This is a genomic window from Streptococcus parauberis NCFD 2020, assembly GCF_000187935.1.
Taxonomy (GTDB): Bacteria; Bacillota; Bacilli; order Lactobacillales; family Streptococcaceae; genus Streptococcus; species Streptococcus parauberis.
Genome location: NZ_AEUT02000001.1, coordinates 1,037,108 through 1,094,778, shown reverse-complemented (window position 1 = coordinate 1,094,778; position 57,671 = coordinate 1,037,108). Strand labels below are relative to the sequence as shown.

General features: G+C 35.4%; 48 protein-coding genes, 8 tRNA genes, 3 rRNA genes and 4 pseudogenes (2 of these 63 running past the window's edge). 53 read left to right on the top strand and 10 right to left on the bottom strand.

Features of this window, described 5'->3' with window-relative positions:
- From pknB to SPB_RS05470, 6 genes are all read left to right on the top strand, one after another.
- Positions 1–319 carry the end of a Stk1 family PASTA domain-containing Ser/Thr kinase gene (pknB, locus tag SPB_RS05495; protein WP_003103640.1) on the top strand. Its footprint begins 1,415 nt before the window's first position, so 319 of the gene's 1,734 nt are visible here — the last part of the coding sequence; its start codon lies beyond the left edge, outside the window; the stop codon is at positions 317–319.
- 150 nt (positions 320–469) lie between these two features.
- Positions 470–1,165: a cell wall-active antibiotics response protein LiaF gene (gene liaF / locus SPB_RS05490; protein ID WP_037620823.1), complete on the top strand. Its 696-nt coding sequence runs from the start codon at positions 470–472 to the stop codon at positions 1,163–1,165.
- Positions 1,162–2,166: an envelope stress sensor histidine kinase LiaS gene (locus tag SPB_RS05485; RefSeq protein ID WP_003104853.1), complete on the top strand. Its 1,005-nt coding sequence runs from the start codon at positions 1,162–1,164 to the stop codon at positions 2,164–2,166. Before liaF ends, SPB_RS05485 begins: the two co-directional genes overlap by 4 nt.
- Positions 2,159–2,800 carry a response regulator transcription factor gene (locus SPB_RS05480; protein WP_003105505.1) on the top strand — a complete coding sequence of 214 codons (642 nt, stop codon included), beginning with the start codon at positions 2,159–2,161 and terminating at the stop codon, positions 2,798–2,800. Before SPB_RS05485 ends, SPB_RS05480 begins: the two co-directional genes overlap by 8 nt.
- Before the next feature lie 32 nt (positions 2,801–2,832).
- Positions 2,833–4,233 carry a bifunctional Cof-type HAD-IIB family hydrolase/peptidylprolyl isomerase gene (locus SPB_RS05475; RefSeq protein ID WP_003104279.1) on the top strand — a complete coding sequence of 467 codons (1,401 nt, stop codon included), beginning with the start codon at positions 2,833–2,835 and terminating at the stop codon, positions 4,231–4,233.
- Positions 4,233–4,586 (top strand): S1 RNA-binding domain-containing protein, encoded by a 354-nt coding sequence (locus SPB_RS05470; protein WP_003103672.1) that lies wholly within the window; start codon positions 4,233–4,235, stop codon positions 4,584–4,586. The genes SPB_RS05475 and SPB_RS05470 overlap by 1 nt, the downstream gene beginning before the upstream one ends.
- Before the next feature lie 75 nt (positions 4,587–4,661).
- On the opposite strand, the gene cysK is transcribed toward SPB_RS05470, so the two are convergent.
- Positions 4,662–5,591: a cysteine synthase A gene (cysK, locus tag SPB_RS05465; RefSeq protein ID WP_003103108.1), complete on the bottom strand. Its 930-nt coding sequence runs from the start codon at positions 5,589–5,591 to the stop codon at positions 4,662–4,664.
- A gap of 122 nt (positions 5,592–5,713) precedes the next feature.
- Positions 5,714–6,346, bottom strand: coding sequence for a YigZ family protein (locus SPB_RS05460; protein WP_003105463.1), 633 nt, complete (start codon positions 6,344–6,346; stop codon positions 5,714–5,716).
- Between the two features lie 56 nt (positions 6,347–6,402).
- Here SPB_RS05460 and SPB_RS05455 point away from each other — a divergent pair, with 56 nt between their 5' ends.
- From SPB_RS05455 to SPB_RS05390, 14 genes are all read left to right on the top strand, one after another.
- Complete coding sequence (locus tag SPB_RS05455; RefSeq protein WP_003104831.1) at positions 6,403–7,707, top strand: ATP-dependent helicase ComFA; 1,305 nt, start codon at positions 6,403–6,405, stop codon at positions 7,705–7,707.
- A complete protein-coding gene (locus SPB_RS05450; protein WP_254655069.1) occupies positions 7,697–8,368 on the top strand; it encodes a ComF family protein in 672 nt (223 codons plus the stop codon). Before SPB_RS05455 ends, SPB_RS05450 begins: the two co-directional genes overlap by 11 nt.
- A 74-nt stretch (positions 8,369–8,442) precedes the next feature.
- Positions 8,443–8,991 (top strand): ribosome hibernation-promoting factor, HPF/YfiA family, encoded by a 549-nt coding sequence (gene hpf, locus SPB_RS05445; RefSeq protein ID WP_003105371.1) that lies wholly within the window; start codon positions 8,443–8,445, stop codon positions 8,989–8,991.
- Positions 8,992–9,377: 386 nt separating this feature from the next.
- A 16S ribosomal RNA gene (locus tag SPB_RS05440) occupies positions 9,378–10,926 on the top strand.
- A 108-nt stretch (positions 10,927–11,034) separates the two neighbouring features.
- A tRNA-Ala gene (locus tag SPB_RS05435) sits at positions 11,035–11,107 on the top strand.
- Positions 11,108–11,343: 236 nt separating this feature from the next.
- A 23S ribosomal RNA gene (locus SPB_RS05430) occupies positions 11,344–14,248 on the top strand.
- Positions 14,249–14,331: 83 nt separating this feature from the next.
- A 5S ribosomal RNA gene (gene rrf / locus SPB_RS05425) occupies positions 14,332–14,447 on the top strand.
- Together the 16S, 23S and 5S rRNA genes with 8 tRNA genes alongside form the textbook arrangement of a ribosomal RNA operon.
- A 16-nt stretch (positions 14,448–14,463) precedes the next feature.
- Positions 14,464–14,536 (top strand) — tRNA-Val (locus SPB_RS05420).
- 4 nt (positions 14,537–14,540) lie between these two features.
- Positions 14,541–14,613 (top strand) — tRNA-Asp (locus SPB_RS05415).
- 53 nt (positions 14,614–14,666) lie between these two features.
- A tRNA-Lys gene (locus tag SPB_RS05410) sits at positions 14,667–14,739 on the top strand.
- Positions 14,740–14,745: 6 nt separating this feature from the next.
- Positions 14,746–14,827, top strand: a tRNA-Leu gene (locus SPB_RS05405).
- 12 nt (positions 14,828–14,839) lie between these two features.
- Positions 14,840–14,912, top strand: a tRNA-Thr gene (locus SPB_RS05400).
- Positions 14,913–14,949: 37 nt separating this feature from the next.
- Positions 14,950–15,023, top strand: a tRNA-Ile gene (locus SPB_RS05395).
- Between the two features lie 13 nt (positions 15,024–15,036).
- Positions 15,037–15,108: transfer RNA gene (locus SPB_RS05390), tRNA-Glu, on the top strand.
- A gap of 96 nt (positions 15,109–15,204) precedes the next feature.
- On the opposite strand, the gene SPB_RS05385 is transcribed toward SPB_RS05390, so the two are convergent.
- The 3 genes from SPB_RS05385 to recX form a co-directional block, all read right to left on the bottom strand.
- Entirely contained in the window at positions 15,205–15,516 is a 312-nt protein-coding gene (locus tag SPB_RS05385; RefSeq protein ID WP_003104189.1) for a DUF960 domain-containing protein, read from the bottom strand.
- Positions 15,517–15,566: 50 nt separating this feature from the next.
- The gene (ntdP, locus tag SPB_RS05380) at positions 15,567–16,100 is read right to left on the bottom strand and encodes a nucleoside tri-diphosphate phosphatase (RefSeq protein WP_003103799.1); all 534 of its coding nucleotides are present in this window, start codon (positions 16,098–16,100) and stop codon (positions 15,567–15,569) included.
- An 80-nt stretch (positions 16,101–16,180) separates the two neighbouring features.
- Positions 16,181–16,957 carry a recombination regulator RecX gene (gene recX, locus SPB_RS05375; RefSeq protein WP_003104695.1) on the bottom strand — a complete coding sequence of 259 codons (777 nt, stop codon included), beginning with the start codon at positions 16,955–16,957 and terminating at the stop codon, positions 16,181–16,183.
- A 115-nt stretch (positions 16,958–17,072) separates the two neighbouring features.
- Between recX and rlmD the strand changes: the two genes are divergently transcribed.
- The 5 genes from rlmD (at position 17,073) to SPB_RS05350 (ending at position 21,675) form a co-directional block, all read left to right on the top strand.
- Entirely contained in the window at positions 17,073–18,428 is a 1,356-nt protein-coding gene (rlmD, locus tag SPB_RS05370) for a 23S rRNA (uracil(1939)-C(5))-methyltransferase RlmD (RefSeq protein WP_003104978.1), read from the top strand.
- A gap of 307 nt (positions 18,429–18,735) precedes the next feature.
- The gene (locus tag SPB_RS05365; protein WP_003105791.1) at positions 18,736–19,653 is read left to right on the top strand and encodes an amidohydrolase family protein; all 918 of its coding nucleotides are present in this window, start codon (positions 18,736–18,738) and stop codon (positions 19,651–19,653) included.
- The gene (locus SPB_RS05360; RefSeq protein ID WP_003104186.1) at positions 19,653–20,327 is read left to right on the top strand and encodes a putative quinol monooxygenase; all 675 of its coding nucleotides are present in this window, start codon (positions 19,653–19,655) and stop codon (positions 20,325–20,327) included. Before SPB_RS05365 ends, SPB_RS05360 begins: the two co-directional genes overlap by 1 nt.
- A 115-nt stretch (positions 20,328–20,442) precedes the next feature.
- Positions 20,443–21,063, top strand: coding sequence for a GNAT family N-acetyltransferase (locus SPB_RS05355; RefSeq protein ID WP_003103302.1), 621 nt, complete (start codon positions 20,443–20,445; stop codon positions 21,061–21,063).
- A 30-nt stretch (positions 21,064–21,093) separates the two neighbouring features.
- Positions 21,094–21,675 carry a GDSL-type esterase/lipase family protein gene (locus tag SPB_RS05350; protein ID WP_003104832.1) on the top strand — a complete coding sequence of 194 codons (582 nt, stop codon included), beginning with the start codon at positions 21,094–21,096 and terminating at the stop codon, positions 21,673–21,675.
- Positions 21,676–21,719: 44 nt separating this feature from the next.
- On the opposite strand, the pseudogene SPB_RS11235 reads toward SPB_RS05350, so the two are convergent.
- Positions 21,720–23,006 (bottom strand): annotated as a pseudogene (locus tag SPB_RS11235) (IS3 family transposase).
- Between the two features lie 65 nt (positions 23,007–23,071).
- The gene (locus SPB_RS05335) at positions 23,072–23,974 is read right to left on the bottom strand and encodes a LysR family transcriptional regulator (protein ID WP_003105683.1); all 903 of its coding nucleotides are present in this window, start codon (positions 23,972–23,974) and stop codon (positions 23,072–23,074) included.
- Between the two features lie 161 nt (positions 23,975–24,135).
- Between SPB_RS05335 and SPB_RS05330 the strand changes: the two genes are divergently transcribed.
- The 11 genes from SPB_RS05330 to SPB_RS05280 all read left to right on the top strand — a co-directional run bounded on the left by SPB_RS05330 (position 24,136) and on the right by SPB_RS05280 (position 37,438).
- The gene (locus SPB_RS05330; protein ID WP_003104556.1) at positions 24,136–24,972 is read left to right on the top strand and encodes a sugar phosphate isomerase/epimerase family protein; all 837 of its coding nucleotides are present in this window, start codon (positions 24,136–24,138) and stop codon (positions 24,970–24,972) included.
- A gap of 37 nt (positions 24,973–25,009) precedes the next feature.
- A complete protein-coding gene (locus tag SPB_RS05325) occupies positions 25,010–25,867 on the top strand; it encodes an SDR family NAD(P)-dependent oxidoreductase (protein WP_003105209.1) in 858 nt (285 codons plus the stop codon).
- Positions 25,868–25,908: 41 nt separating this feature from the next.
- Positions 25,909–27,186, top strand: a complete 1,278-nt coding sequence (locus tag SPB_RS05320) for an MFS transporter (protein WP_003104018.1) — start codon at positions 25,909–25,911, stop codon at positions 27,184–27,186.
- Between the two features lie 74 nt (positions 27,187–27,260).
- Positions 27,261–28,487 (top strand): MFS transporter, encoded by a 1,227-nt coding sequence (locus SPB_RS05315; protein WP_003105797.1) that lies wholly within the window; start codon positions 27,261–27,263, stop codon positions 28,485–28,487.
- Positions 28,488–28,503: 16 nt separating this feature from the next.
- Positions 28,504–29,388 (top strand): shikimate dehydrogenase, encoded by an 885-nt coding sequence (locus tag SPB_RS05310; RefSeq protein ID WP_003104997.1) that lies wholly within the window; start codon positions 28,504–28,506, stop codon positions 29,386–29,388.
- 174 nt (positions 29,389–29,562) lie between these two features.
- A complete protein-coding gene (locus SPB_RS05305; RefSeq protein ID WP_307877779.1) occupies positions 29,563–30,537 on the top strand; it encodes an alpha/beta hydrolase in 975 nt (324 codons plus the stop codon).
- Between the two features lie 12 nt (positions 30,538–30,549).
- Complete coding sequence (locus SPB_RS05300; RefSeq protein ID WP_003102778.1) at positions 30,550–31,872, top strand: SLC13 family permease; 1,323 nt, start codon at positions 30,550–30,552, stop codon at positions 31,870–31,872.
- A gap of 176 nt (positions 31,873–32,048) precedes the next feature.
- Positions 32,049–32,804 (top strand): type I 3-dehydroquinate dehydratase, encoded by a 756-nt coding sequence (gene aroD, locus SPB_RS05295; RefSeq protein ID WP_003104738.1) that lies wholly within the window; start codon positions 32,049–32,051, stop codon positions 32,802–32,804.
- A 13-nt stretch (positions 32,805–32,817) separates the two neighbouring features.
- Entirely contained in the window at positions 32,818–35,724 is a 2,907-nt protein-coding gene (locus tag SPB_RS05290; protein WP_003103439.1) for an NADH-dependent flavin oxidoreductase, read from the top strand.
- Between the two features lie 83 nt (positions 35,725–35,807).
- Positions 35,808–36,716, top strand: a complete 909-nt coding sequence (locus tag SPB_RS05285; RefSeq protein ID WP_003102486.1) for an AEC family transporter — start codon at positions 35,808–35,810, stop codon at positions 36,714–36,716.
- A 113-nt stretch (positions 36,717–36,829) separates the two neighbouring features.
- Positions 36,830–37,438 (top strand): VTT domain-containing protein, encoded by a 609-nt coding sequence (locus tag SPB_RS05280; protein WP_003105544.1) that lies wholly within the window; start codon positions 36,830–36,832, stop codon positions 37,436–37,438.
- A gap of 24 nt (positions 37,439–37,462) precedes the next feature.
- On the opposite strand, the gene SPB_RS05275 is transcribed toward SPB_RS05280, so the two are convergent.
- A complete protein-coding gene (locus tag SPB_RS05275) occupies positions 37,463–38,680 on the bottom strand; it encodes an ABC transporter permease (RefSeq protein WP_003103077.1) in 1,218 nt (405 codons plus the stop codon).
- Complete coding sequence (locus SPB_RS05270; RefSeq protein ID WP_003103981.1) at positions 38,677–39,570, bottom strand: ABC transporter ATP-binding protein; 894 nt, start codon at positions 39,568–39,570, stop codon at positions 38,677–38,679. Before SPB_RS05270 ends, SPB_RS05275 begins: the two co-directional genes overlap by 4 nt.
- A 190-nt stretch (positions 39,571–39,760) precedes the next feature.
- Here SPB_RS05270 and SPB_RS05265 point away from each other — a divergent pair, with 190 nt between their 5' ends.
- The 13 genes and pseudogenes from SPB_RS05265 to SPB_RS05195 all read left to right on the top strand — a co-directional run bounded on the left by SPB_RS05265 (position 39,761) and on the right by SPB_RS05195 (position 54,385).
- A complete protein-coding gene (locus SPB_RS05265; RefSeq protein ID WP_003104800.1) occupies positions 39,761–40,222 on the top strand; it encodes a YbaK/EbsC family protein in 462 nt (153 codons plus the stop codon).
- A gap of 466 nt (positions 40,223–40,688) precedes the next feature.
- Positions 40,689–41,648 (top strand): glutathione S-transferase family protein, encoded by a 960-nt coding sequence (locus SPB_RS05260; protein WP_003105816.1) that lies wholly within the window; start codon positions 40,689–40,691, stop codon positions 41,646–41,648.
- A 31-nt stretch (positions 41,649–41,679) separates the two neighbouring features.
- A complete protein-coding gene (locus tag SPB_RS05255) occupies positions 41,680–44,274 on the top strand; it encodes an ABC transporter ATP-binding protein/permease (RefSeq protein ID WP_003105489.1) in 2,595 nt (864 codons plus the stop codon).
- 435 nt (positions 44,275–44,709) lie between these two features.
- Positions 44,710–46,193 (top strand): annotated as a pseudogene (locus tag SPB_RS05250) (Nramp family divalent metal transporter).
- Positions 46,194–46,550: 357 nt separating this feature from the next.
- Positions 46,551–47,338, top strand: a pseudogene (locus SPB_RS11650) (PhzF family phenazine biosynthesis protein).
- A 1,103-nt stretch (positions 47,339–48,441) separates the two neighbouring features.
- Positions 48,442–48,873 carry a MepB family protein gene (locus SPB_RS05235; protein WP_003105263.1) on the top strand — a complete coding sequence of 144 codons (432 nt, stop codon included), beginning with the start codon at positions 48,442–48,444 and terminating at the stop codon, positions 48,871–48,873.
- Between the two features lie 32 nt (positions 48,874–48,905).
- Positions 48,906–49,121: pseudogene (locus SPB_RS05230) on the top strand (GrpB family protein); the annotation flags it as partial.
- Between the two features lie 325 nt (positions 49,122–49,446).
- Positions 49,447–49,776 (top strand): DUF1648 domain-containing protein, encoded by a 330-nt coding sequence (locus tag SPB_RS05225; RefSeq protein ID WP_037621172.1) that lies wholly within the window; start codon positions 49,447–49,449, stop codon positions 49,774–49,776.
- A 589-nt stretch (positions 49,777–50,365) separates the two neighbouring features.
- Entirely contained in the window at positions 50,366–51,007 is a 642-nt protein-coding gene (locus SPB_RS11040) for a DUF2785 domain-containing protein (RefSeq protein WP_080558371.1), read from the top strand.
- A 128-nt stretch (positions 51,008–51,135) separates the two neighbouring features.
- Positions 51,136–51,618, top strand: a complete 483-nt coding sequence (locus SPB_RS05215; protein WP_003104272.1) for an NUDIX domain-containing protein — start codon at positions 51,136–51,138, stop codon at positions 51,616–51,618.
- A 31-nt stretch (positions 51,619–51,649) separates the two neighbouring features.
- Positions 51,650–52,117 (top strand): GNAT family N-acetyltransferase, encoded by a 468-nt coding sequence (locus SPB_RS11035; protein ID WP_003103135.1) that lies wholly within the window; start codon positions 51,650–51,652, stop codon positions 52,115–52,117.
- 765 nt (positions 52,118–52,882) lie between these two features.
- Positions 52,883–53,617 (top strand): SGNH/GDSL hydrolase family protein, encoded by a 735-nt coding sequence (locus SPB_RS05200; RefSeq protein WP_003104348.1) that lies wholly within the window; start codon positions 52,883–52,885, stop codon positions 53,615–53,617.
- 210 nt (positions 53,618–53,827) lie between these two features.
- Positions 53,828–54,385, top strand: a complete 558-nt coding sequence (locus tag SPB_RS05195) for a histidine phosphatase family protein (protein ID WP_003104641.1) — start codon at positions 53,828–53,830, stop codon at positions 54,383–54,385.
- Positions 54,386–54,429: 44 nt separating this feature from the next.
- Here SPB_RS05195 and SPB_RS05190 read toward each other — a convergent pair whose 3' ends face one another.
- Entirely contained in the window at positions 54,430–55,026 is a 597-nt protein-coding gene (locus SPB_RS05190) for a uridine kinase family protein (protein ID WP_003103807.1), read from the bottom strand.
- A gap of 435 nt (positions 55,027–55,461) precedes the next feature.
- On the opposite strand from SPB_RS05190, the gene SPB_RS05185 reads away from it, so the two are divergent.
- The 4 genes in view from SPB_RS05185 to SPB_RS05170 are tightly spaced (at most 1 nt apart) and all read left to right on the top strand, a layout consistent with a single transcriptional unit that may run on beyond the window.
- Positions 55,462–56,160: a lantibiotic protection ABC transporter ATP-binding protein gene (locus tag SPB_RS05185; protein ID WP_003102711.1), complete on the top strand. Its 699-nt coding sequence runs from the start codon at positions 55,462–55,464 to the stop codon at positions 56,158–56,160.
- A gap of 1 nt (position 56,161) precedes the next feature.
- The gene (locus SPB_RS05180) at positions 56,162–56,917 is read left to right on the top strand and encodes a lantibiotic immunity ABC transporter MutE/EpiE family permease subunit (protein WP_003105488.1); all 756 of its coding nucleotides are present in this window, start codon (positions 56,162–56,164) and stop codon (positions 56,915–56,917) included.
- Positions 56,910–57,644 (top strand): ABC-2 family transporter permease, encoded by a 735-nt coding sequence (locus SPB_RS05175; protein ID WP_003104295.1) that lies wholly within the window; start codon positions 56,910–56,912, stop codon positions 57,642–57,644. Before SPB_RS05180 ends, SPB_RS05175 begins: the two co-directional genes overlap by 8 nt.
- Before the next feature lies 1 nt (position 57,645).
- Positions 57,646–57,671, top strand: the 5' portion of a protein-coding gene (locus tag SPB_RS05170; protein WP_003103157.1) for a response regulator transcription factor. It continues 643 nt past the right edge of the window; the window shows 26 of its 669 coding nt (coding positions 1–26); it begins with the start codon at positions 57,646–57,648; its stop codon lies off the right edge, out of view.

The window sequence follows — 57,671 nt, the reverse complement described above, 5'->3', positions numbered from 1 at the left end:
TTATCAAGATGCTCCGAATCCAGAAAATTATTCCAAGGTAAGCTCACCAAAAGATTCACAACTTGTTATGGGACAATATCCAATAGTTGGTACTTATTACATTATTTCAGATAAGGAAGATATTGAACTTTATCTAAGTCCAGATTCTGGAGATAATACAACTGTATTCTCATCAACATCGACATCAAGTTCAAGTGAAGAGGAAACAAGTACAAGCACAGAAACTTCTACAAGCTCTGAATCAACAACAAGTTCAAGTAGTAGTGATGCAACAACTACTGATTCAACGACTTCGGATACAAGTACTACTACACCTTAATATAAACAGCATTTCAACTGTATCAACTGGTTTGACAACTGTCAAAAGCCAAGTTACCAGTTGAGATGTTGTTTTCTTTTTATTCGGTGAAACTTTAAGGTGAATTTTTATGTGAATTTTGATAAAATGACAAAGTATGGAAGGAGCCAAATGAAAAAATTTCAATTTTTTTTATTAGTTGAATGTATCCTATTAGCCATGGGAATCATGACTATATTAGAAAATGATGTGAGTAGTTTTATCTTTATTTTAGTCATCATTTTACTAGCACTAAGATTTTATAATCAAGATAATCGGAATAATTTTTTATTAACAGTTGGTTTATTACTTTTATTTCTGATTTTTATGTTAAATCCCTATATCATTCTTGCTATTTTGATTGCCATCATCTATGTCGTCATTAACCACTTTTCACAGGTTAAAAAGAAAAATAGATTTGCATTGATTCGTTTTGGTCAAGAAGATATTAACTTTCGCAAAACGAGACATCAATGGATAGGTGCAGCGACATACGATAGTGATTATTATGCCTTTGATGATATCAATATTATTCGAATCAGTGGCAGTGACACGATTGATTTAACAAATGTTATTGTGCAAGGGGAAGATAATGTCATTATTATCCGTAAAATCTACGGACCGACCAAGATATTAGTTCCTATTGATATTGCTGTGACAATTGATGTAAGTTCAATATATGGTAGTATCAAATTTTTCAGTTGCCAGGAATATGATTTACGTAATGAATCCATTAAACTTGGATACGATAGTGCTAGCGACAGTTTGAAAAAAGTAAAAATCGTAATTAACACCTTAGCAGGAGCTGTGGAGGTGCGGAGACGATGAAAAAACGTTATTACTTTTTAGTATGGCTCTATTCAAGTGTCACTGTTCTTACGATTGTTGTTGTAGTCATGAATAACCTTGGTTTAACAATCAATGATTTGAAAGTTGACCTCTGGAAAACAGAACGACTCTTATTTTCAATAACTCTTTTGATTGTGTCAGTAACCCTGCTCTTATTGCTTTTGTGGATTATCCTTGACGATAATAGTCGTCGTGGAACTAATCAAAACCTAAGACGGATTTTAAATAACCAACCAATTTCTCTGGAAGAAAATTCTGAAATCAATATCAATCTCATTCGTTTGTCGAAAAAGATGGCTCACATGACAGCTAGTTTACAGAAAAAAGAAAGTGCCTACATTTTAGATAACCAGAAAATAGTGCAACGGGAACGCAAACGAATTGCTCGGGATTTACATGATACGGTTAGTCAAGAATTATTTGCATCCTCGATGATTCTATCAGGCGTCTCCATGAGTATCGAAGATTTGGAAAAAGATGAATTGCAAAGCCAGATTTTAACTGTTGAATCCATGTTGCAAAATGCTCAGAAGGATTTACGTATCCTGCTATTGCATTTGCGGCCGACAGAATTAGCCAATCGTACCTTAACAGAAGGCTTTCATATGATTTTTAAAGAATTAACGGATAAGAGTGATATTGAAGTTGTTTATCGAGAAAATATTTCTAAAATTCCAAAATCAATGGAAGATAATCTCTTTCGAATTGCCCAAGAGTTTATTAGTAATACTCTCAAACATGCCAAGGCAAGTCGTCTAGAAGTTTATCTCAATCAATCATCTAATGAAGTTCAACTAAAAATGGTCGATGATGGTGTCGGTTTTGATATGGATGACGTTAGAGAATTAAGTTATGGATTGAAAAATATTGAGGACCGTGTTGATGACCTAGCGGGATCAGTAAATTTATTAAGTCAAAAAGGTAAAGGTGTATCAATGGATATTCGTTTGCCAGTCGTTTTGGAGGAAGAAAATGGATAAAATACGTGTCATATTAGTTGATGACCATGAGATGGTGCGTTTAGGCTTAAAAAGCTTCTTAAATATGCAAAAAGACATTGAAGTTATTGGTGAAGCATCTAATGGTCGCCAAGGCATTGATTTAGCTTTAGAACTACGTCCAGATGTTTTAGTCATGGATTTAGTGATGCCTGAAATGGGTGGAGTTGAAGCGACATTAGATATTCTTTCAAAATGGACGGAAGCTAAAGTTTTAGTACTGACTTCCTATCTTGATAATGAGAAAATCTATCCAGTTATTGATGCCGGAGCCAAAGGTTATATGTTAAAGACTTCAAGTGCTGCAGAAATCTTAAATGCAATTAAAAAAGTAGCAAAAGGCCAACTAGCTATTGAGACAGAAGTTGACAAAAAAATTAAAGAGCATGATAAAAATCCAGAATTGCATGAGGAGTTAACAGCTCGGGAATTTGATATTTTATATCTGTTAGCCAAAGGATATGATAATCAAACGATTGCTGATGAGTTATTTATTTCATTAAAAACTGTAAAAACACATGTTTCAAATATTCTTTCTAAATTGGATGTCGACGATCGAACACAAGCTGTAGTCTACGCATTCCAACACCATATAGTGCCACAAGATGACAATTAATGATATAATAGTATCACTGTATGGAGGAAAAAATGGACGCAAAATTAAAATATAAAGCAAAGAAAATAAAAATGGTTTTCTTTGACATTGATGATACATTACGAGTAAAAGATACTGGTTACATGCCTGCATCAATTGAAAAAATTTTTAAAGAACTAAAAGCTAATGGTATTTTAACTGGGATTGCTTCAGGTAGAGCGCGTTATGGTGTACCCGAAGAAGTACAAAACTTGAATGCTGATTATTGTGTCAAGTTGAATGGTGCCTATGCAAAAGATAATAAGAAAAATATTATTTTCCAAGCACCAATCCCTGATGAAGTTGTCGTTCGCTATAAAGAATGGGCTAATGCTTCAGGGATTCACTATGGAATGGCTGGACGTCATGAAGCCGTACTTTCTGACCGTAATGATTTAATTAATAATGCTATTGACAATGTCTATGCTAATTTAGAAGTCGTACCAGACTATAATGAAAAACATGATGTTTATCAAATGTGGACATTTGAAGATAAAGGTGATGCTCTACAATTGCCAGAAGATTTAGCAGAACATTTACGTTTAGTAAGATGGCATGATAATTCATCGGACGTCGTTTTGAAAAATACATCTAAGGCTTTAGGTGTTTCAAAAGTCGTTGAACATTTAGGGTTAAAACCTGAAAATATCTTAGTCTTTGGAGATGAGTTAAATGACTTAGAACTATTTGACTATGCTGGAATCAGTGTGGCAATGGGTGTCTCACATCCACTTGTTCAAGAGAAAGCTGATTTTATTACAAAAAAAGTAGAAGAAAACGGCATTCAATATGCCCTTGAGGAGTTAGGTTTGATTGAAAAAGAATTACAATTTCCACAGTTAGAACTTGAAGGACATCAAGGTCCAAAAGCGACTATTAAGACAAATCATGGTGATATGACACTTGCTTTGTTCCCCAACCAAGCACCAAAAACAGTAGCTAATTTTATTGGTCTTGCTAAGGAAGGCTATTATGATGGAATTGTTTTCCACCGTATTATTCCTGAATTCATGATTCAAGGTGGCGATCCAACTGGAACAGGTATGGGTGGACAATCTATCTATGGTGACAGTTTCGAGGATGAATTCTCTGATGAATTATATAACCTTCGTGGAGCCCTTTCGATGGCAAACGCTGGACCAGATACTAACGGTAGCCAATTCTTTATCGTCCAAAACGATAAAATTCCTTATGCTCAGAAAGAACTCGAACGTGGTGGATGGCCAAAAGATATTGCGGCTGCTTATACTAGAAATGGTGGAACACCACACTTAGACCGTCGTCATACTGTATTTGGTCAACTGATGAACGCTGAGTCTTTTGCGGTGCTTGATAAAATTGCATCAGTTGAAACTGGAGCACAGGATAAACCAAAAGAAGATGTCATCATCGAAACAATTGAGGTTGTAGACTAATGAAAATTGGCGACAAATTGCATGGTAAAATTACTGGTATAAAACCTTATGGTGCCTTTGTTGCCCTAGAAGATGGGACAACAGGTCTCGTTCATATTTCAGAAATAAAAAGTGGCTATATTGACAATATTAATGATATATTATGCAAGGGACAAGAAGTCCTTGTTCAAGTTGTTGACGTAGATGAGTTTACAAACAAAGCTAGTCTTTCTCTAAGAACACTGGAAGAAGAAAAACATACAATTACTCATCGTCACCGATTTACAAATAGTCGCTTGTCAATTGGTTTTAAGCCTTTGGCTAAGGAATTACCTCAGTGGATTAATGAAGGTCTTGAAAACTTTAAAAAGTAGCAATAAAAAAGCATCACTAGACTAGCTAGTGATGCTTTTTACTTTATTGTGAAAACTTTGATTTGCTTGATTTTCTTATTTATCAAACTGGTATAACTCAGTTGATAGGTAACGCTCGCCATTATCTGGAAGAAGGGTAAGTACTTTTTTGCCTTTGCCAAGTTTCTTAGCGACTTCGATTGCAGCGTAAATTGCTGCACCTGAAGAAATACCAGCAAGGAACCCTTCTTTAATACCAGTTGTACGTCCTGTTAGTAATGCATTTTCTGACGTTACGCGAATGATGTCATCGTAAGATTTTGTATCAAGGGTTTCAGGGATAAAACCTGCTGAAATTCCTTGGATTTTGTGTGGGCCAGGTTTGCTACCTGATAAAACAGCAGATTCATCTGATTCCACAGCGTAAACTTTTAAATCTGGTAATTTAGCTTTTAAGGCATGGGAAACACCAGAGACAGTACCGCCTGTACCTACGCCAGCTACAAATGCATCGAGACCAATTTCTTGGAAAGCATTGAGAATCTCTTGTCCAGTAGCATCTTCGTGAATTTTTGGATTGGCTGGGTTATCAAATTGTAAGGGAACCCAACCATTAATATCTTCTGCTAATTCCTTAGCCTTGGCAATTGCACCGTTCATTCCTTGGTCACCTGGTGTTAGAACTAATTGTGCCCCATAGGCTTGAATGATTTGACGGCGTTCAACACTCATTGTTTCGGGCATGACAATGACGACTTTGTAACCTTTTGCAGCACCTACCCATGCTAAACCAATACCAGTGTTACCACTAGTTGGTTCAATGATTGTGTCACCTGGTTTGATTGTGCCATCTTTCTCAGCAGCCTCAATCATTGCTAGTGCAATACGGTCTTTAACTGATGAACCTGGGTTGAAAGATTCTAATTTAACATAAACGTCAGCGGCGTCTTCAGGAACCATTTGATTTAACTTAATAATTGGTGTTTGGCCAATTAATTCAGTGATATTATTATATATTTTTGACATGAGCAAATCTCCTTTTAAAATTCTTAAAATGCTTATATAAATTAAGTATAATCACTTTTAAACTAAAAGTAAAATATCCAATCCTAATCGTACTGATAGTAGAAAACTATCAGCACAAACGATTATGTTAGTCTAACTTCAATAATTTGTGAATCGACTTTTTGATAATTGGCTTTGCCAGAATAGAAACCTTGTAAATTCTGACAGATCTCGTCTTCTTTCTCTGGGTCAAAATATATGGTTACAAAGACTTGGTCTAAGAAATTAGTTTCCGCTTCGCGCAGCTGATTATCCTCTAAAAAGAGCGAGAGGGTTTGGTACTGCGGATATGTTAGTGTTAACTTGAGGCCGCTTTGCTCCTTAACTTCTACCATGATTACATTCTGAAGAGCTTGCGCTGTTGCTGATGAATAGGCACGGATTAATCCGCCTGTTCCTAATTTTATGCCTCCAAAATAACGAGTCACCACTGCTAGAACGTTTGTTAGGTTTTGCTTTTCTAATACTGATAGAATTGGGATTCCAGCTGTTCCTGAAGGTTCGCCGTCGTCGCTTGATCGTTTTAGGTCACTATTTTCACCAATAATCATGGCGTGGCAGGAATGATTAGCCTTGTAATGTTCTTTTTTGATTTGGGCTAAATAGTCTTTGCCTTCTTCCTCTGAAGATATTCGAAATAGATGACAAATAAAGCGTGATTTTTTGATGATTTGCTCAGATTGACTATCATTTTCAATTGTTTTATAACTTTCCATATCAAAATTTTACAGTAATTCCCCTCTTTTAGCAAAGTTTTTTCGAATATCTAAGTATGGGAAAAAATTATTATGAACAAGGTCGACTTTTTACTGAACAACAAATGAAAAATGTGATAACTGCGAAAACTTTTTCCATGAAAGAAAGTATGAGTATGGAGTCTGGTAAGCAATGTTGCAATAGATGTTTTCAAGAAGTTGCTAAAACTAATCTTTTACCTAATGGGAAGACATATTGTAGATTTTGTATTGCCTTTGGTCGGGTGGAATCTGAATCACAACTCTATTATTTTGCACCTCAAGCATTTCCGAAAGGTGATTATTTACGCTGGAATGGTCAACTAACCCCATATCAAGAAAAAATTTCAGAATTTTTGTTAGGCAATTATCTTAATAAAAAAAACAGCTTAGTCCATGCTGTGACAGGTGCTGGAAAAACAGAAATGATATATAAATTAATTGAATCAGTAATCAATCAAGGTGGCTGGGTCTGTTTTACTAGTCCCCGAGTAGATGTCTGTATTGATATCAAAAATCGTTTAGTTCGAGACTTCTCTTGCCCAATAACAATTATGTATGGAGGGTCCGAGGAATATCGTCCAGCCCCCTTGATAGTTTCAACAACACATCAACTCTTAAAATTTTATCGAGCCTTTGATTTATTAATAATAGATGAAGTTGATGCTTTTCCTTTTTTTGGGAATGTGGTTCTAAATAAAGCAACACAATCATGTTTAAAAGAGGAAGGTAAAGTTGTTTGTCTGACTGCAACTTCGACAAATGAATTAGAACAAAAAGTCAGCGATGGACATTATGAAAAAATAAGATTGTCAAGACGTTTCCATAATCATCCATTGGTCGTTCCTAAGTTTCAATTAATTTATCCATTATCAAAACAGTTTGAAAAAAATAAATTTCCTAACTTACTAAGTAATTTGATTAGTCAACAAAGACAGACTGCATTCCCTTTACTAATTTTCTACCCTCTAATTACAGAAGGGGAAAAATTTACGAAAATATTGCAAAAAGCTTTTCCTAAAGAAAAAATTGCCTTTGTATCAAGTAAATCTGATGATCGAAAAGAGAAAATTGATGCGTTTAAAAAAAGACAAATTGATATTCTTGTAACTACGACTATTTTGGAGAGGGGAGTAACATTTCCAGAAGTAGATGTTTACGTTATTTTGGCAAATCATAAGCTATTTACGAGTAGTAGCCTGATTCAGATAGCAGGTCGCGTAGGGAGATCCGTATCTCGACCAAGTGGGCAGTTACTATTTATTCATGAAGGGGTAAGTCTACAAATGAAGAAAGCTCGTAAACAAATTATAGAAATGAATAAGGAAGCATATGGTGAATAAGTGTTTAATATGTGGAGAAAATTGTAGACCAAGATTATCATTTACGGATATCTGTTTTATGGTGAATCGCCAAAGCCAACTGTGTGAAACATGTTCTGGCTTATTCGAAAGAATTGGTAGGAAACATTGCCCAACCTGTTGCAAAGTTGGTTTAGAATTAATGTGTAGTGACTGTAAATCATGGTTTGAAAATGGGGTAGAAGTATCACACAAAGCACTATATAAGTATAATTTAGCAATGAAAGATTATTTTTCTAAATACAAGTTTCAAGGTGACTATTTATTAAAAAGTATATTTTCTAAAGAATTAAAAATATACATTGAAAAGAATTATGAAGGTTATACAAATCTGGTTGTACCAATTAGCCAGAGTAGAATGGAAACGCGTGGGTTTAATCAAGTATCCTCAATTCTTGCAGACGTCAATATTTCTTATATAGATATCTTACGAAAATGTGAAGGAAAAAAGCAATCTGAGAAAACCAAACATCAAAGGCTAGAATCTGAGAATCAATTTTCACTTCTTCATATAGAAAATCTTCCAAAAAAAATACTAATTATTGATGATATTTATACGACGGGGACAACAATTTCACAAATCAGAAAGTTGTTACTTCAGCATGGAATAAATGATATAAAAAGTGTATCGATAGCAAGGTAAAAACTTGCAAATTTTCATGAAAGCGATATAATATAAGTAAAGAAAGCGCTTAAAGCGCAGAAAAGAGGTATCTTATGATTAGATTTAGTATTCGTGGAGAAAACATCGAAGTTACAGAAGCAATTCGCGATTATGTTGAATCAAAGCTTTCAAAAATTGAAAAGTACTTTGTTGAAGACAATGAAATAGATACTCGTGTCAACTTAAAAGTATATCGTGAAAAGACGGCAAAAGTAGAAGTTACAATTATTTTAGGCTCAATGACTCTACGAGCAGAAGATGTCTCACAAGATATGTATGGCTCAATTGATTTGGTGGTAGATAAAATTGAACGTCAAATCAGAAAGAACAAAACTAAAATTGCCAAAAAACATCGTGAAAAAATGCCAACCGGCCAAGTCTTTACAACAGAGTTTGAAGCGGAAGAGGTGGAAGAAACTCCTGAAATTCGCGTAGTCAGAACTAAAAATGTAACTCTAAAACCAATGGATATTGAAGAGGCACGTTTACAAATGGAATTACTCGGCCATGACTTCTATATTTATACAGACGCTGAAAACGGCGAAACGAATGTACTATATAAGCGTGAAGATGGCGATCTAGGATTAATTGAAGCGAAGTAATTTAGACAAGATTAATTAATTAAATCCATTAAATCAAAACAAAAAAAGGTGGTGCTCATTGGGCACTCCTTTTATTTGAAATAAATAAGCAAGATATATTGACAAAACGGATGCCAGTATATTATACTAATCAAGCTATCAAAAACGACTGGTTAGAGATTTCAGAAATTAAAAAGAAATTTAAAAAAGTTGTTGACAGCAACTATCAGACCTGATAGAATATAATAGTTGTCTCGTAAGAGATAAGAAGACCTTTGAGAACTGAATAAGACAAAAACCAAACGTGCAGGGTGATATGTTTATGCATATTACCTGTCAATTAAGTAACAAAAAAACAATAAATCTGTCAGCGACAGATAAGAATGAGTTAAACATCAAATTAACATATAAATGAGAGTTTGATCCTGGCTCAGGACGAACGCTGGCGGCGTGCCTAATACATGCAAGTAGAACGCTGAAGACTGGTGCTTGCACTAGTCAGATGAGTTGCGAACGGGTGAGTAACGCGTAGGTAACCTACCTCATAGCGGGGGATAACTATTGGAAACGATAGCTAATACCGCATGACAATTAAGTACTCATGTACTAAATTTAAAAGGAGCAATTGCTTCACTATGAGATGGACCTGCGTTGTATTAGCTAGTTGGTGAGGTAACGGCTCACCAAGGCCACGATACATAGCCGACCTGAGAGGGTGATCGGCCACACTGGGACTGAGACACGGCCCAGACTCCTACGGGAGGCAGCAGTAGGGAATCTTCGGCAATGGGGGCAACCCTGACCGAGCAACGCCGCGTGAGTGAAGAAGGTTTTCGGATCGTAAAGCTCTGTTGTTAGAGAAGAACGGTAATGGGAGTGGAAAATCCATTACGTGACGGTAACTAACCAGAAAGGGACGGCTAACTACGTGCCAGCAGCCGCGGTAATACGTAGGTCTCGAGCGTTGTCCGGATTTATTGGGCGTAAAGCGAGCGCAGGCGGTTATTTAAGTCTGAAGTTAAAGGCCGTGGCTCAACCATGGTTCGCTTTGGAAACTGGATAACTTGAGTGCAGAAGGGGAGAGTGGAATTCCATGTGTAGCGGTGAAATGCGTAGATATATGGAGGAACACCGGTGGCGAAAGCGGCTCTCTGGTCTGTAACTGACGCTGAGGCTCGAAAGCGTGGGGAGCAAACAGGATTAGATACCCTGGTAGTCCACGCCGTAAACGATGAGTGCTAGGTGTTAGGCCCTTTCCGGGGCTTAGTGCCGCAGCTAACGCATTAAGCACTCCGCCTGGGGAGTACGACCGCAAGGTTGAAACTCAAAGGAATTGACGGGGGCCCGCACAAGCGGTGGAGCATGTGGTTTAATTCGAAGCAACGCGAAGAACCTTACCAGGTCTTGACATCCCTCTGACCGTCCTAGAGATAGGACTTTCCTTCGGGACAGAGGTGACAGGTGGTGCATGGTTGTCGTCAGCTCGTGTCGTGAGATGTTGGGTTAAGTCCCGCAACGAGCGCAACCCCTATTGTTAGTTGCCATCATTAAGTTGGGCACTCTAGCGAGACTGCCGGTAATAAACCGGAGGAAGGTGGGGATGACGTCAAATCATCATGCCCCTTATGACCTGGGCTACACACGTGCTACAATGGTTGGTACAACGAGTCGCAAGCCGGTGACGGCAAGCTAATCTCTTAAAGCCAATCTCAGTTCGGATTGTAGGCTGCAACTCGCCTACATGAAGTCGGAATCGCTAGTAATCGCGGATCAGCACGCCGCGGTGAATACGTTCCCGGGCCTTGTACACACCGCCCGTCACACCACGAGAGTTTGTAACACCCGAAGTCGGTGAGGTAACCTATTAGGAGCCAGCCGCCTAAGGTGGGATAGATGATTGGGGTGAAGTCGTAACAAGGTAGCCGTATCGGAAGGTGCGGCTGGATCACCTCCTTTCTAAGGAAATGGAAGCACGTTAGGAAAAGTCTTATTTAGTTTTGAGAGGTCTTATTAAAGTAATGAGATAGAAACACCACTAATAATGTAACAACCAGTTTATTAGTTGGGGCCTTAGCTCAGCTGGGAGAGCGCCTGCTTTGCACGCAGGAGGTCAGCGGTTCGATCCCGCTAGGCTCCATTATCTAGGATACAAAGAGATGTTCGGCTTGCCGAAATTTCTTAAGAAATTAATCTCGTGTTCAACTAGATAAGTAGGATAAAAATCCTAACATAGTCCATTGAAAATTGAATATCTATATCAAATTCCACAATTAAGAAATTAATTGTAGAAAAAAGTAACAAGAAATAAACCGAAAAAAAGATAAACGCGAACATATTAAAAAAATTAAAAGAAGGTCGAAAGACTGGAAATAAGGTTAAGTTAATAAGGGCGCACGGTGGATGCCTTGGCACTAGAAGCCGATGAAGGACGTGACTAACGACGAAATGCTTTGGGGAGCTGTAAGTAAGCAAAGATCCAGAGATGTCCGAATGGGGAAACCCGGCGATGTAATGCATGTCATCCATGACTGTTAAGGTCATGAGAAGGAAGACGCAGTGAACTGAAACATCTAAGTAGCTGCAGGAAGAGAAAGCAAACGCGATTGCCTTAGTAGCGGCGAGCGAAACGGCAGAAGGGCAAACCGAGGAGTTTACTCCTCGGGGTTGTAGGACTGCGACGTGGGATCAAATACTATAGAAGAATTACCTGGGAAGGTAAGCCAAAGAGAGTAATAGCCTCGTATTTAAAATAGTAAATGACTCTAGCAGTATCCTGAGTACGGCGAGACACGCGAAATCTCGTCGGAATCTGGGAGGACCATCTCCCAACCCTAAATACTCTCTAGTGACCGATAGTGAACCAGTACCGTGAGGGAAAGGTGAAAAGCACCCCGGAAGGGGAGTGAAATAGAACCTGAAACCGTGTGCCTACAACAAGTTCGAGCCCGTTAATGGGTGAGAGCGTGCCTTTTGTAGAATGAACCGGCGAGTTACGATATGATGCGAGGTTAAGTTGAAGAGACGGAGCCGTAGGGAAACCGAGTCTTAATAGGGCGACTTAGTATCATGTTGTAGACCCGAAACCATGTGACCTACCCATGAGCAGGTTGAAGGTGAGGTAAAACTCACTGGAGGACCGAACCAGGGCACGTTGAAAAGTGCTTGGATGACTTGTGGGTAGCGGAGAAATTCCAAACGAACTTGGAGATAGCTGGTTCTCTCCGAAATAGCTTTAGGGCTAGCGTCGATGTTAAGTCTCTTGGAGGTAGAGCACTGTTTGGGTGAGGGGTCCATCCCGGATTACCAATCTCAGATAAACTCCGAATGCCAACGAGATATAATCGGCAGTCAGACTGCGAGTGCTAAGATCCGTAGTCGAAAGGGAAACAGCCCAGACCACCAGCTAAGGTCCCAAAATAATTGTTAAGTGGAAAAGGATGTGGGGTTGCACAGACAACTAGGATGTTAGCTTAGAAGCAGCTATTCATTCAAAGAGTGCGTAATAGCTCACTAGTCGAGTGACCCTGCGCCGAAAATGTACCGGGGCTAAAACAATTTACCGAAGCTGTGGATTACCTTTAGAGGTAATGGTAGGAGAGCGTTCTATGTGTGAAGAAGGTATACCGTGAGGAGTGCTGGAACGCATAGAAGTGAGAATGCCGGTATGAGTAGCGAAAGACAGGTGAGAATCCTGTCCACCGTAAGACTAAGGTTTCCAGGGGAAGGCTCGTCCGCCCTGGGTTAGTCGGGACCTAAGGAGAGACCGAAAGGTGTATTCGATGGCCAACAGGTTGATATTCCTGTACTAGTATGTAAAGTGATGGAGGGACGCAGTAGGCTAACTAAAGCGTGCGAATGGAAGAGCACGTTCAAGCAGTGAGGTGTGGTATGAGTCAAATGCTTATACCTAATACATTGAGCTGTGATGAGGAGCGAAATTAAGTAGCGAAGTTAGTGATGTCACACTGCCAAGAAAAGCTTCTAGCGTTTAATTACATACTACCCGTACCGCAAACCGACACAGGTAGTCGAGGCGAGTAGCCTCAGGTGATCGAGAGAACTCTGGTTAAGGAACTCGGCAAAATGACCCCGTAACTTCGGGAGAAGGGGTGCTGGCGTTAGCGTCAGCCGCAGTGAATAGGCCCAAGCAACTGTTTATCAAAAACACAGCTCTCTGCTAAATCGTAAGATGATGTATAGGGGGTGACGCCTGCCCGGTGCTGGAAGGTTAAGAGGAGTGCTTAGCGTAAGCGAAGGTATGAATTGAAGCCCCAGTAAACGGCGGCCGTAACTATAACGGTCCTAAGGTAGCGAAATTCCTTGTCGGGTAAGTTCCGACCCGCACGAAAGGCGTAATGATTTGGGCACTGTCTCAACGAGAGACTCGGTGAAATTTTAGTACCTGTGAAGATGCAGGTTACCCGCGACAGGACGGAAAGACCCCATGGAGCTTTACTGCAGTTTGATATTGAGTATCTGTACCACATGTACAGGATAGGTAGGAGCCATTGAAGACGGGACGCCAGTTTCGTCTGAGGCAATGTTGGGATACTACCCTTGTGTTATGGCTACTCTAACCCAGATAGGTTAACCCTATCGGAGACAGTGTCTGACGGGCAGTTTGACTGGGGCGGTCGCCTCCTAAAAGGTAACGGAGGCGCCCAAAGGTTCCCTCAGATTGGTTGGAAATCAATCGTAGAGTGTAAAGGTATAAGGGAGCTTGACTGCGAGAGTTACAACTCGAGCAGGGACGAAAGTCGGGCTTAGTGATCCGGTGGTTCCGCATGGAAGGGCCATCGCTCAACGGATAAAAGCTACCCTGGGGATAACAGGCTTATCTCCCCCAAGAGTTCACATCGACGGGGAGGTTTGGCACCTCGATGTCGGCTCGTCGCATCCTGGGGCTGTAGTCGGTCCCAAGGGTTGGGCTGTTCGCCCATTAAAGCGGCACGCGAGCTGGGTTCAGAACGTCGTGAGACAGTTCGGTCCCTATCCGTCGCGGGCGTAGGAAATTTGAGAGGATCTGCTCCTAGTACGAGAGGACCAGAGTGGACTTACCGCTGGTGTACCAGTTGTCTTGCCAAAGGCATCGCTGGGTAGCTATGTAGGGAAGGGATAAGCGCTGAAAGCATCTAAGTGCGAAGCCCCCCTCAAGATGAGATTTCCCATGATTTTATATCAGTAAGAGCCCTGAGAGATGATCAGGTAGATAGGTTAGAAGTGGAAGTATAGCGATATATGAAGCGGACTAATACTAATAGCTCGAGGACTTATCCTAAGATAAGTATGAACAAATAGTTTATTGACAGTTTTGGTCAAACTTGTTAGAATATAGATATTCAATTTTGAGTGGACTCAAAGTTAAGTGACGATAGCCTAGGAGATACACCTGTACCCATGCCGAACACAGTAGTTAAGCCCTAGAACGCCTGAAGTAGTTGGGGGTTGCCCCCTGTTAGATACGGAAGTCGCTTAGCTTAAAGAATACTCATTGGGAGTTTAGCTCAGCTGGGAGAGCATCTGCCTTACAAGCAGAGGGTCAGCGGTTCGAACCCGTTAACTCCCATAAAGGTCCCGTAGTGTAGCGGTTATCACGTCGCCCTGTCACGGCGAAGATCGCGGGTTCGATTCCCGTCGGGACCGTTGAAATCGATATTAATCTGGTTTCATTTTTAATTGGATTTAGATTCAATTAAGACTCGTTAGCTCAGTTGGTAGAGCAATTGACTTTTAATCAATGGGTCACTGGTTCGAGCCCAGTACGGGTCATCTTAAGCGGGTTTGGCGGAATTGGCAGACGCACCAGATTTAGGATCTGGCGCTTAACGGCGTGGGGGTTCAAGTCCCTTAACCCGCATAAAGATAATAAGCCGGCTTAGCTCAGTTGGTAGAGCATCTGATTTGTAATCAGAGGGTCGCGTGTTCAAATCATGTAGCCGGCATTGCTTTATGCAAATATATTTTCCAAGCTAGTAGCTTGGGCGCGTAGCTCAGGTGGTTAGAGCGCACGCCTGATAAGCGTGAGGTCGGTGGTTCGAGTCCACTCGTGCCCATTAAATTTATTATGGTCCGTTGGTCAAGGGGTTAAGACACCGCCTTTTCACGGCGGTAACACGGGTTCGAATCCCGTACGGACTATAGTATGGTTCTCATTATTGAGAACTTTTTTTGTGCCAAATTATTATACTAATGATATTTCAACTACAAACTAAAAAAGAGCAAGCAAGCCCTTTTTTAGTAGATTTCATGTCCTAGTAATATAGTTTCTGTACCATTGTTATCAACAATATAGATGACTTTAGGCAAAAATGGGTCATATGTATATGGTGTATCAATGACTATTCTTACTTTGTTTTTCTGATCATGGTATTCAATAGCAGTTTTTTTCTTATTATCGAGAATTCGAAAAACAAGGATATTGTCTAACTTAAAAACACCTTTTAGGTTATTGTCGATAAATGCCCAAAAAGAGTCAATGATTTCAGGGGGAATACTTGTAGCAATGCCGAAACTGGCATAGCGTTCTTTCGTGTTTTGAAATGCCATCTTTACTCCTTTCAAGTGATAAAGCACCCCAATGGAGTGCCAGACAACTATTAACGATTCTTCAGTTCAAGATAACGTTTGTACCAAATAGCGATATACTCTTCAGAAAAAGGTCCTTTCCCGCTGTTTATCCAATCAACAAGAATTTTTACATTTTCTTTCAGGATATAATCCATATCTTCTGTATAGTGCATTTCTTTTTTATGTTGTTCATACTCATCAACATCTAATAATCGTTTTTCCCCATCAGCAAATACTTTGACATCTAAATCATAGTCAATATATTTGAGGGCTTCACCATCAAGCACATAGGGGCTTGCTAAATTACAGTAGTAAGAAATGCCATTGTCTCTTATCATAGCAATAATATTAAACCAGTACTTCTTGTGAAAATAGATAATTGCTGGTTCTCTTGTAACCCATCGTCTACCATCACTTTCTGTTACTAATGTATGATCATTTACGCCGATAAGAGCATTTTCAGTTGTTTTTAGTACCATAGTATCACGCCAAGTTCGGTGCAACCTACCATCATGCTTATAACTTTGAATTGTAATAAAGTCGCCTTCTTTAGGTAACTTCATGCCCAACCAACTTTCTACAATTAAACTTATCAGACTTATTTTATCATAAAAGTAATATAAAATCACTCAATTTGAGTGACTTATAAGTATTCTCGTAATTCTCTATTTATATCGTCACTGTCAAAACCTTTTCGATATAAAGCTTGGAAAAGTCTTTGTTTCAGATCATAACCATCATATTTTCGTGAATATTTACGATAGGCTTTTTCTAATTCTTTTGCCAATAAGTCATCAGTATTATCATCATATTCATTGAAATCAAAAGTTGCTTTAACAGATTTGATTTGGTCGAATGAAAAGCCTTTGGAAACCATTTGCTGGGTTAGCTTATCTTGAAGTGCTTTAGGAGGTAGTTTACCTTGAAATTTTTTAATTATTTTATTAGCAACTTTATCGGCAATTTCAGTAAAGTCATTATTCTGTAGTTCTTGATCGATATAATGGGAGGAGATTCCTTTTTGCATTAATTTTTGTTTCAGAATCATTGGTCCTTTATCACCATTTAATTCATTTTGTCGGACATAAGACTCAACATATTTACGGTCATCCAACCACTTATCTTTCTCTAAATCTGTTATAACTTGTTCAATAGTAGCAGAATCAATCTCATGTTTTTCGAGATATTTTTTGACTTCATTTTTTGTTCTCACTTGGAATGAAATATGATATAGCGCTAAGTTCTTTCCGTGTGAATAGTGAGCGAATTCTTGGATTTGTCTTAATTGGTCAGCAGTGATGGTCATCCCTTTACTGAGCATAAAGCGAACAATCGTATCTTCTGTAACATACAATTTCTCAGAGTCATCCATCTCAACTAAGTATAAACGTTTTTTCTTTTCAATTTTACTGATTTTCATACTAATCATTATACCAAATAAATGGTAAAATAGATGGTGACAGCTTTGAGATGATAATTATTTCCAAATTAAAGCTTGGGTATTATAAGAGTAGAAACAAAGTAACGGGGGCAGTATGAACTATCTTAAAGAACGACAAAAAATTCCATTAAAAATTAAACGAATAGGAATTAATGGTGAAGGTATTGGTTTTTATAAAAAAACCTTAGTATTCGTACCTGGTGCATTAAAAGGAGAGGATATTTTTTGTCAAATAACCTCTGTCAAACGAAATTTTGTCGAAGCAAAGCTATTAACCATAAATAAAGTCTCAAAAGATCGTGTAGAGCCAAGATGTCCCATCTATAAGGAGTGTGGCGGGTGTCAAATTATGCATTTGGCTTATCCAAAGCAGCTCGTGTTCAAGACTGATGTCATCCGACAAGCCTTGAAAAAATTTAAACCTGAAGGTTATGAAAGTTATCCAATCCGTGAAACACTTGGTATGGATGAACCTTGGCATTATCGAGCCAAACTGCAATTTCAAACCAGACAATTTGGCGGAAAAATTCGAGCTGGCTTATTTGCTGAGAATAGCCATCACTTAGTCACGATTGAAAATTGTTTAGTTCAAGATAAAGATACTCAACTTGTGATTAATAGTATTGTAAAATTATTAGATAAGCACAAACTTCCTATTTTTAATGAGCGAAAAATTGACGGCTTACGAACAGTGATGATTCGCAAAGCTGTGGCAAGCAAAAAAATACAAGTCATTCTGATTACTAGTAAAGCTTTAAGATTAACTGACTTTATTAATGATTTGGTTAAGGAGCATCCTCAAATTATGACAATTGCACTTAACCATAACAAATCAAAATCGAGCGATATCTACGGGGAGTCAACAGAGATTATTTGGGGAGAAGATAAAATTGAGGAAGAAGTCTTAGACTATCAATTTAGCTTATCCCCACGAGCATTTTATCAGCTCAATCCCAAGCAGACACAAGTTCTTTATCAAGAAATAAAAAATGCTCTACAAGTAACAGCAACCGACCATATTATTGATGCTTATTGTGGAGTTGGGACAATTGGCTTTGCTTTTGCTAATCAAGTTGCTAGCATCAGAGGAATGGATATCGTACCTGAGGCCATCGCTGACGCCAAACAAAATGCACAAGATTTGGCTATTGTTAATACCTTGTATGAAACAGGAAAAGCTGAGGAAATAATCCCTAAATGGTATCAGTCAGGTTACCGAGCTGATGCTATAATAGTAGACCCTCCAAGAACTGGTTTAGATGATAAACTATTGCAAACAATTATTACTTATCAGCCAGAAAAGATGGTTTATGTCTCTTGTAATACATCAACATTAGCTAGAGATTTAGTTTCTTTAACAAAAGTTTACAAGGTTGAGTATATTCAATCAGTCGATATGTTTCCTCATACAGCCAGAACAGAAGCAGTAGTTAAATTAACAAAAAAATAAAGTTCATGAAAAACAGAAAGCTATTTTTTCAAAAATGGCTTTTTCTTAAAATTACCAAAAAAACCTATTATAACAGTCTAGGAAAGTTGTTTACATAATTATTTATATTACAAAACGATAATATTATTATATAAATGTTTGAGTTTCCACAACATTTAGAAATCGCCTGTACAGGTATTTCTTGTGTTAATAACGTCGTAAAGAAAATTAAGCAATCTCTTAATTGAAAAGAGACACAAAAGAAGTTAGGGAAACCCTTAACTTCTTTTTTTTGCTATAATGGAGAAAATGAGAAAAGAGACTTAAGATGGAAAAGATTGATTGTTTTGCCCATGTCTTATTACCCAAATTTAAAGCAAAAATTTTGGAAGTGGCACCAGCTATACCAGAACAAATGCCATTTATTAATCATCCCCTCTTAACGGATATGGAAGCACGTCGTCAAGCTCAAAATGCTGGCGTTAAACAAATTCTATCTTATGTGAATACCAATCCCGAGGACTATCTTGATCCTGACAAAGCTATTGAACTTGTTCAATCAGCAAACATTGAGTTGGTAAATTTAGTCAAAGAGAATCAAGATATTTATGCTGGTGCAGTTGCCATGCTTGCTCTTAACAATGTCTCGGAATCAGTTAAGCTCATTAAAGAAGAAGTGGCAACGAATCCACTTATTTTTGGGATTCAACTTTTCACCCGACATCTGGGACAATCTCTTGCTCATCCAGATTTTAAACCAATCTTTCAAATTTGTGCAGATCTAGACATTCCCATTTGGCTTCATCCGGTCTTTGACACGCGCAAGCCAGATAATAATATCATTTTCTCTTGGGAATATGAGCAAACGCAAGCCATGCTCCAAGTGGTCCAAGCTCGTTATTTTCAAGAATTTCCCAATCTTAAAATCATCGTCCATCATGCCGGAGCTATGGCCCCCTACTTTGCGGAGCGCATCAACCATATCCTTCCAGAAAAGCTAGCCGAAGATTTCCGGAAATTCTATGTTGATACCGCTCTTCTTGGCAACCCCAAAGCATTAGAGCTAGCTGTCGACTATTTTGGCTTTGATCATGTCCTTTTTGGAACGGATGCCCCTTTAGGAATTGCTCCCGCAGGTGCAACAGTGGAGATCATCCAAGCTATTGAGGAGCTACCACTCACAGAGGAGGCCAAAGATGGCATCTTCCAAGCTAATTTGCTGCAGTTAATAAGAGGAGAGTATTGATGAATCAACTGAGCCAAGCACCAATCATCAGATTATTTAACCTGAGCATTGATCCGACAAGTCAGTACCAATTTTCAGCAGTCGGACGAGAAAATTTGCTAGCTTCTTTGGAAAAAGAAGAAGGCACACTATTTATGGCGACTTGTCATTTACCTGGTCAAAAGGGTATGAAATTGGTTTATGAAATTTATCAAGACCAAGCAGCCTATGAAAAACATGTCAGCTCTGAGCACTTTCAAGCATTTGCAAGTTATGCAGGACAGTCTGTTCGTGAGCGTCAAGTGATTAGTTTACAAGCTGAGTTACTCTTTGAAAAAGAAGGTAAAAAAGCAATTGACACTGCAAATGAATATTCAATTCGATTAGCAAAAATTACTGTAAAAAAAGAGGATGCTTGTCAGTTTCGAGATATTGTTGCTATTGAAATGGAAAAGGCTGTTCAAGTTGAAGAAGGTGTTATTTCCCTCTTTGCGGCGCGTGATCAGTCACAGTTGAATCAATGGTATTTCTTTGAAATTTATCAAGATGAGAAGGCTTACTTGTCCCATATTGAGACAGAGCATTTTAAAACCTATATTAGGGATGCTGCTCAATTTGTTGGTGATAAACAGTTAAATGTTCTTTCAGGAGAATTAGTAATTAGTCAAGGCGGCTTATCCTATCAAACACAATAACGATGTTTTCTATGCTAGACGTTTTTTATAAACCTAATCCTAACAAAAATGTTATGATTAGGTTTACAAGTATTTATGAAATAATTAACTCTGTTTAGCGAAAGGAAGTGACTCTTTGACTGTTCTCATTAGGCAAGTAAGGCTAGAAGACGCAAAAGCCTCACTTGCCATTTATCAACCTTACGTAGAAGAAACAGCTATCAGTTTTGAATATGAATTGCCTTCTTTAGTAGAGTTTACAAAAAGAATCAAGGCTATTCAGTCTGCTTACCCTTATTTAGTCCTTGAAAAAGATGGCGTCCTAATTGGCTATGCCTATGCTTCAGCATTTCATGAGCGTCAAGCCTATGCCTGGTCTGTAGAGGTAACCATTTATTTAGATCAAAGTGCGCGAGGGCATGGTTTAGGGCAAATACTCTATCAAGAATTGGAATGTTTATTGGAACAAATGGGATTTCTGAATCTGAATGCTTGTATAGCTTGGACAAAAGAAGCTTCTCCCTTTCTAAATAATCGCAGTCAAGCCTTCCATCAGAAACTTGGATACAAAATAGTTGGTCACTTTAATAATGCTGGTTTTAAGTTTAACAGTTGGTTTGATATGATTTGGATGGAAAAGTTGATTGGTCAGCACACCAGCCAACCCCCAAAAATTATATCTTTTTCAGAGCTTTTAGCCAGTAAAAACTTGGTTGAACCTTGGCAAGTTCTGCTCACTGAATCTGAAAATAACTGAGTAGCCATTCCTAAAAGAGAAGGAGAATCTATGAAAATACATGTGACAGGCGATAGTTTGATGGCAAGACATGAAGACGCCGATATCCCAATGGTCAACATTAAATTGTATGACTTAGATCCGACATTGAAAGTGACTAATTCGGCTATTTCGGGTAATAGCACGCGCGACTTGTTAGCTCGCTATGATGACATTATCATGGATACTCAATCAGAGTATTTGTTTGTGTTGGTCGGTACAAATGATTTATCAATAGACAGAGATGTCAGCCCCCTTGAATTTGAAAAGAATCTGAACCAATTGATTGATATCTTTGAAACACGCTTTGTGACACAACGGATTCACTTTTTGCTGCCACCTCCTGTGGATGAAGCAAAGCAGAAAAAAAGAACCAATCAACGATTGGTCCAATATGGTCAGCTGATTACTAAAGTTTGTCAGGAAAAAGACTGTTGTGTTTTAGATTTGAATCAAGCTTTCCGTGATGCTGCAACACCTGAAGTATCACTTGAAGACATTCTCGTTGGCATCAAAGATGATGGCTTGCATTTTGGAGAAAAAGGCTATGAAATTCTAGCCAAAACCATCAATGGTGCCTTGAAACGAAACTAAAAGAGCTAAGATATGAAGTGATCCCTAAAAGTTAGACAGTATATTTAAGATAAGGATTGAGTTCTGTATTGTACAGGACTCAGTCCTTTTAATGTTAGTTTGATTCGTTTAGTATTGTAGTAGTTGATATATTCTGAAATAGCTTTTTTCAGTAGAAAGATTGCATCATGCCATTATCTAAGCTATTGCCTTTACGAGACATTGAGGGTTTCATACCATGGTCTTCAAGAAACTTATGATAAAACGCATGTTGGTACTGCCAAGCTTGGTCGCTATGTAAAATGGTTCCCAGATATATTTTCTCTGGAAAAGCACTTTCAAGCATGGTTTTTAGTTGTTTTAAATTCGGTGAACTAGAAAGACTATAAGCAATAATTTTACCGTTATAACCATCAAGAACTGGTGATAAATACAGCTTAATCTCACTGATAGGAATGGAGAATTCCGTTACATCAGTATAGCACTTCTCGAGTGGCTTCGAAGCTTTAAATTGACGCTTAATAAGGTTATCAGCTTTCTTTCCGACTTCTCCCTTATAGGAGTTGTAACGACGATTCACACGAATTCTAGCTTTCAAACCAAGTTCTGTCATAAGGCGTTGAACCTTCTTATGGTTGACTTGAAGTCCTCGGTTTCTGAGTTCAAGATGAGTCCTACGATAACCATATCTTCCCTTATGTTCGTTATAGATATTTTTAATAATCTCTTTTAAATCACTGTCTTTATCACCTCGAGCCAATCGTTTGACTTGATAATAATAAATTGATCGAGATAGATTCAAAATATCTAGCAATAAAGCTAGATTGAATTCCTTGATTAATTCTTGGATAATTTCTGTTGCTCTCTGAGCCTTGCTTCGTTCCTCAAGCGGAATTCTCTCAGCTTTTTTAGCACGGCATTCTCCGCTCTAAGGCATTCATTTTCATATTGAAGACGCTCTAATTCAGTCATCTCTTCTAGCTTTTTCTTTGGTTTACGTCCCATTTTCCTAGGTCTCCCTCTTGGTTTTTCAAGAATAGTATACCCGTTTTTCTTATATTCTGTCATCCATATTGACAAGGTTCCCTTGTTAGGTAAGGCATAATCTAAGGAAACTCTATCTGAGACTTGCCTCTTAGTAAAACATTATCAATAATTTGCCTCTTCAATTCAGGAGGATAAGACTTACTCTTTTCTTTACGAACACTTTCTAATCCATGCTTATCAATAAGTCGGACTAGATATTTTAGATTGGAAACGTTGATATCATATTTTTGACTGAGAATTCTCCAAGAGCAACCCCTTTGTCTTAACAGATAAATCTCAACTTTATCTTTGTAACTTAGCTTCATACAAAAAGCACCCTATTTGTTAGATTGTTTGTCTAACTTTTGGGGTGCACTTCACTGTTTGGGTTTTATTTTGACATTTGTTCGATTTGATATTGGTTGGTGACATAATTGATAAAGGATTTGATTGCTGGGGGTTGGGAGATATTGTTTAAATAGGCCATATAATAGTAGCGTGATTTTTTTAGTTCATCTAATTCAATTATTTCGACGTCTAATGTTTTTAAAAAATCTAATTTGGGTAGGATAGCAATACCAAAGTTTTGTGCAACCAAACCAGCAATTGTCTCATCTTCTTCAATTTCAAATTGAATTTTCACCTGATCCATTTGGTCTTGATATAATTTTTCAACAACTGGTCGGACACCACTCTTTTTTGAAAACCAAATTTGTGGATAGGCTAATGTATCTGCGATAGAAACATGTTCTTTTTGAGCTAATTGGTGATTTTTAGGAACTACAATTACCATATCCTGAACAGCAATTGGTATATAAGTTATTTGTGGGTTTAATCCAATTTTAGAACAAAATGCTAAATCATAACGACCATCAATTAAGCCTCTTAATAAATCTTCAGTCATCCCGCTATCATTATAGAAGATGAAATTAGCTGGTGAGTTAGGATTATCTGTTAAGAACTGCCGTGTTAAATTAGGAATCACCCGATGACTTAATACCCTAAGTAATGCAATTTTGATATTAAATGATTTGATTGTTTGTGCTTGTAAGGTAGCAACACTATCATCAATTAAATTTAAAGCTTCTTGGATATTTTTGGCAAAAGCTTTACCATTTTCTGTTAAAATGATGTTTCGCCCTTTTTTCTCAAATAAAATCACTCCTAATTCACTTTCAATAATTGAAATAGCATGACTAAGTGTTGGTTGCGTGATATGTAATTGTCTAGCTGCTTTTGTATAGTGTTCTAAATTAGCTAACGTAATAAAATACCTTAAATGCTGTAGATTCATTCTAAATCCCCCTCATAATCCTAAATTTATCTTATCACAACATATAAATTTTTTCTATGAAAACCCGTACAAAAATCAATTTGTTTTTGTGATTTTTTTAACTTATAATGAATTTGTAAATGAATGTTAACTTTTTAACAAACTTTCAAGGGGGACTTAGCATGTCAAAAACATCACCAATCACTATTAGTTCTTGGACTTTAGGGGACACTTGCCTATTTGAGGATCGTGTTAAAGCGGCTAAAGAAGCAGGTTATGAAGGAATTGGACTTCGTTCAGAAACTTACGTAGATGCTTTAAATGAAGGTTTAACTGACCAAGCTATTTTAGATATCCTAGCAAAATATGATATCAAAGTAACAGAAGTTGAATACATTGTTCAATGGGCAGAAGAAAAACGTTCTTACGAGCAAAAATATAAGGAACAAATGTGTTTCCATATGTGTCGTTTGTTTGAAGTGGGTCATATCAATTGTGGCTTAATGGAAAATTATTCTATTGAATACACTGCTCAAAAGTTGAAAGAACTTTGTGGCCGTGCTGGTAATTTAATCATCGGTGTAGAACCAATGCCTTACAGTGGTTTACCTGATTTTGATAAAGCTTATGCAGTTGTTGAAGCCTCTGGCTGTGAGAACGCAATGCTAATTCTTGACACTTGGCACTGGGTTCGTGCAGACCAACCTTATCGTCAGTTGACTAAGGAACAAGCTGCTAAAGTCATTTCGATTCAAATCAATGATGCTTATGAACGTGCTTATGCACCAGCTATTCTCCGTGATGAATCAATGCATGACCGTCTTGCACCAGGAACGGGAGCTAAAGACACTAAAGGCTTTGTTGAGATGATTAAGGAAGCAGGAATTAATCCAAAAGTCATTGGTGTTGAAGTTATTTCGGATAACATTTTGGGACAGGGCTTAGACTATGCTAGTCAGTTTACTTATGATAACACTGTTAAAGTTTTGAGTGAAGCTTGGCCAGAACAATTAGATTAAATTATTTTTATAGGGTATAATAGAAAAAGGAGAAATTATGACAGAGCAATGGTTAGGTTTGGACGGAAAAGTCGCAGTTGTAACAGGAGCTGTTGGAGGAATGGGTAAAACTATTGTCCAAGAATTTGCAAAACAACATGTTAAAGTTGTCTTACTTGATATTAAAGAAGATGAATTGAAGGCTTATGCAGAGGAAGTTAAAAGTCAATATGGCGTAGAAACATTAGCTATTGTGACAAATTCAACTTCAGAAGAAGCAGTTGAAAATGCGGTTGCTAAAACAGTTGAAACTTTTGGTCAAGTTGATATTTTAGTAAACACAGCTGCTATGCTTCGTGCTTGTCCGCTTGAGGATTTACCACTTGAAGAATGGCGTCAAACAGTTGATATTAACTTAACAGGTTATTTCTTAGTATCTCAACGTTTTGGTCGTCAAATGATTAAGCAAGGACATGGAAACATGATTCATGTTTCAACAATTGCCTCTGTATTCCCAGAAACATATTCAGCAGCATATAGTTCAACAAAAGCCGGTGTTAACATGATGTCTCGTCAAATGGCTGCTGAATGGGGTCAATTTGGCCTCAGAAGTAATTGTATTCAACCATGTTTTGTTAAAACACCTTTATCTGAAGCATTTTATGCTGATCCTGAAGTAGAAAAAGGTCGTAAAGCTTTAACAGCTAATAAACGGATCGGTAACACAATGGATATTGCTAATGCTGTTATGTATTTGGCAAGTGATCGTTCAGACTATACTAATGGTCATGAGTTACGTGTAGAAGGTGGTTTCGGTATTATGATGGGTGACCAAACACCAAAACCTGGTGGTCGTCGTGAGTATGCTGAAAAAGAGCATAATGCTTACTTAGAACGTATCAAGGCTAATAAGTAATAAGGATTAGCCAGCTTTGTCAGGCTAGCAAGGGAGAAAAGATGTTTAAAAACAACAAATACAACTTTACAGCAATCCTTTTATGGATGACTTACTTTTGTCATGGGATTCAAGCTATTATTATTTCGCAAAATGCAGATTTCTTCGCCAACAAATGGGGCGTTGAAGCAGCAGCTGTCTTTGCGGTTATCGCATGGACTGGTTTAGGAAAAATTTCCTTTTTAACTTTCTCTGGTTCTCTATCAGATAAAGTAGGTCGTAAACCGCTTATCGTTATTGGTCTTATCGGCTTTGTGATCATGTTTGGTTCCTTCTTGGTTGCTAACAACCTCTGGATGGCCAATATCTTAGCCTTTATCGGTGGAGCAATGACATCACTCTATGATGGTGCGATTAATCCAGCTTTGTTCGAAATGTACCCTGAAAATAAATCAACAGCTTCAATTTTCAGTAAAGCTTTCATTTCAATTTCATCAATGTTATACCCACTTTTAGTAGCATTCTTAGTTAGTCATAAAATGGCAATTGAAATTGGGATTATGGTTCCCTTCATTCTCAGTATTATTGTTTTAGCAGGTGTTTTAATCGCTCGTTTCCCAGATAATGATATTCGTAAAGAAGAAAAGGTTTCAGCGCGTGAAGCAATTAAAATCTTAGAATCACGTCAAAGTGTTGTGCCAACTACAACTGAAGAAAAGACTGTCACAGTTCGTCGTACAGCAAACTTTGCAGTTGACGGTGTTATCCTTTCAGCCTTTGCCTTCACAATCTATTCTACATTCTACTTATTCCAACAAGCTTCTAAATTATATGCACAAAATGTCATTCATATGTCCGAAACAAGCGCAGCATCCGTTACTTCTTACTACCAATTAGGTGGTTTGATTGCAACAATTGTTTTCTCAATTATGATGGCGCGTGGTATTCGTGACATTGCCTTGCTTGTTATTAGTCCTATCTTTGCAGGTCTTGCAGGATTACTCGTTTACTTTGTACCAACAGCAACAACTTTAACAATTGCCGGCATCGTCATTGGTTTCTTCGCAGCTGGTGGTCTTCTCCAAATGGGTAACGCTGTATTAAACCAATTCTTTGATAAAAATAAAGGTCGTAACACAAGTATTTACTATTTTGTTATGGCATTAGGTTCATACATTGTTCCAATGTTAGCTTCAAAATTAATTGCTGCTAACAGAGCTGATCTCATTATGCTCTTTGTATCAGTTTGTGGTTTTGCTTCAGCAGCACTTATGTTCTTTGCTGGAAAACGTTACAGCCATATTTTTGGAGTATCAGTCTTTTCAAACTCAAAAAAATAAAAAATTAGACAGTAGAATGAAAGAGAAATCTTTCATTTTAACTGCATTATAGCAATAAAGGAGATTAACCCCCGATGAAAAATAAGTATGTACCGACTATTGGTGCACTTTATATAAACTATATTTTTCAAGGTATAGCGGCTATTATCATTTCACAAAATATGACTGTTTTAGAGGGTAGATGGCAAGCTTCACTTAGTCAAATAACATTAGTGATTAGTGCTATTGGTTTTGGCCGAGTTCTAAGTGTCAATTTAGCAGGTTTCTTATCTGATTACTTAGGTCGAAGAAAAACTGTTATTCTTGGTGTTTTATCCTATATAATTTTTTACTTAGGTTTAACATTTTCAAACTCTTATATTTTGGCCTTTATTTTTGCTATCTTTGCAGGTATTGGAAACTCATTTCTAGATACATCAACCTATCCAGTTGTTGTTGAAGCTTTTGAGGATCACAATAACAATAGTGCCCTAAGCGTTTTAAATAAAGCATTTATTTCAGTTGGTCAGTTTATCTTACCATTAGTTACCAGTTATATTTTTAGAAATCATCTCTATTTTGGTTGGACTTTTATTGCATCCGCAGTTTTCTTGATAGTAAATATTTTCTTCCTTGCTAAACTTCCATTTCCTAAACTTTTTGGGAATAGTGAAAAATTATCTGAAGAACAACTATCAGAAGACACAAAATTGTTATGGGTACAATCAAATTTTGCCATTGAAGGGGTATGTCTATTAATTTTTTCACTGGTTTCCGTGTCACTCTTCAATATTTTTATTATCTGGATTCCTACTTTTGCTGAAACTGTTGTCGGAATTGCTAAAACAGATAGTTTAATGTTTGTCAGTCTCTATAGTATTTGCTCATTTACTTCAGTATTTATCACATCAGCAGTTGTTAAACGTGGACTTAATGTTGTCAACTTCATGATTTTCTGTACAACGATCACAGCACTCGCAATTACGGGAATGGTTATTCATCCCAAATTGGTTACAGTAGTAATAGCTACTGTGGTAATCGGAGTTTTCGCTGCAGGAGGTATCTGGCAATTGGGGCTTGCCACACTTTTGGACTTCTTCCCACAGAGGAGAGGTTTAGTGACTAGTTATTATTCTTTAGCAACTTCACTTTCTGTTATGGGAGCACCATTTTTAACAGGGGTCGTGGCTGAGAAGAGTATTGAGTTAGTCTTTGTTCTAGTTGCTGTATTAGCACTATTAGGGTCAATTGTTTTAACTATCGTTTCGTTTCGTTATCAAAAAGTCTTTCATTCTGAGACTAACATAATAGATATTCATTAAAAGAGAGGTAATTCTTATGTCAGAACGTTTATCAGGTCACACTTTATTAATTTCACTTATAGCTACACCAATTCGTCACAGCCTATCTCCAAAAATGCATAATGAAGCTTTTGCGAAATTAGGCTTAGATTATGCTTACCTGGCTTTTGAAGTTGGTAATGAAGAATTAGCTGATGCTGTACAAGGTATACGTGCTCTAGGCATTCGTGGATCAAATGTATCAATGCCAAACAAACAAGCAATCATTCCTTATCTTGATGAAATTTCACCAGCAGCAGAATTAGTTGGAGCAGTTAATACCGTTGTCAATAAAGATGGCAAAGGACACTTAGTTGGTCACGTTACTGATGGAACAGGTGCAGTTCGTGCATTGGCTGAAGAAGGTGTGGATATTAAAAATCAAATTATCACATTAGCTGGAGCTGGCGGAGCAGGAACTGCCATAGCCGTTCAACTCGGCTTAGATGGCGCAAAAGAAGTTCGTATCTTCAACCAAAAAGATCCAAGTTACGCAAATGCTGAAAAAACAGTTGAAAAAATTAATGATCGCACAAATACTAAAGCAAGTGTCTGTGATTTAGCAGACCAAGAGGCCTTCAAAAAATCAATTGCTGAATCATCAATTTATATTGATGCCACAGGTGTCGGAATGAAGCCTCTGGAAGATCATAGCCTTATCAATGATCCAGAAGTTATTCGTCCAGACCTTGTAGTTTTTGATGTTGTTTATAGCCCTGCAGAAACAAAATTATTGAAATTCGCTAAAGAAAACGGTGCTAAAAAAGCAATAAATGGACTTGGCATGATGTTGTATCAAGGTGCAGAAGCATTCAAATTATTCACGGGAGAAGAAATGCCTGTAGAATATATCCGTGATTTATTATTTAATGAAAAAAACTAAATAGTATTTAGAAAGACTCATTCATGTAAGTATGAAGTACTAACATGAGGAGTCTTTTTTGTTTTCCAAATATATTTATCTATAGAAATAAATTATGAATTCGCTTTCTAAATTTTATGGAAAATCTTTGTGAAAAAGTTATCAAATCATGTTAAACTATTAACAAGATTAGAAATGAAAGGTAATTTAATTATGGAATTAAAACCATTCCCCGGATATGAAAATCATCTTTTTAGCTATTTGAGTGACGAAAGTTCTGAAACTAAAGCAAGAAAAGAAGCACAAGGAAAAGCTATGATGGATTTTCAGCTTCCAGAAGATATGACTATGGAAGATATCATGATTCCAGGTCCAGATAAGGATCAAGAACTCCAATTACGACTTTTTAAAGCAAAAGATTTACCTAAGCATTCACCAATTATATTGGATATTCATGGAGGAGGTTTTGTTGCTGGTACAGTTGCCCTTGATAATGCGCGATGTCTAGCATTAGCACAACGTGTTCCAGCAATTGTAGCTGCAGTTGAATATCGTCTATCAGGTGGAAAAAAAGGTTATCATTTTCCAATGCCACTTGAAGATTGTCATGCAGCCTACATGTATTTACATGACCATGCTGAGGAGTTGGGTGGAAATCCAGATTTAATGGGTATCCATGGGTCAAGTGCGGGAGGAAATCTTGCAGAAGGTTTAGCCCTTTATCTAAGAGATCGTAATGAACCAATGCCTAAATTAACAGTTCTCAATTGTCCAACCTTTGATACAGCTATTGAAGAGTTATACTCATTCCAACAACTAATTCAACTAAAAATGGGACCAGATAAGAAAGCTTTAGGTGCAGAAGCAACCTATCTAGGAGGCTATAATGGTCAACAACCATCATATTATGCTTTCCCAGGCCTTTGCCATGATATAGGAGGACTTGGTCCGACAATGATTATTGCTGGTGAATATGATACCTTACGAGACAGTGCTTGGAACTATACTCAGAGACTTCTACGCGCCGGTGTTCCATGTGAGTTCTTCTTGGCACCGCGACTCGGACACTGTTTTACTGCAGCCCCACACCCATATACCGACTTTGTCCATGATATGATGGCATGGTCCTATAAAAGAGAATTTGGTCTTTTGAACAATTTAAAAAATTGAGGAGATAATACTATGAGTCCAGCTGTACTTGCACTATTGATGCTTGTCATCGTTGTCGCTTTTATCCTGTGGAATAAAGTTCCTTTAAACTTTATCATGTTTGTTGTACCCGTTATATTTAGTTTTTTAATGGGTTACAATGTTATGGAAACAAGCACATTTATTATTAATCAAATTAATCTCGTGATGTCTCAAACTGGATATATGCTCTTGTTTGGTTTGATCTATTTTACTATGGTAACTGAAACAGGAATGTTTGATACCATAGTAAACGCCGTCATGAAAAAAGTTGGAGATAAGCTCAATGTCATCGGAGTTATGATTTTAACCACGATTTTAGGAGCAATAGCTTACCTCACAGCCAACATGTCAACAACCTATCTAATCGTTTTTCCAATCATGATTCCGCTTTACAAGAAGTTTAAATTGGATCGTGATTTTGCCTTCATTATTTGTCAAACTGCCATAGGCGCCATGTGTTGGTTACCTTGGGGAATCGGATTAATCATGTCTGCAACAATGGCCGGAACTGATGCGGAAACGCTGGCAGTTGCAGCGATGCCCTGGGGACTTTGCTTTATTCCTGCAATAATACTTCAGTATGTCTATTTTGCCTATAAACATAAAAAAGAACATGGTACATTAGGACTATCTAAAGATACAGTTGAAGCTGAAGTCGAAAAATTAGAAGAAAAACCTAATGCCAGACCAAAACTATTCTGGTTTAACCTATTCGTATTTCTTGCTGTAATTGTTGCATTGGCATATTTCAAGATTCCATCTTATCTCGTATTTGTTGCTGCATCAATTATTACAGCCATGGTTAACTATCCAAAAGATTTTGGAGCTATTTGGAATAAAGCTGGTATTACATTTTTTAACGTTGTCTTGATGCTTCTAGCAATTTGTTTCTATCTAGCAATTTTCAACGCAGCACCAGAAGACGGAAGTAAATTATCAATGGTTGCTTCACTTGCACAGTTACTCAAAGGTATATTCCCTGTATTCTTAATGCGTTACATCCATATTATATTCCTAGCCTTCTGTGTACCAATTATATATTTTGTACCTTATCAGTTATATAATGCCTTTTATCCATTATTTATCACAATTGGAGCAACATTTGGATTATCACCAATAATGGTCATTGCCCCATTTGTATGTAATTTAGCACTTGCTACATCTGTAACACCAATGAATTCAGCTACCTATGTAGGTGCAACACTTTGTGAAATTGAGCCAACATCATTCACAAAACGCGGGGTAATCATTATGTCTGTGACAAATATCATTGTAATTATAACAGCAATTATCTTTGGTGTTCTCCATTTTTAAAATTTACAAAGAAAAAGGAAATATCAAGTTTCCTTTTTCTGTTCAATTAATAGATTTTGTCTATTAATCAGATAAAAAAGAATCATTAGTTTTCTATCTTTGCCCATGATATACTTTTAGTGAAAAGTATCACATTTTAATAGGGGTTTATTTGAATAAAAGTGAGGGTAATATTTATGAAAAAAACAGTAATGGTCGATCAAGTTGAGATTGGTCAAGGACAGCCTAAAATTATTGTGCCAATTGTGGGTACAAATAGTCAAGATATCTTAGATGCGGCAAACAATATTAGCAAAATTGATTGTGATTTTGTAGAATGGCGTATTGACCATTATAAGGAAGTAAAGGATGCTAAAGCAGTTGCTACTTTATCATATAAAGTAAAAGATATCCTCAAAAAACCTTTGTTAGTTACATTTAGATCAGAACGTGAGGGTGGTGTCTGTGCTCTTTCAGACCAAGAATATGGAAATCTTTATCTATCTTTAATTGAAGAAGGGAAATTGGATTTACTTGATGTGGAACTCTTTATGCCAGAAAATATTGTCAAAATAATTGTTAATAAGGCTCATCAAAAAGGGATTAAAGTCATTATGTGTAATCATGATTTTGATAAAACACCAGCTCAAGAAACAATAGTTGACCGTCTCAAAATGATGGAGGCTAAGGGTGCTGATATTTGTAAGATTGCCGTTATGCCACAATCTAAAGACGATGTTTTGACCTTGTTACAAGCAACTGCAATTGCTGATGATCAAGTTGCATGTCCATTAATTACGATGTCTATGGGTAGTCTAGGTATGGTTAGTCGGGTCAGTGGAGAAGTATTTGGCTCTGCAGCAACCTTTGGTTCAGCTGGGCAAGCTTCTGCCCCAGGACAGGTTCCTGTAAGCTTATTAAGAGATATTCTGACAACTTTTAAACTGAATTAGAAAAGGATAAAATATGACAAAAACTTTAATAGATAATATCAGCTTGACCTCAGGTCAAGAACTTAAAAATCGTCTTGTTATGGCTCCCATGACGACACAATCAGCTTATTTTGATGGTAGTATTACAGAAGAGTTGATTAAGTATTATGCTGAACGATCTGGAACAGCTGGTACAATTATTGTCGAAAGTGCTTTTGTGGAAGATAAAGGACGTGGTTTCTTTGGCGCACTTGGGATTGACCACGATGATAAAATTCAAGGGCTTAGCCGATTGGCGCAAGCCATAAAAAATAAAGGATCAAAAGCCTTGATCCAAATTTATCATGCTGGTCGTATGGCATGGCCTGAAATGAATGGTGGGGCAACCCCAATTTCAGCTTCTGCAGTAGCAGCACTAAGACCAAACGCACCGGTACCAACTGAAATGACGCACCAAGAAATCTTAGAAATGGTCGAAGCTTTTGCCAACGGTGTCCGTCGCGCGATTCAAGCTGGATTTGATGGTGTTGAATTGCATGGTGCAAATACATATCTTTTACAACAATTCTTTTCTCCTCATTCAAATAGAAGACAAGATGCTTGGGGTGGTAGTATAGAGAAACGTGCTAAGTTCCCATTAGAAGTCCTAAAAGCAGCTCAATCAGTTAAACAAGAAGAGAATGCGCAAAACTTTATCATTGGTTACCGTTTCTCGCCAGAAGAATTAGAAGAACCAGGGATTCATTTTGAAGATAGTATGTTCCTCTTAAATAGCTTAGCTGAAGTTGGACTTGATTATGTTCATTTTTCAATGGGGGCTTACTTAAGAAGTTCTATCATTAATACAAATGATTTAGAACCCACTATTAATAAGTATACTGCTCAACGTTCAGAAAAACTTGCACAAGTACCAGTTATGGGAGTTGGAGGTATCATGCAGAAAGCAGATGCTGAAAAAGCTTTGGAAGCTGGTTATGATTTATTAGCAGTAGCAAAAGGTTTCTTAGTTGAAACAGACTGGGCTGCAGCAATCATGGCTGACAAAGTAATTCCTACTTTTGCTGATATCCATGACCGTGAAAAGTTAATCATTCCGACACCTTTATGGAAATTTATGGATGAAACATTCTTCTTAGTTAAAGATACAGTTGCTGAAACTGAGAAAGCAGAACGTCTAAAAACATTGATGAATAAACCACTGGAGTACAAAGCTGGCACATATCGTGTGATGGCTCATGGACATAATAGTGAATTACCAATGGTTGTAACCTTCAATGACGAATCTATAACTGAAATCAAAATCGACAGTGCTGGTGAATCAGCTGGTCTTTCTGATTTAGTTTTTGAAAAAATGCCAAAACAAATCATTGATTTCCAAACTTTAAATGTTGATGCCGTTTCTGGAGCTTCATCAACCAGCCAAGGTGTCATTGATGGCGTTTCCGAAGCTGTAATGCAAGCCAGTGGTCAAGATGCCGTTGATGTATTGAAAGCTCGTCCAAAACCAACTGTTCATCGTTCAACAGAAGTAGTCGATGAGTCGGTTGATCTTGTCGTTGTAGGTGGTGGAGCAGCCGGAATTGCTGCTGCCCTTCGTGCCGATCAACTTGGTTTAAGTGTCACCTTAATTGAGAAACTCAGCTTTATTGGTGGGGCAATCTCTGTTTCTGGGGGAAACCAAGTTGTCATGGGATCGCAATTACAAATCCAAGAAGGCGTTATTGATGATAATGCGCAAATCATGTATGAAGACTTTATGGAAAATGGAAACCATAAAAATGTTCCCGAATTGCTTGAACTTTTGACTGAGAATGTTGGTCAAGCAACAGATTGGGTAAATCAATATATTGGTGTCCAATATGATAAAGGCTTACACGTCCTCGCGGAATACAGAAAAGATCGGGAATTAGCTTATGCCCATGGTGGACATGGCTTTGCTGATACAGTCCGTGAAAAAATGGCAGCATCAAATGTTAACCTACTCCTTCAAACAAAAGCTGAAAAACTTTTACATGATGGACAAGGTAATGTGACCGGATTAGTTGCTGTTGAAGAAACAGGTAAAACGCACCGTATTGCAAGTAAAGCTGTTATTCTTACCACAGGTGGTTATGGTAATAACAAAGCCCTCTTATCAGAAGACCTTAAAGATGTCTTGTTCTACGGGACAAGCTCATCAATGGGTGAAGGTCTCTTAATGGCTCAAGTTCCTGAAATTGATGCCGCAAGTCGTTTAATGGAGTTTGGTAAAATCTATCCAAATGGTGTCGAAGTTGCACCTGGCTATGCTAAATCAACAATTGGTGGTAACCTAGCAGTCCTCAAACAAAATGGCCTCTTGGTGTCAACAGATGGCAAACGTGTCGTAAATGAACGAGCAAGTAACCATGACATACTTGAGGTGTTGATGGAACAAAAAGCTAAACTGCTATACCTACTCTTAGACCAAAGACATTTTGATATCTTCCGAAAAGAAATTGCCGAAGGCGGAATTTCCGAAGCAGAAGTGACATCATGGTTAGATGCTAATGGCCAAAAAACGCCTTACCTTTTCCATGCTGACACTTTGGAAGAATTAGCAGAGCGCGCAGGCATGGACAAAGAAGCACTTGCTGAAACTGTAGAACGTTATAACAGCTTTGTTGAAACTGGTACAGATAGCGACTTTAACAGAGAAAATCGTTTCTTACAAGAAAAAGTTGGTGCTGGACCATATTACATGATCGAGCAACGTCCACGTTTTGCAACAACTATGGGTGGACTCGTGGTTAACAAAAATCTTGCAGTTGAAAATACTAAAGGGGAAACAATCAAAGGCTTATATGCAGCCGGTGAAGTTGTTGGCGGTGTTATGGGAACAGACTCGCCATCAGGAGCTAATAATGCTTGGGCATTAACTTCAGGTAAATTAGCTGCCGAAAGTTTTTCACAAAATTTATAATAAAAAACTAAATGACAGGCCAGTCTGCCTGTCATTTTTGTGGGCTCAGAATGTGATATACTATTTAGGTAAAGGAGTTGCGCGTGCTTACCATATTAATTAAAGCTAGCAGTTTTGTGCTAGTTGTCTGTTTAGGTTATTTTTTTAAGAAAAGAGGACTAATTAGCTTGCAAGAAGGGCATGCTCTGTCCAAAATTGTGATGACAGTGACATTGCCTTGCGCATTATTACTGTCCGCAAAAAGCATTACCCTGTCAGGATTTCTCTTAATCCCGCTAGGTCTAGCTTTGCTTGCTAATGGGCTGATGCTTGCATTAGGTTATATAAGAGGTCGGAAGGCTGAGCCTTTAAGCAAAACCCAAAATGTTATTCAATTGTCGGGATTCAACATTGGCAACTTTGCGTTCCCATTTGTCCAAAGTTTTTTTCCAGTTTCTTATTTGATGTATGTCATACTTTTTGATACCGGAAATGCCATTATGGTCTTTGGCGGCAATTATGCGGTGGCTAGTCTCTTTAGCCCTGGTTCTGAAAAATTAACAGTTGGTGCATTCTTGAAAAAACTCTTGCATTCAGTTCCTTTTGTCACCTATCTTATCTGCTTCGTTCTCTCCATCTTACAGTGGCATTTACCAGGTCCAATCTTAACTATTGCAAAGGTCGGAGCAGATGCTAATCCCTTTTTAGCCATGTTTGTCTTAGGGGTGATGGTTGATCTCAAATTTAACCGACAAGCCCTTCAAGAATTGGGACAACTACTTGGTCTTCGTCTTTTCGGCTCTGGGCTAATGGTTGCACTGGTCACATTGCTACCGTTGGATATGGTTGTCAAGCAGATGTTGACCATCTGCTTACTAGCTCCAATTGCTGTCGTTACCCCACTCTACGCACAAGAATTAGGAATCAAAAGTTCAGTACCAGCCACCGTGAATTCACTGACCATCTTGTCCAGTATTGTTTTAATCACGATTTTTTTACTGAGCTTCGCATAAGCTTTCTTTAAGTTTATTACAGTATCTTAGATTAAATAATAATAGGATAGCTTTTTTCTCGATTTTACGCTAAGCTTATTAATGTTACTATATTTCAAAATTAAAGGATTTTTATGTTTACCAATTTTATTAACTTGATTTTAACTCAATACGGTCTATATGCTTTTTTAATTATCTTTCTGATTATCTTTGTTGAAACTGGCTTAGTCTTCTTTCCATTCTTACCAGGGGATTCCCTCTTGTTTATGACAGGTGCTTTTATTGCAAAGAGTGCTTATAATCCAATCCTTTTTAGTTTTATTCTTGCTGTGGCTGCTATTCTTGGAGACTTTGTCAATTATAGTCTGGGTCGAAAATATGGTTTATCCTTGAGAAAAGTTCCTTTCTTTGGGAAATTTATTAAGGATAGTCATATTGCTGAGACTGAGCATTTCTTCCTTAAGTATGGGAATATTGCTATTTCTCTAGGGCGTTTTGTTCCGATTGTCAGAACCTTTATTCCCTTTATTTCCGGAATTGGAAAAATGGATACTAAGAAATTTTTCATCTTTAACTGTATTGGTGGCTTATCATGGGTAATCATTGGTATTTTAGCAGGTTTCTTCTTCGGTTCAATTCCATTTGTTAAGGCACACTTTGAATTAATTATGTTAGCTATTGTTTTTGTTTCAGTTCTGCCGATTATTTTTATGGTCATTAAACGCCAAATGAATAAAGCATAGAAAAAAAGAGGTTGCCCTCTTTTTTTATTTGTGCGCTAAGCCTTTCTTAAGACTCTTGAAGAATCCAATATCATCCGTTTGTAAGATTAGTCCTGAATAGGATTTACCAATAAAGACAATTAGGAGAAAAGCAGCAAGTGCTAAAATAGCTAATGAGAGAAAACTTTCCATCTGGCTAGCATAGCCATTGATTAAACGAACGGGCATGAAGAAGGTTGAGAGAAAAGGAATGTAAGAACCAATTTTCAAGGCTAGTAAGTCGCTACCAGCTTGTCCTAGGGCAAATGAACCCAAGAATCCAACCATTACTAAGTATATGGCGGGTTGAGCGGCTTGATTAGCTTGCTCAGCTCGAGCAACTAGTGAGCCACATAAGGCAGCTAGGACTACAAAGATGAGAAGCCCTAATACTGCAAATCCTAAAATTGTGATATCAAAATGTTTGAAAACTTGTTTTAAGAGTGGTTTAACGGATGTAACCATATCTTTTGTACCATCAAGTTTACTTAAGATTTCATAAGTTAGGTAACCACCAACAATATAGATAAGGACATGGGTTAAAATGACGTCGAAGATACCAAGAATCCGTCCATAGAAGTATTTCTCTGCAGGAACACTAGAGAAGACGACTTCCATAATTTTTGTTCCTTTTTCAGAGGCTATCTCTTGAGCAGTTTGTGCAGCATAGATGATGATAATCATATACATGATAAAAATCAAACCGTAGAAAGAAATAAATTTAGCAGCAGTTGCTGTTTCATTTTTCTTTTCTGAGACAACTTTTAATTCTGGTTTTTGGTTTATTGCTTTAATTTGATCTGGGGATAGATTTGCCGTCATCATGCTTAATTGTGTTTGTAGTTGATAGAGTGATTGATTTATCATCCCTTTTGTTTGCATTGATAGTGAATCTTTTCCTTTATAAGTACCGACGATATGATTATCTTTGTTTTCAATAAGTAAGTATCCAGTGACTTTTTCTTTGTCCAAGGCTTTCTTTGCTGCCTCTTTTGTGTTGTACTTATAGGTTACATTATCTAAATTTATTAAAGCGGTTTTATAATCTTTTGCAGGAACGACAACAGCAATCTGATTCGCTTTTTCTGCAGAATTACCTGAAATATAGCTAATTCCAGTTGAGATAGCTAAAAAGATAAAAGGGGAAATAATCATGAAGAAAAAGGTCCATGATTTAACTTGTCTGAGATAGGTTTCCTTGGTTACAATCCATAATTCTTTCATGATTTAACTCCTGATTTTAATTTAAAGATTTCATCAATAGAGGGGGCTTGTTGATCAAATGTTGATAAATAGCGTCCACCACTAATTAAATCAAATAGTTGTGGACCAGCAGATGCATCATCTAAAATGAGACGCCAATTACCTGAATTATTTTTGCTATAAGATGTTACATGTGGCAAAGTTTGCAATCTTTCTTCAGGTAAATCACCTGGTAGGAAGAGTCGCGTTTTCCCAAAAGCATCTCTTATTTCTTGAATGCTACCATTGAGGACAACTTGACCATCATTTATCATAATCAAATGATCACATAGTTCTTCAACATTTGTCATAACGTGGTCAGAGAAGATAATAGTTGCACCACGTTTTTTCTCTTCTAAGATAACTTTTTTTAGAATGGCTGTATTAACTGGATCTAGTCCAGAAAAAGGTTCATCTAAAATAATTAAATCAGGTTCATGAATTAAGGTAATAATCAATTGGATTTTTTGTTGATTCCCTTTTGATAAACTTTTTATTTTGTCGGTAGCTTTCCCTTTGACTTCTAACTTATCCAACCAAATAGGTAATTTTTCTTTGATTTCTTTACTAGTCATCCCTTTAAGGCTGGCCAAATAATGGACTTGTTGATAAACAGTTAATTTGGGCATTAAGCTTCGTTCTTCGGGCAGGTAGCCAACATTAGAATAACTGCCTCGAGTAAAGGGTTTATTGTTAAAGTGAATATCACCTTTATATGAGACGAAATTCAAAAGTGAATGAAAGAAGGTTGTTTTACCTGCTCCATTTTTGCCTACAAAACCACAGATTTTCCCAGTTTCAATGTCAAAAGACATGTCTTTAAGAATCTCTTTTTTTCCATAAGATTTGGATAAATGATTAATCTGTAACATCTGTTTACTCCTTAGGGTATTTGTAAAGTTACCTTTACAAAAATAGTATAGCACGCTTGACAAATATGTCAATAGAAAACATATAAACGGTTAAATTTTTCTCATTTAATACAGAATTTGCTTTTCTAAAGACTACCTGAAAGAACTGTAGTAAAATAGAGGTAAGATGAAACGAAATTAGGTTACCTAAGTGAAAGATTTAAAACAAGTATTTACCCAAGTTGATTTTTATTTTGAGTGGTATGACCATGAGCCCATTTTTACTTATGAAGGGGCGGAAGCAATGAAAGCTGAAAAAGGTTTTTGGGGAACAGAAACCAAGTCACTCTACTTAAAAGATAAGAAGAAAAGGCACTATGTTTATTTGACATTGCCGGAAAAACAGGTCGATTTCAAAGCTCTTAAAGAAGCCACTGGCTTAAGATTGTCGATTGAAAAAACAGATGTTATGGAGATTATGACTGGTCAAGAAGCGGGAGCTGTTGGCCCTTTGGGCTATGAAGAAGAAACACCCTTAATTTTTGACAAGGAATTACTAGGACATGAGAAGTTGGTCTTTGCGCCAGGGACACCGTGTTCAACTATAGTTGTGAAGAGCTCTGATTTGGAGAAAATTTGTCAGGTTTTAGGTATAACTTTCATTTCGGTATAAAATAATCCAGATCAAAAGCAAGATGTGGATTTAATTTTTTTTCAATAGAATTATAGAGTTTACTATCAACTTTGACAAATTGATCGGCGATTGCTTTATTGGGGTCAAGGAGGAGATAACTATCCTCACTTAAGAGCAGGGTATCATCGTTTTTAAAGGCGAAGTACTTGTACTTCTTGTTATTAATTGTATCTTGTCTTAAAGTATATGCAATGCTATTGGTTCGATAATTCAGACTGGCCTTGCCATTTTTTGAAATAGCTATTAAATGTGTCCCATTAATTTTTGAGAAATAGCAAGGCAGAATAATTAGGAATTCTGATTACAGAATTTTTTTGATAGCCAATTTATCACTTAACGGTCGTGCTGAAAGCATTCCTCCTGAGACTCATGCTGAAAATTGGTAAAATCAATCACTGCCATGTTAAAATGAAGGTAATTATTAGAATTTCGAAGGAGAAAATATATGGGGTTATTAGTCGATGGAAAATGGCAAGACAAATGGTATGATACCAAATCAACAAAAGGGAAATTTGTGCGGTCACAAGCACAGTTTCGCAATTGGGTAACCAAAGATGGTTCTGCTGGACCAACAGGAGAAGCGGGCTTTAAAGCAGAAGCCGACCGTTACCATTTGTATGTATCCTATGCTTGCCCCTGGGCTTGTCGAACGTTAATGATGCGTGCCTTAAAAGGTCTAGAAAGAGTTATAACTGTATCGGTGGTTCACCCTCTAATGCTTGAAAATGGTTGGACTTTTGACTCATCTAAATCAGATGTCAAAGATGACCTCTATGGTTTTAACTTCTTGTATGGATTATATTTAAAAGCCAATCCTGAATATAGTGGACGCGTGACGGTGCCAGTTCTATGGGATAAACAGAAAGAAACAATTGTTAGTAATGAATCAGCAGAAATTATCCGAATGCTTAATACAGCCTTCGAAGCCTTCCAAGACAATTCAACTGATTATTACCCAGATGAACTAGCCTCTGAAATTGATGATATGAATGACTTTGTCTATAACAACATAAATAATGGTGTATACAAAGCAGGCTTTGCGACAGAACAAGCTGTTTATGAAACAGAAGTAGCTAATCTTTTTAAAGCTTTAGATCAGTTAGAAGAGTTACTTGAAAGCCAAGACTACTTAATTGGAAATACGTTTACAGAAGCAGATATTCGTCTTTTTACGACACTAGTTCGTTTTGATTCGGTGTATCATGGTCATTTTAAATGTAACTACCAGCCACTTACTAGCTATAAGAATTTGTGGCACTACACAAAAACGATATACAACATGCCAAAAATTGCTGAAACAGTATATTTTGATCATATCAAAGAGCACTATTATGGCAGTCATAAAACAATCAATCCTACAGGGATTGTTCCCAAAGGACCAAAGCTTGATTGGGAACTCAACTGATTATTTTTTCATTAGATAAAGAGGAAATTCATTGTTAACTTTAAGTCACATCACTAAAATCTACCAAACTGGCAGTCTTACTCAAAAGGCGTTGGATGATATTAATCTATCCTTTCGTTCAAATGAGTTTGTCTCAATCCTTGGCCAATCTGGCTCAGGTAAAACAACCTTACTAAATATTATTGGTGGCTTAGACCAATACACAAGTGGTGACTTGCAAATTAATGGCAAGTCAACCAAGCAATTTAAAGACCGTAATTGGGATTCTTACAGAAATCACTCTGTCGGTTTTGTCTTTCAATCCTACAATTTAATTCCCCATCAAACGGCTCTTTCCAATGTTCAATTAGCCTTAACCTTATCAGGGATTTCTAAAAAGGAAAGCCGCCAAAAGGCTTTAAAGGCTCTTGAAATGGTTGGCTTAAAAGACCACGTTGATAAACGTCCTAGTCAAATGTCTGGTGGTCAAATGCAACGGATTGCTATCGCCAGAGCCTTAGTTAATGATCCAGAAATTCTATTAGCCGATGAGCCAACTGGCGCCCTTGACTCTGAAACTTCAGTGCAGATTATGGAATTGCTTAAGGACATTGCTCAGGATAGATTGGTTATTATGGTGACCCATAATCCTGACTTAGCTGAAAAATACTCGACTCGTATCGTCAAGGTCAAAGATGGCCATATCCTATCTGATTCAAATCCCTATGATGCTAGTCTTGACCAGCAGGGCGATTCGGCTAAAGCTCCTAAAACGAAGATGTCTTTCTTGACGGCATTATCCTTGTCCTTGAACAATTTAATGACCAAGAAAGGAAGAACAATTTTGACGGCCTTTGCGGGCTCAATTGGGATAATTGGGATTGCCTTGATTTTGTCGCTCTCCAATGGGGTCCAGGATTATATAGGTAAAATGCAAGAGGATATCCTGACTTCTTATCCTTTGGAGATTACTCAGACTTCATCAAACTTGTCGGCGCTACTGGATAAACAAACTAATAAGAAAAATAAGGATTTGTCCAAAGTTTATGAGGACAATCAGTTGTCTGAGATGCTCAAATCGGACGTCCAAAACAACGATTTGACTTCTTTTAAATCCTATATTGAAAAGCATCCGTCTCATTATAAGAAGAACACTAATGCTATTCAGTATGCTTACCCAATCACCCTTCAGCTCTACAAAACGGACACAACTGATGGCGCGCAAGCCGTTAGCCCAAGTCCTTTAGATGTTTTATTTGATCAGAGCCAAAGTCCAATGGCCAAGCAGTCGCCGATGGCCCAATCTTCCCTCTTTTCGACAAATGTCTGGAAAGAGATGATTGACAACCGAAATCTGCTCAAATCTCAGTATCAGGTCCTAAAAGGGCATCTGCCTAAGAGTGCTAACGAAGTGGTTATTATGGTCGACCAGGACAACCAACTTAATGATTTTGCCCTTTATGCTTTAGGGCTAAAGAGCCAAGCAGAATTAGACAAATTGGTCAACAAAGAAAAAGAGAGTAAAGCAAAATCAGGTGACACCAAAGCATCTGCTAAGAAATCAACTAAAACTTCAAAGACATATAGTTTCAATGATTTAATGGCACTGGAATTTAAGGCAGTCTTACCTAGTGCATTTTATCAGAAGAAAGACGACCAGTGGGTGGATATCAAAGATAATGCCACTGCCATGAAAGACTTGATTACCAAAGCACAAACAATCAAAGTTGTCGGCATTATTAAGCCGAAAGCGGATGCTAAAGGTATAGCCAATCAATCTGGGATTGGCTATACAAAGGACTTAACGGCTGAGATTATAGATGACAATAATCAGAGTCAGATAATTCAGGAACAGGTGGCCCAAAAAGGCACTAATGTCTTTACTAAGAAAGCTTTCATCACCGATCCGAAAAAGCAAGTTTTCTCAGCGGAGCAATTGTCCGACGAAGAAAAATTGCAATTGTCACAAATGTCACCAGAAGAATTGACGGATTACATGAATCGAATGAGTGAAAATGCAAGTGCAACTTACAAGGATAATCTGAGTAAGTTAGGCTATGTCGAGTTGGATAAACCTAGTACCATTAAGTTCTATCCCAAGTCATTTAAGACCAAGGATGATTTGAAGGACTTGATTCAATCCTACAATAGTAAGGTGAAAAAGGACAAGGATTATGACAAGGTCTTGAACTATACGGATTCTGTTGGTTTAATCATGTCTAGTGTTACCTCAATTGTAACCATGATTACATATGTCTTAATAGCCTTTGTAGCCATTTCCTTGGTTGTATCATCAATTATGATTGGGATTATTACCTATATCTCAGTCTTGGAACGAACCAAAGAAATTGGGATACTCCGCGCAATGGGTGCCTCAAAACGTGATGTTTCTCATGTCTTCAACGCTGAGACAGTGATAGAAGGGATCTTTGCCGGAGTCCTAGGAATAGCTCTGACACTGCTTCTCAATATTCCAATCAACATGATTGTTAAACACCTCACCGGTGTTTCGAAAATCACAGCACTGCCATGGCAAGCAGCTATCATCCTCATCCTCATCTCCACCATCTTAACCCTCATAGCCGGCATCTTCCCATCGCGGATGGCCGCCAAAAAAGACCCCGTCGAAGCACTACGGACGGAGTAGAAGGAACTTAAACAGCCCCCTCAGAGATGAGGGGGCTGTTTTTATCTGATGTCACCACTGAGGATAACAATATAATTATTTTTATGATTCATTTTTAAAAATTAGATTTTTAAGAACAAATTTAAGAAGAAAAATATTTTTTGTAGAATGGTCAACATATTTTTGATTATTGTATAAAAAATTATTATAGAAACTTAAAAAAAAATAAACTTCGAAACATTAACTCTAATCATTCTGTTATTCATTTATAATTAATAATATTTAAAAAGCTTGATATAAATTAGAAAAAGGAGTAATATTAAACATACTTTATATTAAGTACGCTTAATATAAAAAATAAGAGAGGTTATTTCATGAAAAAAACATAGTTTTATAGAGTATGCGAATGGTCCTTCTCTAGAAGAGATAAACGGAACAATAGTTGTTCCTAATAATATGAGCTTTTTAAGAACTTTATTTGCTTATTCTGGTCCAGGTGCTTTAGTAGCAGTGGGATATATGGATCCTGGAAATTGGTCAACTTCTATCACAGGTGGTCAAAATTTCCATTATTTATTGATGTCTATTATCTTGATGTCTAGTTTAATAGCAATGTTACTGCAATATATGTCTGCAAAGCTAGGGTAGTAACTCAGATGGATTTAGCACAGGCTATTCGTGCAAGGACAAGTAAACCACTTGGAATTATTTTATGGATTCTAACTGAACTTGCTATCATAGCAACTGATATAGCAGAAGTTATTGGAGGAGCTATAGCTCTCTATCTCTTATTTCACATTCCTTTGAGCATAGCAGTTTTAATTACTGTTTTCGATGTTTTATTATTATTACTATTAACTAAAATAGGTTTTCGAAAAATTGAAGCGATAGTAGTAATATTGATTTTAGTGATATTTTTTGTATTTGCATACCAAGTATTGTTATCTGATCCTGTCTGGGGGGATGTTTTAAAAGGATTAGTTCCTAATGCAAAAGCTTTTGATACTTCTCGTTTGGTAAATGGTCAAACTCCTCTATCAGGTACTTTAGGAATTATTGGTGCAACTGTTATGCCACATAATCTTTATTTGCACTCATCTGTAGTTCAAAGTAGAAAGGTGAATCATGAAGATATGAATGATGTTGCTAGGGCTATACGTTTTTCAACTTTAGACTCCAATATTCAATTGTTTATGGCCTTTATTATAAATTCCTTATTACTAATCATGGGGGTTGCAGTTTTTAAATCAGGTAGTGTTAATGATCCATCATTTTTTGGCTTATTTGAGGCTCTATCTAATCCTTTAGTGATGAGTAATTCTGTTTTAGCGCATATCGCTAGTTCAAGTATACTATCGGTATTATTTGCCATAGCATTGCTAGCATCTGGTCAAAATTCGACAATAACAGGAACTTTAACAGGACAGATTATCATGGAAGGTTTTATACATATGAAAATTCCTATTTGGTTACGTCGAATAGTGACTCGCCTCATATCGGTTATCCCAGTAATTATATGTGTTATTTTGGCAAGCGGAAAATCAACGGTAGAAGAACACATTGCAATTAATAATTTGTTGAATAATTCTCAAGTATTTCTGGCTTTTGCATTACCATTTTCAATGTTACCATTATTAATTTTCACTAATAACAAAGTAGAAATGATGACTGTTTTTAAAAATAGTTGGTTGATAAAGCTAATAGGTTGGATTTCTGTAACTGGATTAATTTATTTAAATATAAAAGGACTACCTAGTCAAATTGAGGCATTCTACGGAGACAATCCAACTAAGCATCAACTTCAGACTGCTGATCATATAGCCTACTTTATTATTGTCTTAATACTGCTAATATTATTTTGGACAATAGTAGAACTTTATAAAGGTAATAAAAAAATTATTCAAGGCTCACGAACAATAACAACTAATAAAGTGATCTAATAGACTTTATTAGTTGTTGATATTTCACTTACTAATTTAGATATCAATTTTAAACTATTATTACAGAAATTTCTTTGTATGTCTGTTATATTAGAACTAGTCTAAAATTTTTTTCTGATTCTGATCAAGATTTTCAGAGTTGGTTAAACTAGAATTTTAATTCTTATCAAACTTATGGGTTTGGTTTATGGAAAATTATTGATAAAAAAACTTCAGAAATAGTTGGTGAATGTGGAATAATATGCAGATTGTAAATGAATATTGCAATAAAATCTGGGTCTATCATTAAACAGAGATTTTTAAAAAAATAATTGTGTACCTCATTATATGTTTTATTTAAAAAGATAGGAAATCGAAATGTTACCTTATTATGTTGTAAATGCTTTTACTGATGTCTCATTTTCTGGCAACCCAGCTGGAGTCGTTGTTTTGGAAAATGAACTTGAAGAAAAGTTAATGCAGAAAATCGCTAAAGAGAATAATCTCTCTGAAACTGCCTTTATAGTAAGAGAAAAAAATTATTATAATATAAGATGGTTTACACCTCAAAAAGAAGTATACCTTTGTGGACATGCAACTCTTGCAAGTGCTTTTGTTATCTCACATTTTCTAGAGAGTAATCTAAAGCATATTACTTTTTCTTCAAAATCAGGCTTATTTGAAGTTGTTGTCAATGAGAATGAAATGACTATATATTTTTCAACTGTTAAAATTGATAACGTAAAGATTACTTCAGAAATGAATTGTTTGATATTAAAGTTTTAGAAGCGTATAAAACTAATGATAAAGAGCATCTAATCTTGGTAATGGAAAATCAAGAAGCTGTAGAAAATCTATGTATTGACTTAGAAAGGATTAGTAAACTTGCTTCTCATGGTGTAACAGCTACCGCACTAAGTGATGAAAGTGATAATGATTACGTATTACGTTATTTTGCACCTAATTATGGAATAAGCGAAGATCCAGTTACAGGATCTGCCCAAACACGTCTAGCACCATTGTGGATTAAGAAACTAGGTAAGAAACAACTAGTGTCCAAACAATTATCCGAAAGAGAAGGTATAATGATTGTTGAATTAGACGGGGAGAAGGTTAAAATTACAGGCCAAGCTAAGTTATATTTAGAAGGACAATTAACTATTTAGTATAAAACTAATTAACAATGTTATGTATTTTTAATGCTTTATAACTACTTTAGTGGGTTATTTCATTGAAGAGGCTATAGAGCTTTTTATTATATTATTAATATAAATTTTTACTCAAAGTTAGTTTTTGAAAATGACTTTACTAGAACAAATATAGAATAAATGCAAAAAAACCTTGTCATACCAAGGTTTTTTTATATTAAATTTGCCACCACCGAGAATATGAAGAAAAATAAAAGTAAATAAATTAATAAGAGTTTTACTATTATTAGGGAGTTTATCATTGTTTTTAGTTTAATTAATATTAAACAAAATTATTAAAAGTAGACCAAAAGTAGACCAAATTCAAGTTTATGATAAATGTACTTTTTATAAAATTTTAAAAAATTTGTATTAAATATATTATTATTTTATTTTTATTGTAATATTACAGATAAACAAAAATAGTAATTTTTATTAAAAAGTAAAATTGTTGTATTTGTTGAGTTTTATTATAAGAACATTAACTTGTAGAGTTGATTTTGTAGTATACTATAAGTAAATTGGTTAGTAATTTATTTATAGGATATTATAGCTGTTATATCTGCTGCAACGGATTCAAGTAATTATAAAGATTTAATAGGAGCAGTTTCATCTGCTCAACCACATCAAAGTTCAACTCAATTAAAATCAGCTGATAAATTTTTAAAAGAAGTACAGTCACATGACAAATGGACTGTGACTCAGCTTTCAGGTTACTCTCAATCTGCATATATGTTAAAATTAGGTGCTCAATATCATATACCGACTACAGTATTTAATGGATGGCTTAGGTATAGCACTTTAAATGAAGATGAAAAAAAATTCATGGCTAAGCATCCTGAATATTTTGCTAATTTTTGACATAAAGAGTGTAACGTAACTTGGTGGAACGATTTTAATAAACTAGATGATGAAGTTATTGAGGGATTATTCCATACATTATTCTTTAGCTATTTCAGGATTAACTAGAAGTATTAGTTTTACTTAGGAATTTGATAAATTAAGTATCTACGTTGAAAAAAGAGATTTAGAAAAGAATTATGGTGCGATCGAACAATTAAAAAAATAGTGGGAAGAATGAATTGAAATCAATTAAACAATTAAAAGATATTTATATAGATTTTGATATTGTCAAAGATAAATGGAATACAGATTATGAAGGTTTCGTTCTACTTTCAAAAGACAAACAAGCGTATAAAAGATGTCGATTGGCTAAAAAAACGCCAAAAAAAGATGGTTACTTTACTGCATTTTGGCAAAAAAATAATAAGGGAAAGAATATCCCTTTTTCTGAGGATGACCTGGGTGAGGAATTAATTATTATCGTCGAAGACAAACATAATCAAGGTATGTTTGTTATTCCAAAACTTGATGCTATAAAACGGAATATAATTTCAACAGATGATAGCAAGGGGAAGATGGCTATGCGTTTCTATCCGCCTTGGTGTACCAATCTGAATAAAACAGCTCAGTCAACACAAAAGTGGCAGTTAAACTATTTTAAATACTTCTAAGTTAAAGAGATTAATGATAGGAGAGTATGAAAATGATAAAGCGAGAAATGAAATTAGAACCATATAACAATAAATGGCTAGAGCATTATCAAGAAATTAAAGAAGAACTTATAAGAATCTATAACGGAATTGAATTAGAATGTCATCATTTTGGTTCAACATCAATTCTAGGTATGCCATCGAAACCAATTATTGATGTACTCGTCTTTGTTAACGATATTAACATGGTAGATACATATAATCAGACTAGAGTTTAACAATAAATTATCCTCAACTGAGGGTTTATTAAAATGGTTTGATTTGAGTGAATTACCTTTTCAAAATCTGCCTCTAACAGCTAAAGAAGTTTTACATTACTATGTTACTCATACAAGTAATAATAAGTTTCCTCACAGTTGTATGTACTGTGCCTTTTTATATAATAATGATAGACTTAGAGAAGTAATCAGTCAAAATTATTTAGATTTGGTACAGGAAACAGACACAGAATTTGGTAAAAAAATTAAATGGTTCAAATCAAAATCAGATAATGGGTTTTTACAATCAAACTAATATTAGTAAAGTGGAACTGGAATGAAAAAATTAAGATTATATGTTTTCTTATTGTATATGTTAATCTTGGTAATAACGATTGCAATATACATCATTGCACCAGACATAATCGTTCTTCACTTTAATAGTGGAAAGCCAGATTATTACGGGGAAAAAATCTCTCTTTTTATATTTTTTTTGATCACCTTATTAGTTGGAGAACTAGGTATTATATATTTTAAAATCAATAGAAAAAAGAATAATATGATAAATTTTCCTGAACTAATTCTAAATGAAGGAAAATTTATTCAAATACTTTTTATAATAGTTTTAGTTTTTATTTCAGCAATGATTCATCAGTTGTTTCCATGAAGCGAAAATCTTCATATCATACCATACACTTCAAAAAAATAAATTTTTCGGGGACAAATGGTGGGACAAATCCTCTTTTGGTACAGTTTAATGTCCCCCTACAGCCAAAAAACAGGTTGAAATGAGTAACAGAAAAACATATAAATCAAGAGTTTGCCATTTATTATATTATCTATTAAAAGTAAATGGAGACCAAAAGGTGACCGTTTTTATTTACTTATTTTACTTGTATGTAAACTTACTTGTATTACTGATGAATATTCTATTATGGCAAATAATTAATAGACAATTGAAGTAAGTGTAAATTTGATAAAAACAATAAAATAGATAATTTTTGGTATAATAACAGATAAAGTTTAGTCTCAAGGATAAAAAAGTAAAAATAGGTATTATTAAAGTAATAAAATTTTAAAATCATTTAAGGAGAGTAATGGAAGCGAGAGATGTCATTAAAAGTGTAGAAAATATTTATCCCATTAGTGAACCCGTTTTAGAATTTTTATTAAATCATATTGGAAATCCAGACCCGAAAATTAGAGATGAGGTAGTTTACGGGGCTTGGTATAAATTAATAAAAGAACATAAATTAATGCAAAGTCAAAAATTAAATATTCTTCAGAGAGTTTTAAGGGATAGATTTCTTTTGCATGGCTTAGGAACACCTAATAACAACACTGTATTAAAAAGATCTTTTACGGCTTTATTATTAACTCTTTTACTAGAGGATTCAAATAATTCGAATTGGATTTCGATAGAAAATCAGATAGAAATTATGGATCAAGTACTTTTCTGGCTTACAGTTGAATCTGACTTTAGAGGCCTTGATGAAAATCTTGGATGGGTACATGCTTTTGCCCATGGGGCTGACTTGTTAACAGAAATTGTCAAAATGGAATATTTTTCGAAAAATGAAAGTCGAAAAATTTTAGATATTATCAAAAGAATTATGATAATTGATGACATGTTATTATGGGGTGAAGAAGACAGAATTAGTATAGTGATTGTACAATTATTCAAAACAAATAATATAAAAGAAGATATTTTAAATGATTGGATTCTAGAAGTCGGAAAATCTATAGATTCATGGGAATCTAGTAAGAAATGGTCAACGTTTTTACAATCATTATACTTCAAAATAAAATTTGAAGATTTATTAAGTAATAATATAAAACATATTATTGAAAGCTTTTTATTCCAACAATATCAAGATAAAGACGGACTCTTATCATAACTTTATTTGTAAAGAAGTGGAAGTAGTTGGTCAAAAGAACTAAGTAACCTGATAGAGGGAAAATAGAAGTGTTTGTTTAGTGAAACTGAACTATTAAAAATAGAAAGAATAGGCTTTGAAAGTTAATTATGGCAAATGAATTAAGAAGCATGGCTTCAATTTATCTTAGAAGAGGAAACGAAATATTACTACTCTTTAGACAAGGAAGTAGAGTTGTTAATGACTTATGGATTAGTTCTGCAGGTGGACACTTTGAACCATTTGAGTTAGATCGACCAAAGAAATGTGCCCTAAGAGAATTAGAAGAAGAGCTCAATATTACGTTAGAAGATATAAGTGATTTAAAGTTAAAATATATTACACTTAGAAATGTTAATAATGAAATTAGACAAAATTACTATTATTTTGCAGAATTAAGACCTGAGTTCAATAATAAATTATCCTCAAATGAGGGTCTATTAAAATGGTTTGATTTAAGTGAATTACCTTTTCGGGATATGCCTTTAACAGCTAAGGAAGTTTTACATCACTATGTTACTCATACAAATGATAATAATTTATATGGTGGGATGGTAATTAATAAAATGACAGACTTTGTTCGACTTTATTAGAAAGTATTATGGTAAATAGATTGGAGTTAAAATGAATAATGTTATTAAAACCAAAAGATTGAGAATTAGATTATCCTCTGATATAGAAATGGAAGAACTCATTGCTAATGAAAAGGATCAGGGAATGAAACAGGCATACACGGAAATGCTCAATGCTAGTATCAGTAATCCTTTGACAAGAAAATGGTATGCTACTTGGATTATTGAACTTTCCGATAATGACAACCAAAGAATTGGTGATTTATGTTTTAAAGGACTAGATATGGGTGCTGTTGAAATAGGTTATGGTTTAAATAATTTATACTGGGGACAAGGATATGCGACTGAAGCAGTGAGAGCAATGATAGAATGGGTAAAGAGTCAAGATGAAGTAAATAAGATTGAAGCTGAGTCGGAAACTGATAATATAGCTTCAATTAGAGTGTTAGAAAAATCAGGCTTTGAATTAAATGGGGTTCAAGGTGAAGAGGGACCAAGATTTGAATATAAAGGTTTATAAACAGACATTAATATATATGTTAAGTAAATTTTAATTCTAAGGTAGTATTGAAATTTAAAAATATTTAGGGGACAAATATTATTAACCACTAAATATGGTAAGACAAAATTAACTTATTCTAAATTAGAGGCAACATTTTTCATTTTTCTATCTACATTTTTCATTTTTCATGGTATTATTTTTCTAACATTTTTTTATTACTGTAGTTTAAGTGGTTGGGATACAAGTATACAGATGAATTTTTATTGGCATCTCTTTGACTTTCCATTACCTATGAATTTTCTACAACTTTATTTTACTGTACTAATTTATCAATTTTTGGGTTTATTAGTTATAACATCAATGACTTCTTTGATATCTTATTACACTAAAAGTTCTTTCACCACATTATCTTTGTCATTGGGGCTATTCTTTTTACCACAATTAATGTTACAGGTATTTAAAGAAGGTATTATTAATAAATTATTGACTTTTTGTCCAATTGCTAACAATGATATTGAGTTAACATTGCTTAAACTATCAAATTCGGAAGGGTTTATTTTTTCAAATTTCTATCTCAATTATGGTGCAATAATAATTGTTATGATAATGATGGTAATAATATTCAATTTTATTATCATAAAAAAACAAAACGTAAAAACAACATATTAAGGTTGAATTAAGATGAAAATATCTATGAATATGTTTTATAATTGATATATTATATATTTTAATCTAAAAGTCAAATAAGAAAAAAGCAAATTAGGATTTATAGAGGTGAGGACTTTGAAAATTCTGTGTATTGGAGATAGTTTAACATACGGAAATGTTGGTTACTCATACATTCCGTTTTTAAATAAAAATCTATTAATAAGCAATAAAGGTAAAAACGGAGACACCTTATATGGAGTAAGTAATCGTTTGAAAAAAATATTGGTTAGTAATAATTTCGATATTATTATTTTGGGTATTGGAACAAACGATATATTACTTCCCTATCTTAAAGAAGTTGATTTTTATTGGAAAATTCAAATGACTTCTCGTTGTAAGATAAAAAAGTGTATAGAGGATGATTTAGATTTTTCAAGAAAATTTGAGACTCTGGTAGAAATGATAAAATCAAATGGTAATAAAGTGATAATATGGGGAATTCCATTTATGAATTTAACGGAATTTCCAAATGATATTGTAATTAAAAGGAATCAAGAAATTAAGCTTATTTGTGAAAATTATGGTTGCGATTTTATTGATATAAATATAATACAAAAAGATGTATTACCACAAGAAAGAAAAGTTTATAGTTGGAGATGGAGTTTTTTAACAAGGATTTCAGATGCTATCTCAATGACTTTATTTCCGAAAAGTAAAGACTGGTTTGCAAAGAAAAGAGAGTTAGTTCAAACTGTTGATGGTGTCCACTTTAGTTCAAAAACTGCAAGTATATTGTCAAAAGAGATTGATAGGAAGCTTGAAAAAATTGTTCTAAACAGACATAAAAATTCTATTTTATGGGATAAATAATCCATCTAAAAATGTACGGATATTACCCAAATAGAATTGGAATTTGTGGAGGGTAATTCAAGAGCTAGAGCTTTATATGAAAAATTTGGATTTAAAATAACTGGTATAAAACCAAATGCAATTAGATTGGAAAATGGTGATTTTCTAGATGAATACTCAAGGATAAAATTGCTCTAGATTAATTTATTGATGAAAATACTATGGAGAAATATGACAACAACTATTTATTTTATACGACATGCTGAGCCTAATTACAATAATCACGATGATATTTTAAGAGAGTTAACTGAAAAAGGGATAGATTCAAGCCAAAAATTTGTTTATCAATTTTCATCAGTTGCAATTGATAAATTTTACTCAAGTCCATATAAACGATCAATAGATACTATTAGACCCCTAGCAGATAGTAAAAATAAGCAAATAATTATAATTGAAGAATTAAGAGAGCGTAAACTTTCTGATGGATGGATTGATAATTTTAATGAAGTGGCTAGAAAGCAGTGGGAAGATTTTAGCTATAAGTTAGAAAATGGCGAAAGTTTAAGAGAAGTTCAACAAAGAAATATCAAAGCCTTAAATGCTATCTTGGAGAATACTTCAAGTGATGAGACAATTGTTATTGGAACACATGGAACAGCTTTATCAACAATAATTAATTATTATCAACAAGATTTTAAATTTGAGATGTTCAATAATTTCAAACATGAGTTTCCATGGATTGTAAAAGCTGAATTTAAAGGAAACGAGCTGATTAAGATTACTTATTAACTGTCAGAAAGAAATAATAGCCAAAAATAAAATGGCTATTTTGATTATGTTTTGATTAAGATATCGGCATCTTTTTCAAATGGTTGGTAGAAATAGTTATACTGTTCTCTTCGAGATTCATGTGTCTTTCTAATTAATTCTAAATTTTGACCTCTTTCTTTGGTGTCTCTAATAGTTCTTCTTTCAAGTTCGGTTTCAGAGCTTGTTTTTAAACAAATAGATAGGTCAAAAATTTCTTTGGGTAAGAATGCCGAAGACATACCTTCAACAATCAAAATAGGTTTCTCAGCATTTAAAATCACACTTTTACACCAAGGTTCTTCAATAGTTAAAATGTCAAGTCCTTGTTGCAAGGCAAGTATATCTCTTTTTAACGAATTTAGTTCATGTGAAACTGGCATACTGGCAGTTACTTTCTGATTTGGATTTATCTTCGATTGGACTAAATCACGATAGTTTCCGGATATAATATAAGGATCGGTTTCTAGTAAGTTTACTTTTTCAGGATTCACTTGTTCAACTAACATTTTTGTAAAAGTTGATTTACCAGAAGCACCATGACCGAAAACTCTTATCGTAATTTTGTCTTCATTTTCAACAAGCTTTTTTATAGCTGTAATATATTTACCAAATATTTCCATAGGACTCCCTTACCTTACGTTATTTATATGATATCATAAAGAAATTATTTGGGGACAAATCCTCTTCTGATAAGCAAAAAATCCTTTTCTCAAAGGCTTTTTCTTATGTATTTAGATGCCCCCTACAGGTAACTAAAGCTCTTTAAAGTTGATTTATAAATAAAAATATCTAGTAATATCAAGGGATTTATCGATTTTTATTTTTAAGAATTAACTTAGATGGTTAAATTTTCTAGAACAAATCTAGAACGAAATTCAGTTGTGGAAAAAATAAAATAATGGAATAAATAAATATATTTGGAGATATGAAAACTCAATTAAACTTTCAGGAATAATTTTTTAGGTTTTAAAAAAGAGTTTTAGGGATAACTTATTAGTTATAATTTAGTTATTTTTTTTATTTATACTATACCTACTAAAATAGGAGGCTTTATTATGAGTAACATTATTGAGACGAAAAACTTAACAAAGATATATCGAAAACAGACTGTTTTAGATAAAGTATCTATAAATGTTGAAAAAGGTACTGTTTACGGTTTACTCGGACCGAACGGAGCAGGAAAGTCAACTTTATTAAAATTAATTACTAAAGTTATTCAACCTAACTCAGGAGAAATATTATTTGATGGAAATAAATTAAGTGATAAGGATTTAAGGAAAACGGGAGCAATTATTGAAAATCCTGCTATCTATCCAAATTTAACGGCCACTGAAAATTTGGAAGTATTAACCACATTATTGAGTATTGATAAGTCAAAAATCAATGAAGTATTACGTATCGTTTCTCTTCAAGATACGGGAAATAAAAAAGCAAAGGAGTTCTCTCTAGGGATGAAACAAAGGCTTGGAATAGCGATGGCTTTAATTAATAGTCCTCAACTTCTGATTCTTGATGAACCTACGAATGGGCTGGATCCAATAGGAATACAAGAGTTAAGAGAATTAATCAGAAAATTTGCGGATCAAGGAATAACAATCATTTTATCAAGTCATATTTTAAGTGAGGTTCAACAAGTTGCTGATAAAGTTGGAATAATCAATAAAGGACGACTTTGCTATGAAGGTCCAAATAATATGAAAGAGTCTCATTTGGAGGATTTATTTATGGAAATAATAAAGAGAGAAGGAGTATAAAATGGTCAATGAAATCAAATCAGAAATTATTAAAGAAAAGCGTTCAGCTAATTCCAAATTAATGCTACTAGTACCTCCGATTTTTATTATCTTCAATATTATGATGGGCATTCTTATGGGTGAAAGCCCAGAAGGGAAAAGCTATTTAATGGCAACATCTTTTAATTGGTATCCAATCATGGTTTTACCTATAATATTAAGTTTACTAGTCATTAATATTAATAATAAGGAGAAAAGTTACCACTATATCCTACAGCGTAGTTTAGGATTAAATGAACAAAAAATGCTTATTGCAAAAAATTTAGTTGTCATAATGGAATTGTTTATTATTTTACTACTTTCTTCAATAGTAATTTTTATCTTTGGAACTTCTATTTTACAAGAAGAGATAAGTTTAAATAATATAATTCTAGCGACTTTGGCCCTCTTTATAGGGAGTCTACCTGTAATTGGTATATCTTTCATTATTAATAGATTTGTTGGTAAGAAATTTTTTCTTCTCCTTATCAATTTTCTTTTAACTTTTCCATCAGCGATATTTGCCGTAAAAAAAACATGGGTATTTTTTCCCTGGTCCTATAATTTACGAATATTAACGCCAATTATAAAAGTTCATCCAAATGGAACATTTTTAGAAGAAGGGTCATCCTTTTTAGAAATGAATACAGTTTATATTGGAATAGCTCTAAGTATTGGTGTTTATATTATGTCACTAGTAATACTTCTAATCTTAAAAAGGAGTAAGACTTATGATTAAACTAATTTATTCTCAATGGCTTAGAACAAAAAGAATGCCTATAAGAATTTTTTTCTTAATTTGTCCAATTGCTTTTACCATAATTTTTTGTAGCTATCTATTAGTTGGAAATGTTCTTAAAGGAGTTGAAGTATTTTCATTTTTTGGACTATTTATTATTGTTGCAACTTTTGCAATTAGCTTTTTTGTTCCGATGTTATATGATGCTGATAAAGATGCTTGTTATTACGCGAATGAATTAAGAGTCGGAGTAAATAGAAGATTAATATTTCTTAGTAAATTTTTTTTGATGTTATTATTTGTATTAATTATTGAAATTATAGCTATTTCTTTATTTATTACGTTTTTAATGATTTTTAGTTCTGTTCATATTAGCTTTACACAATTTTTTATATTCTTTATATTAATAAATGTATCATTATGTCCAATGATTGTTTGTTATCAGTTTATTACTTTAAAATTCAATTATACAGGTAGCATATTAATTGGCTGTTTTACTACTTTGGCTTCCATTTTACTGGGAACAACAGACTTGGGTATTATCATTTGGAAATATTTACCTTTCGTTTGGTCTATAAAATTAGCTTTAGATTATGGAAAAGGTCAAAGTGGCACATATGTAATAATACTGTATTTATCATTGTCTATACTATTAACATTAGTTTTACTTTTTGTTACTACACAATGGTATAATAATTGGGAAGGAATCAATTATTTGGAGGAATAGTATGAGGATATTAGTAATTGATGATGA

What these genes read in the sequence shown, in the direction of transcription:
- SPB_RS05470 (WP_003103672.1), top strand. Translation starts at nt 4,233, where the DNA reads ATGAAAATTGGCGACAAATTGCATGGTAAAATTACTGGTATAAAACCT.
- SPB_RS05460 (WP_003105463.1), bottom strand. Translation starts at nt 6,346, where the DNA reads ATGGAAAGTTATAAAACAATTGAAAATGATAGTCAATCTGAGCAAATC.
- SPB_RS05320 (WP_003104018.1), top strand. Translation starts at nt 25,909, where the DNA reads ATGTTTAAAAACAACAAATACAACTTTACAGCAATCCTTTTATGGATG.
- SPB_RS05270 (WP_003103981.1), bottom strand. Translation starts at nt 39,570, where the DNA reads ATGTTACAGATTAATCATTTATCCAAATCTTATGGAAAAAAAGAGATT.
- cysK (WP_003103108.1), bottom strand. Translation starts at nt 5,591, where the DNA reads ATGTCAAAAATATATAATAATATCACTGAATTAATTGGCCAAACACCA.
- SPB_RS05360 (WP_003104186.1), top strand. Translation starts at nt 19,653, where the DNA reads ATGAATCAACTGAGCCAAGCACCAATCATCAGATTATTTAACCTGAGC.
- SPB_RS05475 (WP_003104279.1), top strand. Translation starts at nt 2,833, where the DNA reads ATGGACGCAAAATTAAAATATAAAGCAAAGAAAATAAAAATGGTTTTC.
- SPB_RS05195 (WP_003104641.1), top strand. Translation starts at nt 53,828, where the DNA reads ATGACAACAACTATTTATTTTATACGACATGCTGAGCCTAATTACAAT.
- SPB_RS05385 (WP_003104189.1), bottom strand. Translation starts at nt 15,516, where the DNA reads ATGGCATTTCAAAACACGAAAGAACGCTATGCCAGTTTCGGCATTGCT.
- recX (WP_003104695.1), bottom strand. Translation starts at nt 16,957, where the DNA reads ATGAAAATCAGTAAAATTGAAAAGAAAAAACGTTTATACTTAGTTGAG.
- SPB_RS05450 (WP_254655069.1), top strand. Translation starts at nt 7,697, where the DNA reads ATGGTGAATAAGTGTTTAATATGTGGAGAAAATTGTAGACCAAGATTA.
- SPB_RS05330 (WP_003104556.1), top strand. Translation starts at nt 24,136, where the DNA reads ATGTCAAAAACATCACCAATCACTATTAGTTCTTGGACTTTAGGGGAC.
- SPB_RS05310 (WP_003104997.1), top strand. Translation starts at nt 28,504, where the DNA reads ATGTCAGAACGTTTATCAGGTCACACTTTATTAATTTCACTTATAGCT.
- SPB_RS05455 (WP_003104831.1), top strand. Translation starts at nt 6,403, where the DNA reads ATGGGAAAAAATTATTATGAACAAGGTCGACTTTTTACTGAACAACAA.
- liaF (WP_037620823.1), top strand. Translation starts at nt 470, where the DNA reads ATGAAAAAATTTCAATTTTTTTTATTAGTTGAATGTATCCTATTAGCC.
- SPB_RS05350 (WP_003104832.1), top strand. Translation starts at nt 21,094, where the DNA reads ATGAAAATACATGTGACAGGCGATAGTTTGATGGCAAGACATGAAGAC.
- SPB_RS05335 (WP_003105683.1), bottom strand. Translation starts at nt 23,974, where the DNA reads ATGAATCTACAGCATTTAAGGTATTTTATTACGTTAGCTAATTTAGAA.
- SPB_RS05275 (WP_003103077.1), bottom strand. Translation starts at nt 38,680, where the DNA reads ATGAAAGAATTATGGATTGTAACCAAGGAAACCTATCTCAGACAAGTT.
- hpf (WP_003105371.1), top strand. Translation starts at nt 8,443, where the DNA reads ATGATTAGATTTAGTATTCGTGGAGAAAACATCGAAGTTACAGAAGCA.
- SPB_RS05280 (WP_003105544.1), top strand. Translation starts at nt 36,830, where the DNA reads ATGTTTACCAATTTTATTAACTTGATTTTAACTCAATACGGTCTATAT.
- SPB_RS05190 (WP_003103807.1), bottom strand. Translation starts at nt 55,026, where the DNA reads ATGGAAATATTTGGTAAATATATTACAGCTATAAAAAAGCTTGTTGAA.
- aroD (WP_003104738.1), top strand. Translation starts at nt 32,049, where the DNA reads ATGAAAAAAACAGTAATGGTCGATCAAGTTGAGATTGGTCAAGGACAG.
- SPB_RS05225 (WP_037621172.1), top strand. Translation starts at nt 49,447, where the DNA reads ATGAAAAAATTAAGATTATATGTTTTCTTATTGTATATGTTAATCTTG.
- SPB_RS05180 (WP_003105488.1), top strand. Translation starts at nt 56,162, where the DNA reads ATGGTCAATGAAATCAAATCAGAAATTATTAAAGAAAAGCGTTCAGCT.
- SPB_RS05260 (WP_003105816.1), top strand. Translation starts at nt 40,689, where the DNA reads ATGGGGTTATTAGTCGATGGAAAATGGCAAGACAAATGGTATGATACC.
- SPB_RS05185 (WP_003102711.1), top strand. Translation starts at nt 55,462, where the DNA reads ATGAGTAACATTATTGAGACGAAAAACTTAACAAAGATATATCGAAAA.
- rlmD (WP_003104978.1), top strand. Translation starts at nt 17,073, where the DNA reads ATGAACTATCTTAAAGAACGACAAAAAATTCCATTAAAAATTAAACGA.
- SPB_RS05215 (WP_003104272.1), top strand. Translation starts at nt 51,136, where the DNA reads ATGGCAAATGAATTAAGAAGCATGGCTTCAATTTATCTTAGAAGAGGA.
- SPB_RS05365 (WP_003105791.1), top strand. Translation starts at nt 18,736, where the DNA reads ATGGAAAAGATTGATTGTTTTGCCCATGTCTTATTACCCAAATTTAAA.
- SPB_RS05300 (WP_003102778.1), top strand. Translation starts at nt 30,550, where the DNA reads ATGAGTCCAGCTGTACTTGCACTATTGATGCTTGTCATCGTTGTCGCT.
- ntdP (WP_003103799.1), bottom strand. Translation starts at nt 16,100, where the DNA reads ATGAAGTTACCTAAAGAAGGCGACTTTATTACAATTCAAAGTTATAAG.
- SPB_RS05315 (WP_003105797.1), top strand. Translation starts at nt 27,261, where the DNA reads ATGAAAAATAAGTATGTACCGACTATTGGTGCACTTTATATAAACTAT.
- SPB_RS05175 (WP_003104295.1), top strand. Translation starts at nt 56,910, where the DNA reads ATGATTAAACTAATTTATTCTCAATGGCTTAGAACAAAAAGAATGCCT.
- SPB_RS05485 (WP_003104853.1), top strand. Translation starts at nt 1,162, where the DNA reads ATGAAAAAACGTTATTACTTTTTAGTATGGCTCTATTCAAGTGTCACT.
- SPB_RS05325 (WP_003105209.1), top strand. Translation starts at nt 25,010, where the DNA reads ATGACAGAGCAATGGTTAGGTTTGGACGGAAAAGTCGCAGTTGTAACA.
- SPB_RS05290 (WP_003103439.1), top strand. Translation starts at nt 32,818, where the DNA reads ATGACAAAAACTTTAATAGATAATATCAGCTTGACCTCAGGTCAAGAA.
- SPB_RS11040 (WP_080558371.1), top strand. Translation starts at nt 50,366, where the DNA reads ATGCAAAGTCAAAAATTAAATATTCTTCAGAGAGTTTTAAGGGATAGA.
- SPB_RS05480 (WP_003105505.1), top strand. Translation starts at nt 2,159, where the DNA reads ATGGATAAAATACGTGTCATATTAGTTGATGACCATGAGATGGTGCGT.
- SPB_RS05305 (WP_307877779.1), top strand. Translation starts at nt 29,563, where the DNA reads ATGAAAGGTAATTTAATTATGGAATTAAAACCATTCCCCGGATATGAA.
- SPB_RS11035 (WP_003103135.1), top strand. Translation starts at nt 51,650, where the DNA reads ATGAATAATGTTATTAAAACCAAAAGATTGAGAATTAGATTATCCTCT.